Here is a 57671-nt window from a genome sequence, read left to right as displayed (position 1 = left end):
GCGGCAAGCTTGGTCAGCAGCTCTTCGTTGGTCAGGTCGACGCCGTGGTTGCTGGCGTTGAAGGCCAGCAGGCGGTACAGCGCGCCGGAATCCAGCAGGCGCCAGCCCAGCTCGCGGGCTAGCAGGCCGGCAACCGTGCCCTTGCCCGAGCCGCTTGGGCCGTCGATGGTGATGATAGGGGCTTGCGAACTCACGACTTGCCCTCTTCTGCCACGCGAATGCCTACTTCGGCGCACAACGCCAGGAAGTTCGGGAACGATGTCGCGACGTTGGCGCAGTCATGGATGCGGATCGGCGCACTGGCGCGCAGCGAAGCCACACTGAAAGCCATGGCAATACGGTGATCACCGTGGCCATGCACTTCACCGCCACCCAACTGGCCACCGTCGATGATGATGCCGTCCGGGGTCGGTTCGCACTTGATGCCCAGGGTGCTCAGGCCGTCGGCCATGACCTGGATACGGTCGGACTCCTTCACACGCAGTTCTTCGGCACCGCGCAGCACGGTACGCCCTTCAGCGCAGGCAGCGGCCACGAACAGCACCGGGAATTCGTCGATGGCCAGCGGCACCAGTTCCTCGGGGATGTCGATACCTTTAAGCTTGGCACCGCGCACACGCATGTCGGCTACCGGCTCGCCGCCGACTTCACGCTGGTTTTCCAGGGTGATGTCGCCGCCCATCAGGCGCAGGATGTCGATTACACCGGTACGGGTCGGGTTGATGCCGACGTGCTCCAGCACCAGCTCGGAGCCTTCGGCAATGGAGGCCGCCACCAGGAAGAAGGCTGCCGAGGAAATGTCGGCCGGCACTTCGATCCGGGTAGCCGTCAGTTCGCCGCCAGATTGCAGCGATGCTACCGGGCCATTGCTCTCGACTGCGTAACCGAAGCCGCGCAGCATGCGCTCGGTGTGGTCGCGGGTCGGCGCCGGTTCGGTGACGGTGGTCTTGCCTTCGGCATACAGGCCGGCCAGCAGCAGGCAGGATTTGACCTGGGCGCTGGCCATCGGCAGCGTGTAGGTCAGCCCCTTGAGCGTGTGGCCACCGCGGATGGTCAGCGGCGGGCGGCCTTCAGGGCCGGTCTCGACCACGGCGCCCATTTCACGCAGCGGGTTGGCAACGCGGTTCATCGGGCGCTTGGACAACGAGGCATCACCGGTCATGGTCACGTCGAACGACTGGCCGGCCAGCAGGCCCGACAGCAGGCGCATCGAGGTGCCGGAGTTGCCGACGTACAGCGGCCCGGGCGGCGGCTTGAGGCCGTGCAGGCCAACACCATGAATGGTCACGCGACCATGGTTGGGGCCTTCGATGACCACACCCATGTCACGGAATGCCTGCAGGGTCGCCAGTGCGTCTTCACCTTCGAGGAAGCCTTCGACCTCGGTAGTGCCTTCGGCCAGCGAGCCGAGCATGATCGAGCGGTGGGAAATCGACTTGTCGCCCGGTACGCGAATCCGCCCATTCAGGCGGCCACCCGGTTGGGCCAGGAAAATCAGATCGTTGGCGTTCATAGCGTCCACATAGGCCCGGCGGGCCAGGATTTTACTGAAATGCTCGCGGGCAACCCGTGCACGGGTGAATACACCCAGCAGCTGGTGCCCGTCCCCTTCAGCGATCGCGTCGCGCAAGGCGTCGAGATCACTGCGATATGTATCAAGTGTGCGCAGGACAGCATCGCGGTTGGCGAGGAAGATGTCGTGCCACATGGTCGGGTCGCTGCCGGCGATCCTGGTGAAATCGCGGAAGCCCCCGGCAGCGTACCGGAAGATCTCGAGGTTTTCATTGCGTTTGGCCAGCGAATCGACCAAGCCAAAGGCCAGCAGGTGTGGCAGGTGGCTGGTGGCGGCCAGCACTTCGTCATGGCGCTCGACCGACATGTGCTCCACGTCGGCGTCCAACGCACGCCACAGGCGGTCGACCAGGGCCAGTGCGGCCGGGTCGGTTTCGGCCAGCGGCGTGAGTATGACCTTGTGCCGACGGAACAGGGTGGCATTGGCGGCCGCTACCCCGCTTTGCTCGGAACCGGCGATGGGGTGGCCGGGGACGAAGCGTGGCAGGCGCTCACCGAAGACAGCACGCGCCTCACGGACGACGTTGCCTTTGGCGCTGCCGACGTCGGTGATGATTGCATCGCCCAGATCGAGTTGGGCCAGGCGTGCCAGGACTTTTTCCATGGCCAGGATCGGCACGGCCAACTGGATCACATCGGCACCGACGCAGGCGGCGGCGAGGTCTTCTTCGCAGCGGTCGACCACGCCCAGAGCTACGGCCTGCTTGCGCGAGGGGGCATCCAGGTCGACACCGACCACTTCGCGGCACAGGCCGCTTTCACGCAGGCCCTTGGCGAACGAACCACCGATCAGGCCGAGGCCGACCACGACCAGGCGATTGATGATTGGCGTGGGTTTGGTTTTTGCTGCATTTACCACTGGTGCGAACCCTGTTCAGAAACCTAGACAGCCTGTTAGGGCCATTGGGGCTGCTTTGCAGCCCATCGCGACGCAAGGCCGCCCCTACATTGGATTGCGTACTCCTGTAGGAGCGGCCTTGTGTCGCGATGGGGCGCGAAGCGGCCCCAACCATCTCAAATCAAAGCACCGCCTTCGGATACGACCCCAGCACTTTCAGCGCCACAGCCTCCTGGCTGATCTGCTCCAGCACCGCTTTGATCAGCGGGTCGCGGTGGTGGCCGACGAAGTCGATGAAGAACACGTAGGTCCACTTGCCGCTGCGCGACGGGCGGGTCTCGATGCGGGTCAGGTCGATGCCGTTCTGGTGGAATGGCACCAGCAGCTCGTGCAGGGCACCTGGCTTGTTGCTCATCGAGACAATGATCGAGGTCTTGTCGTCGCCGGTCGGCGGCACTTCCTGGCTACCGATCATCAGGAAGCGCGTGGAGTTGTCCGGGCGGTCTTCGATCTTCTCGGCCAGGCGGGTCAGGCCGTACAGGTTGGCCGCCATATCACCGGCAATCGCCGCCGAATTCCACTCGCCCTTGACCCGCTTGGCTGCCTCGGCATTGCTCGACACAGCCACGCGCTCCACGTTCGGGTAGTGCGCGTCCAGCCACTTGCGGCACTGGGCCAGCGACTGGGCGTGGGAGTAGATGCGGGTGATGCTGTCGGTCTTGGTGTTCTCGCCCACCAGCAGGTGGTGGTGAATACGCAGTTCGACTTCACCGCAAATCACCATGTCGTGCTCGAGGAAGCTGTCCAGGGTGTGGCTGACAGCGCCTTCGGTGGAGTTTTCTACCGGCACCACGCCGAAGTTGACAGCACCGGCCGCCACTTCGCGGAACACTTCGTCGATGGCCGCCATCGGCCGGCTGATCACCGCATGACCGAAGTGCTTCATGGCCGCAGCCTGGGTGAAGGTGCCCTCTGGACCGAGGTAGGCGATTTTCAGCGGCTCTTCCAGGGCCAGGCACGACGACATGATTTCGCGGAACAGCCGCGCCATCTCTTCGTTACCCAGTGGCCCCTTGTTGCGCTCCATCACGCGCTTGAGCACGGCGGCTTCACGCTCGGGGCGGTAGAACACCGGCTTCTCGCCTTCTTTCAGCGAGGCGGTCTTGACCCTGGCGACTTCTTCGGCGCAACGGGCGCGGTCGCTGATCAGCTCGAGGATTTTTTCGTCGAGGCTGTCGATGCGCACCCGCAGAGCCTTGAGTTCCTGTTCGGACATCAGCCGTGCTCCTTCTCGAATTCAGCCATGTAGCCTACCAGCGCTTCTACTGCTTCCAGGCCCAGGGCGTTGTAGATGGAGGCACGCATGCCGCCCACCGAACGATGGCCCTTGAGGTTGAGCAGGCCACGGGCGTCGGCACCGGCAAGGAAGGCCTTGTCCAGGCGCTCATCCGCCAGGCGGAACGGCACGTTCATCCACGAACGGGCGTTGACGCTGATCGGGTTGGTGTAGAACTCGCTGCTGTCGATGAAACCGTACAGGCGCTCTTTCTTGGCACGGTTACGCTGCTCCATGGCATCGACGCCACCCTGCTCTTTCAGCCACTCGAACACCAGGCCCGAGAGGTACCAGGAGTAGGTGGCCGGGGTGTTGTACATCGAGCCGTTGTCGGCCGAGACCTTGTAGTCGAGCATGGTCGGGCAGCTGCTGCGGGCGTGACCCAGCAGGTCTTCACGCACGATCACCACCACCAGGCCGCTTGGGCCGATGTTCTTCTGCGCACCGGCGTAGATCAGGCCGAACTGCGACACGTCGATCGGGCGCGACAGGATGTCGGACGACATGTCGACTACCAGCGGAACGTCACCGGTCTGCGGCACCCAGTCAAACTGCAGGCCACCGATGGTCTCGTTGGACGCATAGTGCACGTAGGCAGCGTTCTTGGTCAGGTTCCAGTCGTTCTGGCCCGGGATGGCCAGGTAGTCGTAGGGCTTGGCGCTGGCGGCGACGTTGATGTTGCCGAAGCGGCGCGCTTCCTCAATGGCCTTTTTCGACCAGATACCGGTCTCGACGTAGTCGGCGGTGCCGTTTTCCGGCAGCAGGTTCAGCGGGATCTCGGCGAACTGCTGGCTGGCGCCGCCCTGCAGGAACAGCACCTTGTAGTTGGAGGGGACGGACAGCAGGTCACGCAGGTCCTGCTCGGCCTTTTCGGCGATGGCCACGTAATCGTCGCTGCGATGGCTCATTTCCATCACCGACAAGCCCTTGCCGCGCCAGTCCAGCATTTCGGCCTGGGCGCGCTGCAAGACAGCGTCAGGAAGCGCGGCAGGGCCTGCGCAGAAGTTAAAGGCTCGTTTGCTCACATCCACTCTCGCTCTGCCAAATAGAACAAATCTACAATCTTCGGTGCTACCGGAAACCTTGTAGGAGCGGGTTTACCCGCGAACAAGGGCGAAGCCCTTGCCATGCACCGCGGTGGCGCATTCGCGGGTAAATCGGATCGCCGCACCGCCGCTCCTACATCAGTCAAACGGGGCGACCTTGGTCGCCCCGTTCGGGTTTACGCTTGCTTACTCCTGCGGGGCCTCTTCGGCGCCTGCAGCTTCATCGTTGTCTGGCACTTCGGCCTCGACACCCTCCTCGTTCGCCTCGACCACATCATCGAGTTCGTCCTCGGACGGCTCCTGGATCCGCTCCAGGCCCACCAGTGTTTCATCAGCAGCCAGCTTGATCAGGGTAACGCCCTGGGTGTTACGGCTGAGGCTGGACACCTCGCCAACCCGGGTGCGCACCAGCGTGCCCTGGTCGGAGATCAGCATGATCTCTTCGCCTTCCTGCACCTGGATAGCGCCGATCAGCAAGCCATTGCGCCCCTTGGTACCCATGGCGATCACGCCCTGGCCACCACGGCCGCGACGCGGGAACTTGGACAGCGGGGTGCGCTTGCCAAAGCCACGCTCGGAGGCGGTAAGGATCTGCGAGCCGGATTCCGGGATCAGCATCGAAATGATCTGCTGGCCCTTGCCCAGCTTCATGCCACGCACGCCACGGGCGGTACGGCCCATTTCACGCACCACGCTCTCGGCGAAGCGAATGACCTTGCCGGCGTCGGAGAACATCATGACTTCCTTGGCGCCGTCGGTAATGGCCGCGGCAATCAGGGTGTCACCTTCCTTGAGCTTCAGGGCAATCAGGCCATTGGAGCGCGGACGGGCAAACTGCACCAGCGGGGTCTTCTTGACGGTACCCGAGGCGGTAGCCATGAAGATGTACGCGCCAGTCGGCTCTGCCACCCACTCAGGGGTGTCGCCGTCTTCTTCGTCGACTTCTTCGGCCTCTACCAGCTCACCTTCGAGCACAGTGTCATCCGCGTCTTCCAGCTCTTCGTCGAGGTCGGCGTTCTGCTGCAGCGCTTCGAGGTCGATCTGCAGCATGGCGGTGATGCGCTCACCTTCTTCCAGCGGCAGCAGGTTGACCAGCGGGCGACCCCGGGCAGCGCGGGACGCTTCGGGGATTTCGTAGGTCTTCTTCCAGTACACCTTGCCCTTGCTGGAGAACAGCAGCAGCGTGGCGTGGCTGTTGGCGACCAGCAGGTGTTCGATGTAGTCCTCGTCCTTCACGCCGGTCGCCGACTTGCCTTTGCCGCCACGGCGCTGGGCCTGGTAAGCGGACAATGGCTGGGTCTTGGCATAACCACCGTGGGAAATGGTCACCACGCGCTCTTCTTCCGGGATCATGTCGCCGTAGTTGAGGTCGTGGCTGGCGTTGAGGATTTCGGTACGACGGGCATCGCCGTACTCGGCGCGGATGGCTTCGAGTTCTTCGCGGATCACTTCCATCAGGCGCTCGGCGCTGCTGAGGATGCGGATCAGCTCGCCGATCTGCTCGAGGATTTCCTGGTACTCGGCCAGCAGCTTCTCGTGCTCCAGGCCGGTCAGGCGGTGCAGGCGCAGGTCGAGAATGGCCTGGGCCTGTTCCGGCGACAGGAAGTACTTGCCGTCGTGCAGGCCATACTGCTCCGGCAGGTCTTCAGGGCGGCAGGCGTCGGCGCCGGCGCGCTCGACCATGACCTGCACCGCACTCGATTCCCACGGCGTGGAAACCAGGGCTTCCTTGGCTTCGGACGGCGTCGGCGAGGCCTTGATCAGGGCGATGACCGGGTCGATGTTGGACAGCGCAACGGCCTGGCCTTCAAGGATGTGGCCGCGTTCGCGGGCCTTGCGCAGCTCGAAGACGGTACGGCGGGTCACCACTTCGCGGCGGTGACGGACAAACGCTTCGAGCAGGTCCTTGAGGTTGAGCAGGCGCGGACGGCCGTCGACCAGGGCCACCACGTTGATACCGAACACACTCTGCAGCTGGGTTTGCTGATAGAGGTTGTTGAGCACCACCTCTGGCACCTCGCCGCGACGCAGCTCGATGACAATGCGCATGCCGTCCTTGTCGGACTCGTCACGCAGCTCGGTGATGCCTTCGATCTTCTTCTCTTTTACCAGCTCGGCGATCTTTTCGATCAGGCGCGCCTTGTTCAGCTGGTACGGCAGCTCGGTGACCACGATCTGCTGGCGGCCGCCGACCTTGTCGATGTCTTCGATCTCGGAACGGGCGCGCATGTAGATGCGGCCACGGCCGGTGCGATAGGCCTCGATGATGCCCTGGCGGCCGTTGATGATGCCGGCAGTCGGGAAGTCAGGGCCGGGGATGAACTGCATCAGTTCATCGATGGTGACTTCCGGGTTGTCGATCAGCGCCAGGCAGCCGTCGATGACTTCACCGAGGTTGTGTGGCGGGATGTTGGTCGCCATGCCCACGGCAATACCGCTGGAACCGTTGACCAGCAGGTTGGGGATGCGCGTCGGCATGACCGCCGGAATCTGCTCGGTGCCGTCGTAGTTGGGCACCCAGTCGACGGTTTCCTTGTGCAGGTCGGCCAGCAGCTCGTGGGCCAGCTTGGTCATGCGCACTTCGGTGTATCGCATGGCCGCGGCGTTGTCGCCGTCCACCGAACCGAAGTTGCCCTGACCGTCGACCAGCAGGTAGCGCAGCGAGAACGGCTGGGCCATACGCACGATGGTGTCGTAGACCGCAGTGTCGCCGTGCGGGTGGTACTTACCGATCACGTCACCGACCACACGGGCGGATTTCTTGTACGGCTTGTTCCAGTCGTTGCCCAGTTCGCTCATCGCATAGAGAACGCGACGATGCACGGGCTTCAAGCCGTCACGCGCGTCGGGCAGCGCTCGCCCGACAATCACGCTCATCGCGTAGTCGAGGTAAGACTGTCTCAGTTCGTCTTCGATATTGACCGGGAGGATTTCTTTGGCCAGTTCGCCCATGAGAAGCCTGATTCCTTTTTCTGGTGAAACTTCGCAGCTCCATCAAGGGCCGAACGAAGCTCGCCGCCGCAACGCATAAGGGTGCGACGACTTACGACAAATCAATGAGTTGTGCCATGGATCTGCGCAATGAAGGCCGCCGTGATGGGCGGTCTTGGAAACTGCCGGATGTTACCACAAAGGCGGGGGCGGTGGGGAGATGTGGCACGGGGGCTTGTGTGAGGGCTGAGAGGTGCTTGTCTTGGTTTTTTTGGGGCTTGGGAGATCGAGCGCCGCCCGCGCGGCGCTTCGCGGGGCAAGCCCGCTCCCACATTTGTTGCAACGTGGCCATGCCTGTGAGGCCATGGTTGTCAGCCTTGTTGGCATGACTGGATTTCGAGGTGGGCATTGATGCCGCCTCACCTGTCTCAAGACATGCACCAAGGCTGGCAACCATGGCCTGTCAGGTTCGGCACGTTGCAACAAATGTGGGAGCGGGCTTGCCCCGCGAAGCGCCGCGCGGGCGGCGCTCGATCTCCCAGGCGACAACCCCCTATCGCCCTACCCCCTCAATGCAACCGCTTGCGGCACATCAATTGCGCCAGTTTGGCGGTATCCGGGCGCTCGACGATGCCGCGTTCGGTCACGATCACGTCGATCAGGTCGGCCGGGGTCACGTCGAACACTGGGTTGAACACCTCGACATCCGGCGCCACCCGGGTACCGCCGATGTCCAGCAGTTCGTCGGCGGCGCGCTCTTCCAGCGGGATATCCTCGCCGGTGGCCAGGTTCAGGTCGATGCTGGTGCTCGGCGCCACCACCATGAAACGCACACCATGGTGCATGGCGCTGACCGCCAGCTGGTAGGTGCCGATCTTGCTGGCAACGTCACCGTTCGCCGCAATGCAGTCTGCCCCCACCACCACCCAGGTGATGCCCTTGCTCTTCATCAGGTGGGCCAGCGCCGAATCGGCGCACAGGGTCACCGGGATGCCTTCGTTGGCCAACTCCCAGGCCGTCAGGCGCGAGCCTTGCAACCAGGGGCGGGTCTCACCGGCATACACCCGCTCGACCATGCCCTCCAGGTAACCGGCGCGGATCACCCCCAACGCCGTGCCGAAGCCGCCACTGGCCAGTGCACCGGCATTGCCGTAGGTCAGCAGGGTCTGGGCATTGCCCTGGTGGCGGCGAATCAGCTCGATACCGAACTGGGCCATGGTCAGGTTGGCTTCACGGTCGCTTTCGTGGATGGACACCGCTTCGGCCTCCAGCGCGGCCAGCACGTTTTCGTCCGGGCGCAGGCGCTGCAGGCGCTCGCGCATGCGGTTCAGCGCCCAGAACAGGTTGGCCGCGGTGGGGCGGGCTTCCGCCAGGCTGAGGAAGTCCTCTTCCAGGTCCATTTCCCAGTCGCCGCCTTCGGCCAGCCGCTCTTCCAGGGCCAGCACCAGGCCGTAAGCGGCGGCAATGCCAATTGCCGAGGCACCGCGCACGGCCATGTCGCGGATCGCCGCCGCCACCTGCGCGACATTGTCGCAGGCCAGCCAGCGCTCTTCCGACGGCAGCAGGCGCTGGTCGAGCAGGTGCAGGATGCCGCCCTGCCAGCGGATCCCGGTCACCTTCTCCGCCGCCAAAAGTCGCTCGCGCATCGCCTCTCCCTGTCGTTCGGATATCAAAAGCCGGCGATTATAGCGACCCTGGGGGCCGAGCGCTCGGGTATACTCCGGCCTTTTCGAGCGCAAGCTGCAAGCTGCAAGCGGCAAGAAAAAGCGAATGCGCACAAGGCCTGCTTTTTCTTGCAGCTTGCAGCTTATAGCTTGCAGCTTATAGCCAAGCTTCAGAGGACTGTTCAATGAGCAACGTCGACCGCGCCGAAATCGCCAAGTTCGAAGCGCTGGCCCACCGCTGGTGGGACCGCGAAAGCGAGTTCAAGCCGCTGCACGAAATCAACCCGCTGCGCGTCAACTGGATCGACGAACGCGCAAGCCTGGCCGGCAAGAAAGTGCTGGACGTAGGCTGCGGCGGCGGCATCCTCAGCGAAGCCATGGCCCTGCGCGGCGCCACGGTCACCGGTATCGACATGGGCGAAGCGCCACTGGCGGTGGCCCAACTGCACCAGCTGGAGTCCGGCGTGCAGGTGGAGTACCGGCAGATCACCGCCGAAGCGCTGGCCGAGGAAATGCCTGAACAGTTCGACGTGGTCACCTGCCTGGAAATGCTCGAGCACGTGCCCGACCCGTCTTCGGTGATTCGCGCCTGCTACCGCATGGTCAAGCCCGGCGGCCAGGTGTTTTTCTCCACCATCAACCGCAACCCGAAGGCCTACATGCTGGCCATCGTCGGCGCCGAGTACATCCTGAAGATGCTGCCGCGCGGCACCCATGACTTCAAGAAGTTCATCCGCCCATCCGAACTGGGCGCCTGGAGCCGCGATGCCGGCCTGCAGGTGAAGGACATCATTGGCCTCACCTACAACCCGCTGACCAAGCACTACAAGCTCAACAGCGACGTCGACGTCAACTACATGATCCAGACCCTGCGCGAGGAATAAGCATGCGTTTGCGAGCAGTACTCTTCGACATGGACGGCACCTTGCTCGACACGGCGCCGGACTTCATCGCCATCTGCCAGGCCATGCTCGCCGAGCGCGGCCTGCCGGCGGTTGACGACAACCTGATCCGCGGTGTGATTTCTGGCGGTGCCCGGGCGATGGTTGCAGCCACCTTCGGCATGGACCCGGAAGCCGAAGGCTTCGAGGCCCTGCGCCTGGAGTTCCTCGAACGCTACCAGCGCGACTGCGCGGTACACAGCAAGCTGTTCGACGGTATGGCCGAGTTGCTGAGCGATATCGAGAAAGGCAACCTGCTGTGGGGCGTGGTTACCAACAAGCCGGTGCGCTTTGCCGAGCCAATCATGCAGCAGCTGGGCCTGGCCGAACGCTCCGCACTGCTGATCTGCCCGGACCACGTGAAAAACAGCAAGCCCGACCCCGAGCCGCTGATCCTGGCCTGCAAGACCCTGAACCTGGACCCGGCCACCGTACTGTTCGTCGGCGACGACCTGCGCGACATCGAGTCGGGCCGCGATGCCGGCACCCGTACGGCGGCCGTGCGCTACGGCTATATTCATCCAGAGGACAACCCCAACAACTGGGGCGCCGACGTGGTGGTGGACCACCCGCTGGAACTGCGCAAGGTGATCGACAGCGCGCTGTGCGGCTGCTGACCCCGTCTAGACCGCGCACCGCCCTTTGTAGGAGCGGGTTCACCCGCGAATGCGCCAGCCCAGGCAACACAGGCGCCTGATCGTACGCATTCGCGGGTAAACCCGCTCCTACAAGGGGCAGGGTCGCCCTTACGAACTCGAAGGACAGAACCATGTTCGACTACACCGCCCGCCCCGACCTGCTGCAAGGCCGGGTCATCCTGGTTACCGGTGCCGGCCGCGGCATCGGCGCTGCTGCCGCCAAGGCCTATGCCGCGCTGGGCGCCACCGTGCTGCTGCTGGGCAAGACCGAGGCCAACCTGAACGAGGTCTACGACCAGATCGAAGCCGCCGGCCACCCGCAACCGGTGGTCATCCCGTTCAACCTGGAAACCGCCTTGCCACACCAGTACGACGAGCTGGCCGTGATGATCGAAGACCAGTTCGGCCGCCTTGACGGGCTGCTGAACAACGCCTCGATCATCGGCCCACGCACACCGCTGGAGCAGTTGTCGGGCGACAACTTCATGCGCGTGATGCACATCAACGTCGATGCCACCTTCATGCTCACCAGCACCCTGCTGCCGCTACTGAAGTTGTCGGAAGACGCCTCGGTGGTGTTTACCAGCAGCAGCGTCGGGCGCAAGGGCCGGGCGTACTGGGGCGCCTATGGCGTCTCGAAGTTCGCCACCGAAGGGCTGATGCAGACCCTGGCCGATGAACTGGAAGGCGTGGCGCCGGTGCGTTCCAACAGCATCAACCCGGGCGCTACGCGTACGGCGATGCGGGCACAGGCGTACCCCAGCGAGAACCCGCAGAACAACCCGCTGCCGGAAGAAATCATGCCGGTGTACCTGTACCTGATGGGGCCGGACAGCAAAGCAGTGAATGGGCAGGCGCTTAACGCCCAGTAAGGTTTTGCCTGTGCGGGCCTCTTCGCGGGTAAACCCGCTCCTACAAGGACCCCGCAATGCCCGGGCCTGTGGTGATCCTTGTAGGAGCGGGTTTACCCGCGAAGAGGCCAGTACAGGCAAACAATCAGCCAGCGGCCAACGCCGGTCGCATACGCCCCTGCTGGCGCCCTTCCAGCTGCATGCAACGCTCCAGGAACAGGAACATGCAGTCGTAACTCTTGCAAATCGCCCTGCGCAGCTCGGTACGCAAGCCCAGGCTGGGGTTCTCGCCGGCCAGGGTGCAGATGATCTCCAGCGCCTCCCACGGGTGCGCATCGTCGTACTGGGCATGCATCTTCAGCCATTTCATCGCCCGCTTGCGCCCTTCCTCAGGGAAGCCCTGCGCATAGGTGTCGGTCGAGCACACCACCGCCGACCATTCGCCGGTCGCACCTTCAATGGCGTAGTTGGTCGCGGCCATGGAAATGGCCAGGTTCTCGGTCGCACACACCCGCCAGCACCAGTCGTTCAGGCCGTTCAGCTCGGGCGGCACTTCCTGCGCCTGCAGTTCGTGCAGGTGCACCCCGTGCGCCTGGCACCAGTTCACCCAGTAATCGGCATGGTTGAGTTCGACACGAATGTTGCGCATCAGCCAGCGCCGCGCCATGTCTTCGCCCTGATGCCGGCCATAGCGGGTCTTGGTCAGGTTATGTGCCATGTACAGCGAGAACTGCTCCACCACCGGCCAACCACCGATCAGGTACTGGCGAATGGTCGACTGCTTCAGCTGGCCATCGCGCAGGCGTGCATAGAATTCATGCTCCACCACCCGACGCTTGCTTTCGCGGCAGTCTTCAATCAGTTGCTGGGCCCATTGAGGGTAGCTGGCGGGGTCCATCAAAGGCCCGATACGAACGAATGCATCAATCACTTTCAGCTCCTTGATCCTTGTGATTTCTAGCTAGCGAAACGTGCCAGGTGCCCGCTGCAACAGAGGCCGGGCGGCGATCCGTTGGCGCTGCAGACTGTCACAGGTGAACACCTGGGGGCGCTCGATCAGGTAACCCTGGGCGTAGTCCACTCCTATTTCCTGCAGGGCCTGCTCGATCAAGGGTGTTTCGACAAACTCGGCGATGGTGCGCTTACCCATCACATGGCCGATGTGGTTGATGACCTCGACCATGGCCCGGTTGACCGGGTCATCGAGCATGTCCTTGACGAAACTGCCGTCGATCTTCAGGTAATCCACGGGCAAATGCTTGAGGTAGGCGAACGAGGACATGCCGGCGCAGAAATCATCGAGCGAGAAGCGGCAACCCAGGCCCTTCAGCTCATTGATGAAGCGGATGGCACTGCCCAGGTTGGCAATGGCACTGGTTTCGGTGATTTCGAAGCAGATCATCCGCGGCGGGATGGCGTACTCGATAAACAGCCGCTGCAGGTACTCAAGAAACTTGTCGTCACCAATGCTTGACCCCGACAGGTTGATGGCACAGATCGATAACGGCCCTTCACGCCCTTCGTCGAGGCACTGGCGGATGACCAGGAACACATTGCGCACCACCCAGCGGTCCAGCGCGGTCATCAGGCCGTAGCGCTCGGCCGCCGGAATGAAGCTGCTGGGCAGGATGGTACGGCCGCTTTCATCGTGCAGGCGCAGCAGGATTTCGATATGGCCCGGGCCTTCGAAGGTTTTCAGCGGGGCGATTTCCTGGGCGTACAGGCAGAAGCGGTTCTCTTCCAGGGCCACGTGCAAGCGCTGGATCCAGGCCATTTCGCCAAAGCGCATGGACAGTTCGCTGTCGTCGGCGTGGTACACCTGCACGCGGTTGCGGCCTTTTTCCTTGGCCATGTAGCAGGCCATGTCGGCGGCACGCAGCGAGGCCTCGAGGGTGCCGGGGGCCTGGGCCATGTGCACCAGGCCAACGCTGACAGTGGTCACGAACGGCCGGCCCTTCCACACGAAGTGCAGGCTCTGCACCATCTGGCGCAGTTGCTCGGCAATGCGCTCGGCCTGGTCGGGCGGGCAGCTTTCCAGCAGTACGCCAAATTCATCGCCGCCCAGCCGCGCCAGCGTGTCGCCTTCGCGCAGGCCGGACTGCAGCACGGCGCAGATGTGCCGCAACAGTTCGTCGCCGGCGGCGTGGCCACAAGTGTCGTTGACCAGCTTGAACTGGTCGAGGTCAAGGAACATCAGCGAGTGTCGCCCGGCCTGGCGTGCCAGCTCATTGAGCGCCTGCTCCAGGCGGTATTCGAACTCGCGGCGGTTGGCCAGCCCGGTCAGCGCATCGTGGGTGGCCTGCCAGGACAGGTTGGCGATGTATTGGCGCTCCTGGGTCATGTCGTGCAGCACCAGCACGATGCCGCTGACTTGGCCATCATTGACGATCGGCGACCCCACCAGGTTGATCGACACGGTGCTGCCGTCCAGGCGCTGGATAAGCCGGGCATGCTCGGCGCCGCCCTTGAGGCTGCCGCTGAGCACCTGTTCGACCAGGCTGCGACCGCCTTCCTCGACCTGCTCGTCAACCAGGCTGAACAGTGCCGACAGCGGCAAACCCTGGGCCTGGCCGGCCTGCCAGTGGGTCAGTTGCTCGGCGGCCGGGTTCATGTAGCCGATGTAGCCGTCGACGTCGGTGGTGATAACCGCATCGCCGATGGCCTGCAGGGTGATCTGTGCCCGCTCCTTTTCTGCCTGCAGGGCACTGGCAAAGGCCTGGCGCTGGGCCAGCAGCTTGCTGGAGCGGCGCCAGGCGATGGCAATCAGGAACATTGCCGTCAGCAGGTTGGTGATCAACAGCACCCGCAGCAACATGCGCGAACCTTCGCCCAGGGCATCACTGAAAGCCTTGGCCGCAGGCGTCACACCTTCATTGATGGTGACGATGCGGGCCTTCCAGTCGCTGATGGTGGCCGCATCCACCGGGCCACTGGTGAAGCGCTGGCGCATTTCGTCGGCCAGCACGTCCAGCTTGGCCAGGTAGTCGTCGCCGATGTCCCAGTAGTCGATGGCGGTCTGCATGTAGCTGACGTGGCGAAAGTTGCGATAGAACCAGATGATCCGCTCGACATCATCGGGGTGGTTGCCCCCTTGCAGCACCGCTTGGCGCGCGGTATCGAGGTCGGGGCTGGGCTGGTCGAGCACCTCGCGCACCTGATGGTCACCCTGCGGCACGGTAATGGCCTGGCGGTAGCGCTGGTAGGTGCTTTCGTCGCGGGTTTCGGCATACAGGTTGAGGTAGTAGATGGCGTCTTTCTGCGCCTTGGACCATAGGCTTTCGCCCGCCACATAGGCACGCACGGCCGAGAGCGTATAAAGGCTGAGGCTACCCAGTGCCACCTGGAAGACCACAACGGCGATGAAGGGCCAGGTAATACCGAGCAACTTTGGCGCTTCGAGTGTGCGATGTTCCTTCATGGAATCCCTGTCACAGAGCAGATAAGGCGCAAATCGACCCAGACAAGCACAGCGTAGGCCATTTGCCATCGCTGTGGAGGGGATTTTTATGACAGGTTCAACGCCATTTCTGATTCTGCCGCTGCGCTTTTTGTAGGAGCGGCCTTGTGTCGCGAAAGGGCCGCAAAGCGGCCCCGGGATTTTTGCATCAACGCTGGGATTCTGGGGCCGCTTTGCGGCCCATCGCGACGCAAGGCCGCTCCTACACAGAGCCTGATGGCCTGTAAGGCCTAGCTCTGCTGCAGATGCCCATAAAGCTTGGCATACAACCCACCCTCGGCAATCAGCTGCTGGTGGTCGCCGTCTTCGGCCACGTGGCCGCCATCGAACACCAGCACCCGGTCGGCCTGTTTCACCGCCGACAGGCGGTGGGCGATGATCAGTGTGGTGCGGCCGCTGAGAAAGCGCGCCAGGGCCTGGTGCAGGTTGTATTCGGTCGCGGCATCCAGGGCCGAGGTGGCTTCGTCAAGGATCACCACCTTGGGCTCGGCCAGCACCATGCGGGCAATGGCCAAGCGCTGGCGCTGGCCGCCGGACAAGCGCACGCCAGAGCGCCCCACCACGCTGTCCAGGCCCTGCGGCAAAGCGGCGATGGTAGCGTCCAGCTGGGCGATACGCAGCGCCTGCCAGCAGGCCTCGTCACTGCACTCGCGGCCCATGGTCAGGTTGGCGCGCACCGTGTCGTTGAACAACGACGGGTGCTGCAACACCACCGCGACGTTCTCGCGCAGGGTTTCCAGGCCGATTTCCTGCAAGCTGGCACCGCCAAAGCGAATGGTCCCGGCCTGGGCGCTGTACAAGCCCAGCAGCAGTTGCACCAAGGTACTCTTGCCGCCGCCGCTGGCCCCGACGATTGCCACCTTCTCGCCCGGGGCGATGGACAGGTCGAGGTGATCCAGCACCGGCTCGTCGGCATAGGCAAAACGCAGGTCACGCACATCGATGCCGACGGTCTCGCGGCCGGCGAACGGGTCGCTGGCGGCCGGGTACTGCGGTTCGTCGGCCCGCGCCAACAGCTCGTTGAGGCGGCTTAGCGCGCCGCCGGCGGCGTAGTAGGCGTATTGAAGGTTGAGCAGCTGCTCGACCGGGCCGATCATGAACCACAGGTAGCTGAACACCGCCAGCATCTGGCCGATCGACAGGTCGGAGAACAGCACGGTCAGCATCGCCGCGGCGCGGAAGATGTCGATGCCGAACTGGAACAGCAAACCACTGGCGCGGCCACTGGCATCGCTCTTCCATTGCGAGTCCACGGCATAATCGCGCACTTCGCGGGCACGCAGGCCGAGGCGGCCGAGGAAGTAACCCTGGCGGTTGCCGGCGCGGATCTCCTGAATGGCGTCGAGGGTTTCCGTCAGCGCCTGGGTAAAGCGTGACGTGCTGTCGTTCTCGAGCTTTTTCAGGTGTTTGACGCGTTTGCCTAGCTGCACGGTGAAGTAGATCACCAGTGGGTTGAACAGCAATATCAGCAAGGCCAGCTGCCAGTGCATCCAGATCAGGATGGCCGCCGTGCCGGTCAGGGTCAGCATGGCCACCAGGAAGCGGCTGAGGGTTTCGCCAACGAACTTGTCGAGGGTGTCCAGGTCGGTGACCAGGTGGGTCGTCACCGTGCCACTACCGAGGCTTTCGTATTCCTTCAGCGAAATACGCTTGAGCCGCTCGATCAGGCGGATGCGCAGGCGGTAGACGATATCTTTGGCCAGCCCGGCAAACAGCTTGGCTTGCACCACGTTGAAGGCCAGCGCCGCCAGGCGCAGGCACAGGGTCAGCGCCAGCATCAGGCCAATATAGCCGGCAGCCACCTGCCAGCCGGACGGCAGCAGGTGGTTCATCCACTTCAGCGCCGCATCGCCATGGCCAAGCAGCACTTCGTCCACCAGCAGCGGCAGCAACAGCGGAATGGGCACGCTGCAACAGGCTGCCAGCACGGCGATGAGGTTGGCGGACCAGAGGTTCTTCTTGTGGTGCAGTGCCAGGCGGCGGATTTCCGCCCAGCTCAGTCGATCGGCCGCAGTGTAGGGCTTGCCCGGTACCGGGTCGGGTGACCCCGGCACATCAAGCACAGGCGGCCTGCTGCAGCCAGCGGCCGAGCAAGGGTTGCAGGCGCTCCAGCGGCTGGTAGCCGTTGGTCAGCAAGGCCAGCTGGCCATTGCGTTCGGCCAGCAGGGTCGGGAAGCCGGCAATGCCGAGGTCCTGGGCCCAGGCGAAATCAGCAGCCGTACCGGCACGGGTATCGGCACGGGCAAAGCTTTCGGCAAACAGCCCACGGTCGAAGCCCGCCTGTTCAGCCAGCTCGACCAACTGCGGTGCAGTGGTCACATCCACGCCCTGCTCGTAGAAACCGCGCTGAATCAGCGCCAGCAGCGGCCAGACGCGCTCGGCGTCCAGTTCGCGGGCGGTCACCAAGGCGCGGCAGGCCGGCTCGGTGTCATAGACGAAGCCGTCGGGCATGGCCCCCTCGAAGCGGAACGGCTGGCCGGTAGCTTCGGCCACCGCCTGCCAGTGCTCGAGGATGTACTTACGGGTAGAGCTGTCCAGGGCGCTGCCGCCGGTACGCAACCCGCCCGGGACCACGCGGGTGGGCACGCCTGCCTCACGCGCCTGGGCGATCAGGGCCGCCGCCACTGGCGCAAAACCCCAGCACCAGGAGCACATCGGGTCCATCACATAGATCAGGCGTGCAGACATGCATCAGGCCTCGGCTTTGTAGTTGTAACCGATCGGGTGCGGCAGGTTGCGGGCCTTGGCCAGCTCGATCTGCTTCTGCCGGTCGATGGCGCTGCGCCGGGTCTTCTCGCTCAGGGTGTCCCAGCAATGCGGGCAGCTGACACCTGGCGAATAGTGCTCGGACGCGCGCTCCTCTGCATTGATCGGGTGGCGGCAGGCGTGGCACTGGTCGTACTCGCCTTCGCTCAGGTCATGGCGCACCGTGACGCGGTTGTCGAAGACGAAGCAGTCGCCGTCCCACAGGCTTTGTTCCTGAGGCACTTCTTCGAAGTATTTCAGGATGCCGCCCTTAAGATGATAGACCTCCTCGAAGCCCTCACCGAGCATATAGCTGGAGGCTTTTTCGCAACGAATGCCGCCGGTGCAGAACATGGCCACTTTCTTGTGCTTGCTGGGGTCGAAGTTGGCCTTGATGTAGTCGGGGAACTCGCGGAAGGTCTCGGTCTTGGGGTCGATGGCGCCCTTGAAGGTGCCGATGGCCACTTCGTAATCGTTGCGGGTGTCGATCAGCAGCACTTCCGGGTCGCTGATCAGGGCGTTCCAGTCCTTGGGCTCGACGTAGGTGCCGACCGCCTGGTTGGGGTCTACGCCCGGCACGCCGAGGGTGACGATCTCTTTCTTGAGCTTGACCTTGGTGCGGTAGAACGGCTGTTCGTCGCAGTACGACTCTTTATGGTCGACATCGACCAGGCGTGGGTCGTTGCGCAGCCAGGCCAGCAGGCCATCGATGCCTTCGCGGGTGGCTGACACGGTGCCGTTGATGCCCTCGTGGGCCAGCAGCAGGGTGCCTTTGACATCATTTTCGAGCATGGCCTTGAGCAGGGGCTCGCGCAGCTCGATGTAGTCTTCCAGGGTGACGAATTTGTACAGCGCCGCGACGACGATGGCTTGGGACATGAAGCAGGTTCTCCAGGTGGTCGCCCTCGTAAGGGGCGGACCGGGTTTGACAGGTGTAGAAAAAGCATGGGGGCGCCTTGCGCCCCTTTCGCGACACAAGGCCGCTCCTACAGGAGAATGCACAACCCGATGGCGGGTGCGATCCCCTGTAGGAGCGGCCTTGTGTCGCGAAAGGGCCGCAAAGCGGCCCCCGGATTTTGCAGGATTCTACCAGAACAACAGCAAGGTTTCAGTGCCCGCCGCCCGCGCACACCGGCGAGGCCGGTGCAACGCCGACCTTGGCCCACTCTTCGGCGGTGTAAGTATGAATGGCCAGGGCGTGGATCTGGCCCATCAGCTCGCCCATGGTGGCGTACACCTTCTGGTGGCGCTTGACGCTGTTCAACCCGGCAAACTGCTCGCAGACGATCACTGCCTTGTAGTGGGTCTCCTGACCACGACTGTGCATGTGGCTTTCGTTGAGCACTTCCAGGTGTTGCGGCGCCAGGGCGGCCAACTGCTGTTCAATACGCTGTTGCATGGTCATTGCGGCGTACTCACTTCTTCGCCGGGGCGGCGGCCTTGCCTGCGTTCGGGTCCAGCTCCTTGGTCATGTCTTCCAGCAGCTTGTTCACCACCGGTACGGCTGGCTCCAGGCTCTGCTGGGTCAGCTGAGCCGACTGCTGGGTGACCTTGGGCATTTCACGCAGTACTTTCTTGCCCAGCGGCGACTCGTAGAACTTGACCAGGTCCTTCAGCTCCTGCTCGGTGAAGGTCTGGGTGTACAGGTCGACCATCTTCGGCTTCAGCTTGTTCCAGCCGATGGCGTTGTCCAGCGCCGCGTTGGCCTTGGCCTGGTAGCCTTCCAGGACCGGCTGCTTGCTGGCCGGGGCCTTGGTCTGGGCGAAGCGCTGGGCGAACATCTGCTGCACTTGCATGTACACCGGGGTGCCCAGCTTGTCGGCGTTGGCCAGGGTCAGGAATTTCTCGGCAGCAGCGTTGTGGCTGGCGGTGGCAGCGAGTACCTGGCCGCTGGCGCAAACCAGGGCAACGGCGGCACAGAGGACACGGAGACGGGTCATTGCATTTCCTTCAACAAGAGGGAGGCGGGTACCTCAGAGTAGAGCATTCTGCGCCGTGGTGGCGGTGTGCTCAAGTGGCACGACGAGCGACGGAACCGCTTGGTCGAATCAGGGCCTAAACTGCGAATTCGAACTACACAGGAGTGAGTACAGAATGAGCCGTATCGAGACAGACAGCCTGGGCCCGGTCGAAGTTCCGGAGGACGCCTACTGGGGTGCGCAGACCCAGCGTTCGCTGATCAACTTCGCCATTGGCAAGGAACGCATGCCCCTCGCGGTACTGCACGCCCTGGCGCTGATCAAGAAGGCCGCAGCGCGCGTCAACGACCGCAACGGCGACCTGCCGGCCGACATCGCCCGGCTGATCGAACAAGCCGCCGACGAAGTGCTGGCTGGCCGGCACGATGATCAGTTCCCGCTGGTCGTCTGGCAGACCGGCAGCGGCACCCAAAGCAACATGAACGTCAACGAGGTGATTGCCGGGCGCGCCAACGAGCTGGCCGGCAAGGGCCGTGGCGGCAAGGCCCCCGTGCACCCCAACGACCACGTCAACCGCTCGCAAAGCTCCAACGACTGCTTCCCGACGGCCATGCACATTGCCGCAGCCCAGGCGGTACATGACAAGCTGCTGCCGGCCATCGCCGAGCTGTCGGCAGGGCTGGCCGAGCTGTCGGCGCGCCACAACAAACTGGTCAAAACCGGCCGCACGCACATGATGGACGCCACGCCGATCACCTTCGGCCAGGAGGTATCAGCCTTCGTCGCCCAGCTCGACTACGCCCAGCGCGCCATCCGCGCCACCCTGCCGGCGGTGTGTGAACTGGCCCAGGGCGGCACGGCCGTCGGTACCGGGCTGAACGCCCCGCATGGCTTTGCCGAAGCCATTGCTGCCGAGCTGGCGGCGGAGTCCGGCCTGCCGTTCGTCACCGCGCCGAACAAGTTCGCCGCCCTCGCCGGCCACGAACCGCTGACCAGCCTGGCGGGCGCCCTGAAAACCCTGGCCGTGGCCCTGATGAAAATTGCCAACGACCTGCGCTTGCTGGGTTCCGGCCCGCGCGCGGGGCTGGCCGAAGTGCGCCTGCCGGCCAACGAGCCGGGCAGCTCGATCATGCCGGGCAAGGTCAACCCGACCCAGTGCGAGGCACTGTCGATGCTGGCCTGCCAGGTGCTGGGCAACGATGCGGCGATCGGCTTTGCCGCCAGCCAGGGGCATTTGCAACTGAACGTATTCAAGCCGGTGATCATTCACAACCTGCTGCAGTCAGTCGAGTTGCTGGCCGATGGTTGCCGCAACTTCCAGCAGCATTGCGTGGCGGGTATCGAGCCGGACGCCGAACAGATGGCCGCGCACCTGGAGCGTGGGTTGATGCTGGTGACGGCGCTGAACCCGCATATTGGCTATGACAAAGCTGCGGAGATTGCCAAGAAGGCCTACGGCGAGGGCAAGACCCTGCGGGAGGCGGCATTGGAGTTGAAGTATTTGACCAATGAGCAGTTCGACCAGTGGGTGAGGCCGGAGAACATGCTGGCGCCGGGGGGCAAGGGCTGAGTGGTCTGTAGCCTGTGCTGGCCTCTTCGCGGGTAAACCCGCTCCTACATGGCCCCCACAATATTCAGCCTTGTGGGGTCCATGTAGGAGCGGGTTCACCCGCGAAAGGGCCGGGACAGGCGATCAGTGAACCTGCGCCAGCCGCGCCTTGCGCGCCCGCCACCCGGCCACCAGCGACGGCCCCAGCGCTACCAGCGCCGAACCGAACACCACGGTCACCGCGCCCAGGTAACCCAGGGCATTGATGTCCTCGGCATGCACATACTCCGGCCACACCATGGCCGCAAGCGCCACCGCGACAAAGGTCACCAGCGGGGTCAGCGCCAGCGTGGCACTCACTCGCGATGCCTCCCAGTGCGCCAGCGCCTCGGCAAACGCGCCGTACGCCACTAGGGTATTCAGGCAGCAGGCCAGCAACAGCCAGCCCTGCACCGGGGTCAGCTGCAATGCCTCCAGCGGGTGTACCCAGGGCGTCAGCAACGCAGCGCAGCTGAGGTAGATCACCATCATCACCTGTTGCGAATGCCATACCGTCAGCAACTGCTTCTGGCTCAGGGCGTAGAACACCCAGATGCTGGTGGCCAGCAAGATGGTCAGTACACCAGTGGTGTAGGTGCCCAACGAGGTCAGCAGCTCTTCCAGGCGCTGGTTGAAGAACAGGCCAAACCCGGCCAGCAGCACCAGCAGGCCCATGCCCTGCCCAAGGCTGAAGGGTTCGCGGAACACGAACACGCTGGCTACCAGTAGCAGCACCGGGCCGATCTGCACCACCAGTTGCGCAGTGCCGGGGCTGAGCAAGTTGAGGCCGATCAGGTACAGCACGTAGTTGCCCATCAGGCCGAGCACCGCAACTGCAACCAGCGCCTTGCCCTTGGGTGCCAGCTTGCGCATCGACGGCAAACGCCGCTGGGACGCCAGCCAGGCGAACAGCAGGCCACCGGACACCAGCAGGCGGTACCAGGTAACGGTGATCGGGTCGACCACTTGCAACACCTGCTTGAGCTTGATCGGCAGGATGCCCCAGAGCAGCGCTGTCAGAAGAGCCAGAAACAGGCCATAGCCCCAGCGGCCGGAAGTGGTGTGCATAAAGTCCTCGATCAAGCCCGTGGTGGGGGTGGTTCAATTCTACGGGGTTAGAGGATGGGGGCGGTGGAGAGTGCCGAGAAAAGAATTCATCAGGTCATTCTTTTGGGGCATGGCTGGTGCTTGCCTTGAGATGTTGGGTGCCTGTGAGATCGAGCGCCGCCAGGTGTTCACCGAAACATTTTCAGCGCCGGTGAGATCGAGCGCCGCCCGCGCGGCGCTTCGCGGCTAAAGCCGCTCCTACGTTTGTTTCGGGCCAGTCTGTCCTGTGCCTGGCGCGCGCGACCGCCTTGTTTGTACGACGCGATATCGAGGCGTGCGCCAAGGCGTTCGCGCGCAAATCCCACAGGCATAATTGGCCCGAAACAAACGTAGGAGCGGCTTTAGCCGCGAAGCGCCGCGCGGGCGGCGCTCGATCTCATAGGCGCAAAAGCTCTCAAACACTGCCCCGGCTATTTCTTGTCCTTGGCAAACGCCGCCTCAAGCGCCTTGTTGATGGTGCGCAGCACTTTCACCCGGGCCCAGCGCTTGTCATTGGCCTCCACCAGCGTCCACGGCGCAATCTCGCTGCTGGTGCGGTCGACCATGTCGCCCACCGCCTGTACGTAGTCGTCCCACTTGTCGCGGTTGCGCCAGTCATCCTCGGTGATCTTGTAGCGCTTGAACGGGATCTGTTCGCGCTCCTCGAAGCGCTCCAGCTGGGTCTGCTGGTCAATCGCCAGCCAGAACTTGACCACGACCACGCCGGCATTCACCAGCTGTTCTTCAAAGTCGTTGATTTCGCTGTAAGCGCGCATCCAGTCGGCCGGGGTGCAGAAGCCTTCCACCCGCTCCACCAGCACCCGGCCATACCAGGAGCGGTCGAAGATGGTGAATTTGCCGCGCGCCGGAATGTGCCGCCAGAACCGCCACAGGTAAGGCTGCGCGCGCTCTTCTTCAGTGGGCGCGGCAATTGGCACGATGCGGTACTGGCGCGGATCCAGCGCGGCTGCCACACGGCGGATGGCGCCACCCTTGCCGGCGGCGTCGTTGCCTTCGAACACCGCTACCAGCGCGTGGCGGCGCATGTGCTTGTCGCGCAGCAGGCCGGCCAGGCGCGCCTGTTCGGTTACCAGTTGCTCCTGGTAATCGGACTTGTCCAGGCGCAGGGTCATGTCCAGCGCACCGAGCAGGCTGCGGTCATCAATGCTGCGGCCCAGCGGGGCGACGTTGCCCTGGTGCTTGCCCTTGGGGTTATTGGCCAGCGCGGCCTGCAGGCTTTCCAGCAGGATGCGCCCCACTGCCAGGCTGCGGTAGTTCGGGTCGACCCCTTCGACGATATGCCACGGCGCATAGTCGCGGCTGGTGCGGCGCAGCACGCGTTCGCCAAAGCGCACGAAACGGTCGTAGGTTTCTGACTGCTGCCAGTCCAGCGGGCTGATCTTCCAGCTGTGCAGCGGGTCGTCCTTCAGCGATTTCAGGCGCGCCTTCATCTGCTTCTTGGACAGGTGGAACCAGAACTTGATGATCAGCGCGCCTTCGTCGCACAGCATCTGCTCCAGGCGTTCGGCGCCGGTGATGGCCTGGTCGAGCACGGCATCCTTGAACACCCCGTGCACCCGCCCCTGCAGCATCTGGCTGTACCAGTTGCCGAAGAACACACCCATGCGCCCCTTCGGTGGCAAGGCCCGCCAGTAGCGCCAGGCCGGCGGGCGGGCCAGCTCCTCGTCGGTTTGCTGGTCGAAGGTGAGCACATCGATCATGCGCGGGTCCATCCACTCGTTGAGCAGCTTTACCGTCTCACCCTTGCCGGCGCCTTCGATACCGTTGATCAGCACGATCACCGGGAAGCGCGCCTGTTGCTTGAGTTCGTACTGGGCTTCGAGCAGGGCCTCGCGTAAGGCGGGTACCTCGGCGTCGTAAGCCTCCTTGTCGATGCTGTGGCCGATTTCGGCGGATTCGAACATGCACTGGCTCCTTCAATGGATAAGCAAGACTAGCGGAATTCGAAGCTGCAAGCTGCAAGCTGCAAGCTGCAAGCTGCAAGCTGCAAGCTGCAAGAAAATGCAAGCCATGCCACCATCTGCTTTTTCTTGCAGCTTAAAGCTTGCAGCTTGCAGCTTGCAGCTCATCTCCCAGTGAAACCAGCCATGCCTGAATCCACCCTCCTCCAGCACGCCCAGATCGACTGGGACGACCAGGGCCGCCCCCATTCGCGGCAGTACGACGACGTCTATTTCGCGGTCAACGAAGGCATCGAAGAAACCAAGCACGTGTTCCTCGGCCAGACCCGCCTGGCCGAGCGCTTTGCCGACCTGGCGCCGCACACCTGCCTGGTGATCGGCGAAACCGGCTTTGGCACCGGCATGAACTTCTTCTGCGCCTGGCAGCTGTTCGAACAGCATGCGCACGCTGAGGCCCGCCTGCATTTCGTCAGCGTCGAAAAGTACCCCCTCGGCCACGCCGACATGGCCCGCGCCGTGCGCCTGTGGCCTGAACTTGGCGCCTACACCGAGCCACTGCTGGCGCAGTACGTGGCCGTACACCCGGGCTTTCAGCAGTTCACCTTCGCCGAGGGCAGGGTCACCCTCACCCTGCTGATCGGCGATGTGCTGGAACAGCTGCCGCAACTGGATGCGCAGATCGATGTGTGGTTCCTTGACGGCTTCGCCCCGGCCAAGAACCCCGACATGTGGACCCCAGCGCTGTTCGCCCAGTTGGCGCGCTTGTCTCACGCCGGCACGGTACTGGGTACGTTCACCACCACCGGCTGGGTACGCCGCAGCCTGGTCGACGCCGGCTTTGCCATGAAGAAGGTGCCAGGCATCGGCAAGAAGTGGGAAGTCATGAGTGGCGCCTACGTCGGCGCCCTGCCCGGCCCCGCCGCCCCTTGGTACGCCCGCCCGCCTGCCGCACCGGGGCCGCGCGAGGCATTGGTGATCGGTGCCGGGCTGGCGGGCTGCACCAGCGCCGCCAGCCTGGCCCGGCGTGGCTGGCAAGTGACCGTGCTTGAACGCCACCCGGCACCGGCGCAGGAAGCCTCGGGTAACCCGCAGGGGGTGCTGTACCTCAAGCTTTCGGCCCACGGCACGGCGCTGTCGCAGATGATCCTGTCCGGGTTCGGCTACACCCGGCGCCAGCTGGAGCGCCTGCAGCGCGGCCGTGACTGGGATGCCTGCGGCGTGCTGCAGCTGGCTTTCGACAGCAAGGAAGCCGAGCGCCAGGGCAAGCTGGCTGCCGCCTTCGATTACGACCTGCTGCATACATTGGCGCGCAGCGAGGCCGAAGCCATCGCCGGGGTGGCTTTGCCGGCTGGCGGGCTGTTCTACCCCGAAGGTGGCTGGGTGCACCCGCCCGCGCTGTGCCAGCAGCAGTTGCAGCACCCGCGTATCCGGCGGGCGATGCATCAGGAAGTCATCGAGCTGCGCAAGGTCGATGAACAGTGGCAGGCCTGGGCGGGCGAGCGCCTGCTGGCCAGCGCGCCGGTGGTGGTGCTGGCCGGTGCTGCCGAGGTGCGCCGGTTTGAAGCCTGTGCGGAGCTGCCGCTCAAGCGCATCCGCGGGCAGATCACGCGCTTGCCGGCCACCGCCAGCAGCCGGGCGTTACGCACCGTGGTGTGCGCAGAGGGCTATGTGGCACCGCCGCGTGGTGATGAACATACCCTGGGCGCGAGTTTTGATTTTCACCGTGAAGACCTGGCGCCGACGGTGGCCGAACACCAGGGCAACCTGGCGTTGCTGGAGGAGATTTCTACGGATCTGGCCCAGCGCCTGGATGCGGCTGAGCTGGACCCTGAGCAGTTGCAAGGGCGTGCGGCGTTCCGCTGTACCAGCCCGGATTACTTGCCGATCGTCGGGCCGGTGGCGAATGGGCAGGCGTTTGCCGAGGCGTATGCGGTGCTGGCGCGCGATGCGCGGCAAGTGCCAGAGGTGGCCTGCCCTTGGCTGGACGGCTTGTATGTGAACAGCGGGCATGGCTCGCGCGGGTTGATCACGGCGCCGTTGAGTGGCGAGCTGGTGGCGGCCTGGGTGTGCGGGGAGCCGTTGCCGTTGCCTAGGGCGGTGGCGGAGGCTTGCCATCCGAACAGGTTTGGGTTGCGGCGGTTGATTCGGGGGAAGTGATTGCTTCGGGGCATGTCGTTGAATTTATTGCGCTTGTGAGATCGAGCGCCGCCCGCGCGGCGCTTCGCGGGGCAAGCCCGCTCCCACATCTGTTTCGGGCCAGTTCATCCTGTGAGGACACCGCTGTCCGCTTTGTTTGTTCCCTTTAATATTGGCTGCGACGCTGCTCTTCATCAATCTTCTGACATGCACCCAGGGTGCGAGTGCGGTGGTAGCAGGAAAAACTGGCCCGAAACAGATGTGGGAGCGGGCTTGCCCCGCGAAGCGCCGCGCGGGCGGCGCTCGATCTCACCGACAACAAAAAAACCAAGACAAGCACCTGGCAGCACCATCACTTAATCCAAGACAATCACCTGCCCACCTCATATAACAGATTGTTCTAAAACTCTCACAAAGCACACAGGTCAGTTCCTTAAGGTGCCCTAATCCGGGGCATCACCTCCCCAACGGAAAAACCGGTAAGGACTTATGTGCGGATTAGCAGGAGAGTTGCGTTTCACCCCCATCAATCAAGCCCCTCGCCCAGCCGACCTGGCTGCGGTAGAGCGCATCACCCATCACCTGGCCCCGCGTGGCCCGGATGCCTGGGGCTTCCATAGCCAGGGGCCGATTGCCCTCGGTCATCGGCGCCTGAAAATCATGGACCTGTCCGACGGCTCGGCGCAGCCGATGGTCGACAACACCCTGGGCTTGTCACTGGCGTTCAACGGCGCCATCTACAACTTCCCCGAGCTGCGCCAGGAGCTGCAGGGCCTGGGCTACCAATTCTGGTCCGACGGCGACACCGAAGTGCTGCTCAAGGGCTACCATGCCTGGGGCGCGGCATTGCTGCCCAAGCTCAACGGCATGTTCGCCCTGGCCATCTGGGAGCGCGACAACCAGCGCCTGTTCCTGGCCCGCGACCGCCTTGGCGTCAAGCCGCTGTACCTGTCGCGTAACGGCGAGCGCCTGCGCTTTGCTTCGACCCTGCCAGCGCTGCTCAAGGGCGGCGACATCGACCCGATGCTCGACCCGGTAGCACTCAACCATTACCTGAACTTCCACGCCGTGGTGCCGGCCCCGCGCACCCTGCTGGCCAACGTGCAAAAGCTGGAGCCTGGCACCTGGATGCGCATCGACCGCCACGGCGAAGTGGAACGCCAGACCTGGTGGCAGCTGAAATACGGCGCCAACCCCGACGAGCGTGAACTGGACCTGGAAGGCTGGACCACCCGTGTGCTCGATGCCACCCGCGACGCCGTGGCCATCCGCCAACGCGCGGCCGTCGATGTTGGCGTGCTGTTGTCCGGCGGCGTCGACTCCAGCCTGCTGGTCGGCCTGCTGCGCGAAGTGGGCGTGGACGACCTGTCGACGTTCTCCATCGGTTTTGAAGATGCCGGTGGCGAGCGCGGCGATGAGTTCCAGTACTCTGACCTGATCGCCAAGCACTACGGCACCCGCCACCACCAGTTGCGCATTGCCGAACATGAAATCATCGACCAGCTGCCGGCGGCGTTCCGCGCCATGAGCGAGCCGATGGTCAGCCATGACTGCATCGCCTTCTACCTGCTGTCGCGGGAAGTGGCCAAGCACTGCAAGGGCGTGCAGAGCGGCCAGGGTGCCGACGAGTTGTTTGCCGGCTACCACTGGTACCCACAGGTGGACGGCGCCGACGATGCCTTTGGCGCCTACCGCGATGCCTTCTTCGACCGCAGCCATGCCGAGTACCGCGACACCGTGCAGGCGCCATGGCTGCTGGAAACCGACGCCGCTGGCGACTTCGTCCGTGAGCACTTTGCCCGCCCCGGCGCACCGGACGCGGTGGACAAGGCCCTGCGCCTGGACAGCACGGTGATGCTGGTCGACGACCCGGTCAAGCGGGTGGACAACATGACCATGGCCTGGGGCCTGGAGGCGCGCACGCCGTTCCTCGATTACCGCCTGGTGGAACTGTCGGCGCGCATCCCGGCACGTTTCAAGCTGCCCGATGGCGGCAAGCAGGTGCTCAAGCAGGCGGCGCGGCGGGTGATCCCGCATGAAGTGATCGACCGCAAGAAGGGCTACTTCCCGGTACCGGGCCTGAAACACCTGGAAGGGGCCACCCTGGGTTGGGTGCGTGAACTGCTGACCGACCCTAGCCAGGACCGTGGGCTGTTCAACCCGGCCATGATCGACCGCTTGCTCAGCAACCCGCACGGCCAGCTGACGCCGCTGCGTGGCTCCAAGCTGTGGCAGCTGGCGGCACTTAACCTTTGGCTGAGCGAACAAGGACTCTGACCCCTGATGAAAGCCCACGAAACTGCTTACGGTCAGCGCCTGCTGCGCGGCCAGGCGCCGTCCTACGAGCGCCTGCAGGCACGCCTGGCGGGCGACGGTAGCCAGCCTCACGACCAGCCGCGTGCCGTGCACTGCGGCTGGGGCCGGCTGCTGATCGGCCATACCTATGCCGACCCGGCCACGCTGGCCGCCGACCTGCTGGATGAATGCCCGGGCGAGCGCGATATTGCCCTGTACGTGGCTGCACCGCAGCAGGTGCTGGCGCAGGCGCCGCAGCAACTGTTCCTCGACCCCTCCGATACGCTGCGCCTGTGGTTTACCGACTACCGCCCGGCGCAACGGGTATTTCGCGGCTTCCGTGTGCGACGGGCGCAGAACCCGGCCGACTGGCAGGCCATCAACACGCTTTATCAGGTGCGTGGCATGCTGCCGGTCGATGCCGACCTGCTGACACCGCGCCATTTGGGTGGCCCGGTGTACTGGTTGGCAGAAGACGAGGATACCGGCGCCGTGATTGGCAGCGTGATGGGCCTGAACCATTGCAAGGCGTTCGATGACCCCGAGCACGGCAGCAGCCTGTGGTGCCTGGCAGTGGACCCGCACTGCACCCGCCCTGGCGTCGGTGAAGTGCTGGTGCGGCACCTGATCGAGCACTTCATGAGCCGTGGCCTGGCCTACCTCGACCTGTCGGTGCTGCACGACAACCGGCAGGCCAAGCGCCTGTACCAGAAGCTGGGCTTTCGCAACCTGCCCACCTTTGCAGTCAAGCGCAAGAATGTCATCAACGAGCAACTGTTCCTCGGGCCCGGGCCACAGGCCGACCTCAACCCCTACGCGCGGATCATCGTCGACGAGGCCCTGCGCCGCGGCATTGAAGTGCATGTCGATGACGCCGTCGGCGGCCTGTTCACCCTGAGCCTGGGCGGGCGGCGCATTCGTTGCCGTGAATCGCTCAGCGACCTGACCAGCGCCGTCACCATGACCCTGTGCCAGGACAAGCGCCTGACCCAACATGCCCTGCTCAACGCCGGGCTGCAGGTGCCGGCGCAGCAACTGGCCGGCAATGCCGACGACAACCTGGCGTTTCTCGACGAGCATGGCGCGGTGGTGGTCAAGCCGGTCGATGGCGAGCAAGGTCAAGGCGTGGCGGTGAACCTGACCTGCATTGACGAAATTACCCAGGCGGTTGCCCATGCACGCCAGTTCGACAGCCGCGTATTGCTGGAAAGCTTCCACGCCGGGCATGACCTGCGCATCGTGGTAATCGGCTATGAGGTGGTGGCTGCCGCCATTCGTCACCCGGCGCAGGTACTGGGCGACGGCAAGCATAGCGTGCGCCAGTTGATCGAAGCCCAGAGCCGGCGGCGCCAGGCTGCTACCGGTGGCGAAAGCCGCATTCCGCTGGATGACGAAACCGAGCGCACCTTGCGGGTGGCCGGCTTTGCCTATGACGACGTGTTGCCTGCCGGCCAGCGCCTGGCCGTGCGGCGTACCGCCAACCTGCACACCGGCGGCACCCTCGAAGATGTCACCGCACGCCTGCACCCGGTGCTGGCCGACGCGGCCGTGCGCGCTGCGCGGGCGCTGGAAATTCCCGTGGTGGGCCTGGACTTCATGGTGCGCGATGCCGAGCAACCGGAGTACGTGATCATCGAAGCCAACGAACGTGCCGGCCTGGCCAACCACGAACCGCAGCCCACGGCCGAGCGCTTTATCGACCTGCTGTTTCCGCATAGCCGGCCTTTGGCGTAAACCAGTGCCGGCCTCTTCGCGGCTAAAGCCGCTCCTACAGGGATATCACCGGCCCTGAGGGCTGCATATTACTTGTAGGAGCGGCTTTAGCCGCGAAGAGGCCGGCACAGGAGCAAGGAGTCCCCAACCATGTCCGAACGTCACCCCGAACCCGATCTCGACTACCTCAAACGCGTACTGCTGGAAATGCTCGCCATCCCCAGCCCCACCGGCTTCACCGACACCATCGTGCGCTACGTGGCCGAACGCCTGGACGAGCTGGGCATCCCTTTCGAGCTCACCCGTCGCGGCACCATCCGCGCCACGCTCAAGGGCCGGCAAACCTCGCCCGACCGCGCGGTGTCCGCCCACCTCGACACCATCGGCGCCAGCGTGCGCCAGTTGCAGGACAACGGCCGCCTGGCGCTGGCACCGGTCGGCTGCTGGTCCAGCCGCTTCGCCGAAGGCAGCCGGGTCAGCGTGTTCACCGACACCGGCGTGTTCCGTGGCAGCGTGCTGCCGCTGATGGCCAGCGGGCATGCCTTCAACACCGCCATCGATCAGATGCCGGTCAGCTGGGAACACGTGGAAGTGCGCCTGGACGCCTACTGCGCCACCCGCGCCGACTGCGAAGCACTGGGTGTCAGCATTGGTGATTTCGTCGCCTTCGACCCGCTGCCCGAGTTCACCGAAAGCGGCCATATCAGTGCCCGCCATCTGGACGACAAGGCCGGCGTAGCGGCGCTGCTGGCCGCGCTGAAAGCCGTGGTGGAGAGTGGTCGCCAACCGCTGATCGACTGCCACCCGCTGTTCACCATTACCGAGGAGACCGGCTCCGGGGCAGCGGGTGCCCTGCCCTGGGATGTCAGCGAGTTCGTCGGCATCGACATTGCCCCGGTAGCACCCGGGCAGGCCTCCAGCGAGCACGCGGTGAGCGTGGCCATGCAGGACTCGTCAGGGCCGTACGACTACCACCTGTCCCGGCATTTGCTGAAACTGGCCGGCGAGCACGACCTGCCGGTGCGACGCGACCTGTTCCGCTATTACTTCAGCGATGCCCATTCGGCAGTGACCGCGGGGCATGATATTCGCACGGCGCTGGTGGCGTTTGGCTGCGATGCCACCCATGGCTACGAGCGCACCCATATCGACAGCCTGGCGGCGTTGAGCCGGTTGCTGTCGGCATACCTGCTGAGCCCACCGGTGTTTGCCAGTGATTCGCAGCCGGCCAATACTTCGTTGGAGCGGTTCAGCCATCAGCTGGAGCATGATGCGCAGATGGAGAGCGATACCCGGGTGCCCGCGGTGGATAGCCTGGTGGGTAACAAGGTTTGAGGGCCTGGGGGCTGCTTTGCAGCCTGTGGGAGCGGCGGTGCGGCGATCCGACTTGTCCCGCGAACACCGGCGGAGCCGGTGCCATAAATCGCGCAGCCCCCTTCGCGGGACAAGCCCGCTCCCACAGCGGCCCCAAATTCCTGAATGTTTCGCGTAGCATGCCCACACCTACTACCCAGACACCACCACCATGCTGATCCCCTACGACCAACTGCAAGCCGAAACCCTGACCCGCCTGATCGAAGACTTCGTCACCCGCGACGGCACCGACAACGGCGACGACACCCCACTGGAAACCCGTGTGCTGCGGGTGCGCCAGGCATTGGCCAAGGGCCAGGCGTTCATCCTGTTCGACCCGGAGAGCCAGCAGTGCCAGTTGTTGGCCAAGCATGATGTGCCGCGCGAGTTGCTCGATTGACAGGGCCGGCCTCTTCGCGGGTTTACTCGCGAAGAGGCCGGTACAGGCAACATCAGCCTTTGCCTTGCTTGGCCTCCTTGATGCGCTTGTACACCTCCGCCCGGTGCACCGGTACCTTGCGCGGGGCATCGACACCAAAGCGCACTACCCCGTCCCGGGTCTCCACCACCATGATCCGGATGTCATCGCCAATGACAATGACCTCGCCCACTTCACGCCCTATCACCAGCATGCTCCGTTCCTCCTGTACAAGGTAAAACCGGAGCCTGCCTCGTAGGCATTCGGCTACTCAATAGCTCCCCTACGATTCAGAAGGGCCCTACATTTTTGGGTAATTTCTCCTACAGACCATTTACCGCGATTGAGCTTTGGTGCGCATTTTCGCCGCCATTTCGGCCATTTCGTCATACAGCCGCTCCGGTGCCTGACGCTTCAGCTCCCAGGCCTGGCGACCGGCCTCATGGGGCAGGATCAGGAACTCGCCGGCAGCGACCTGGCGGTGGATGTAATCGGCGATGTCGGCGGCGCTGATCGGCGAGCCTTCCAGCAACTTGCCCACCTGCGCCTTCATCGCCGGGTTCGGCCCGCGGAACGAGTCCAGCAGGTTGGTCTGGAAGAACGACGGGCACACCACATGCACCGCCACCTCCTGCTGGCGCAGCTCGACCAGCAGGCTCTCCGACAGGGCCAGCACGCCGGCCTTGGCCACGTTGTAGTTGCTCATGCCCGGCCCCTGCATCAGTGCGGCCATCGAGGCGACATTGATGATGCGCCCCTTGCTGCGCTCCAGCAGCGGCAAGAAGGCCTTGCAGCCCTTGACCACGCCCATCAGGTTGACCGCGATCTGCCAGTCCCAGTCTTCAAGCGACAGCTCGGCAAAGAAGCCGCCCGAGGCGACACCGGCGTTGTTGACGATCACGTCGATGCCACCGAACTGCTCGGTGCAGGCCTGCGCCAGGGCGGTGAGCTGGCTGTAGTCGCGCACGTCGCAGCGCTGAATGAAGCCCTCGCCGCCTGCGCCGCGGGCCAGCTCCAGGGTTTCGCGCAGGCCGTTTTCGTTGACATCGGCCAGCGCCAGGCGCCAGCCCTCACGCGCCCAGCGCAGGGCGATCTCGCGACCGAGGCCGGACCCGGCGCCGGTGATCATGATGCGGTTTTGCATGGTGGCTGGCCTTGTTTTGATGGCTGTTGCGAGGAGTCTAAACAAGGGGGCGGGGGGTGGCAGGGTTCATCAGGGTAGTGAATGGGGGGGCATGGATATGTGGTTAACCTGTGCGGGCCTCTTCGCGGGTAAACCCGCTCCTACAAAGGTTGGCGACGGCCTTGATGGCAGCGCTGTCCGTTGTAGGAGCGGGTTTACCCGCGAAGAGGCCCGCACAGGCAACACCCAAATGGAATCTTTCACAAACCGCAATGGTCCGATTTTACAAGAGGCCAGCAGTCCGAGGCCCTTGACCCTCAACCACGCAAGGATTCCGTCATGACCACGATTCTGATCATCATCCTGATCCTCCTGCTGATTGGTGGCTTACCGGTCTTCCCGCACTCGCGCAGCTGGGGCTATGGCCCGTCCGGCATCGTCGGCGTGGTGCTGGTAGTACTGCTGGTGTTGTTACTGTTAGGCATGATCTAGCCCCGCAAACATAAAAAAACCGCGCCAAGGCGCGGTTTTTTATTACCTGATGGATCAGTGCGAAACAGCGCCCGATGCCCCCAGGCCGGTCTGCGAACGCACGAATTGCGGGAAGAACAACGCGCGCTCGTCTTCAGCCGCCTTGGACTTGTCGGTCACCGAGAAGAACCAGATGCTGACGAAGGCAATCGCCATCGAGAACAGCGCCGGGTACTCGTACGGGTAGATCGGTTTTTCGTGGCCCAGGATCTGTACCCAGATGGTCGGGCCGAGAATCATCAGCGTCACCGCACTCACCAGGCCCAGCCAGCCGCCGATCATGGCGCCGCGGGTGGTCAGTTTCTTCCAGTACATGGAAAGCAGCAGTACCGGGAAGTTGCAGCTGGCAGCGATGGAGAATGCCAGGCCGACCATGAAGGCGATGTTCTGCTTCTCGAACAGGATACCCAGGCCGATCGCCAGCACACCCAACGCGACGGTGGTGATCTTCGATACGCGGATCTCGTCCTTGTCGTTGGCCTTGCCTTTGCGCCAGACGCTGGCGTACAGGTCGTGGGACACCGCCGAGGCACCGGCCAGGGTCAGGCCGGCAACCACCGCCAGGATGGTGGCGAAGGCCACTGCCGAGATGAAGCCGAGGAACACACTGCCACCCACGGCATTGGCCAGGTGCACCGCTGCCATGTTGTTGCCGCCCAGCAGGGCGCCGGCGGCGTCCTTGAAGTCCGGGTTGGTGCTGACCAGCAGGATGGCGCCAAAGCCGATGATGAAGGTGAGGATGTAGAAGTAGCCGATGAAGCCGGTGGCGTACAGCACGCTCTTGCGGGCTTCCTTGGCGTCACTGACAGTGAAGAAGCGCATGAGGATGTGTGGCAGGCCAGCGGTACCGAACATCAGCGCCAGGCCCAGCGAGAATGCCGAGATCGGGTCCTTGACCAGGCCGCCCGGGCTCATGATCGCTTCGCCCTTGGCATGCACCTTGATCGCTTCGGAGAACAGCGTGTTGAAGTCGAAGCCCACGTGCTTCATGACCATCAGGGCCATGAAGCTGGCACCGGACAGCAACAGCACGGCCTTGATGATTTGTACCCAGGTAGTGGCCAGCATGCCGCCGAACAGCACGTACAGGCACATCAGGATACCCACCAGGATCACCGCCACGTGGTAGTCCAGGCCGAACAGCAGCTCGATCAGCTTGCCAGCACCGACCATCTGCGCGATCAGGTAGAACGCCACCACCACCAGCGAACCGGAGGCCGACAGGGTACGGATTTCCTTTTGCCCGAGGCGGTACGAGGCCACGTCGGCGAAGGTGTACTTGCCCAGGTTGCGCAGGCGTTCGGCAATCAGGAAGAGGATGATCGGCCAGCCGACCAGGAAGCCGATCGAGTAGATCAGGCCGTCATAGCCAGAGGTGAACACCAGCGCGGAAATACCCAGGAACGAGGCGGCCGACATGTAGTCGCCGGCAATCGCCAAGCCGTTCTGGAAGCCGGTGATCTTGCCGCCGGCGGCGTAGTAGTCCGCCGCCGACTTGTTGCGTTTGGAGGCCCAGTAGGTAATGCCCAGGGTGAAGGCGACGAAGGCCACGAACATGGCGATCGCAGCAACGTTCAGCGGCTGTTTCTGCACCTCGCCGGTCAGGGCATCGGCGGCCCACACGGCGGGTGCAAAGACTCCGCAGGCCAGAACGGCCAGGGTTTTGGCGTGGCGAATCATTGTTGCGCCTCCTTCAGGATGGCCTTGTTCAGCTCATCGAATTCACCGTTGGCGCGGCGTACGTAGATGGCGGTCAGGACGAATGCCGAGATGATCAGGCCGACGCCCAGGGGAATGCCCCAGGTGATCGACGACTCAGGGCTGAGCTTGGCGCCCAGTATCTGAGGACCGTAGGCAATAAGGAGGATGAAGGCGCAGTACAGGCCGAGCATGATCGCCGAGAGAATCCAGGCGAACCGTTCGCGTTTGGTAACCAGCTCCTTGAAGCGGGGGCTGTTTTGTATCGAGAGGTAAATGCTGTCGTTCATTGTTTTTGTCCTAGCAGCACAGGTAGGGGATGGTACCCACACCCTTACTTTATGCTGCCGATGGACGCCAACCAGACGACCTTAGTCTTAGATGCAACGGTGTTTTACCGAATCGGTAAAAAAGCGGGGGCCGCTGCGCGGCCCATCGCGACACAAGGCCGCTCCCACAGGGGACCGCATACACCTGTAGGAGCGGCCTTGTGTCGCGATGGGCTGCAAAGCAGCCCCAGGGATTCCAGCGCTTACTTGCCAGTCCACTCCTTCACGCGGTCAGGGTGCTTGGCCACCCAATCCTTGGCCGCCGCTTCAGGCTTGGCCCCTTCCTGAATCGCCAGCATCACCTCGCCAATCTCGTCTTTGGACTGCCAGTTGAACTTCTTCAGGAACTCCGCCACTTCCGGCGCCTTGGTTGCCAGTTCCTTGCTGCCGATACTGTTCACGGTTTCCGCCGCGCCATACACGCCTTTCGGGTCTTCGAGGAACTTCAGCTTCCACTTGGCGAACATCCAGTGCGGCACCCAGCCGGTCACTGCAATCGACTGCTGCTTGGCATAGGCACGGCCCAGCTCTGCGGTCATCGCCGCGCCAGAACTGGCCTGCAGCTTGTAACCGCTCAGGTCGTAGTCCTTGATTGCCTGATCGGTCTTGATCATCACGCCGGAACCGGCGTCGATGCCGACAATCTTCTGCTTGAAGCTGCTGTCGGTCTTGAGGTCGGCGATGCTCACCGCCTTGACGTACTCAGGCACAATCAGGCCGATCTTGGCGTCCTTGAAGTTCGGGCCGTAGTCGACCACGTTGTCCTTGTTCTTGGCCCAGTACTCGCCATGGGTTACCGGCAACCAGGCCGACAACATGGCATCGAGCTTGCCGGTCGCCACACCCTGCCACATGATCCCGGTGGCCACGGCCTGCAACTTCACGTCGTAGCCGAGTTTCTGCTTGATCACTTCGGCAGCCACGTTGGTGGTCGCCACACTGTCGGCCCAACCATCCACGTAGCCAATACTGACTTCTTTGGCCATTGCCTGTGCTGCGCTCATTCCCAGTACCAGGGCGGTGCCTACACCCAGGAAACGTCGCATTTTTTTCAAAGTTGCCATCAAAGCATCCCCTCGTCAGGTCTTGGAGATTGCATCATCTTCCTGCCACACCGGGCGACCTGATCCAACTGCGACCTGTACCCGCCCCATATGCGACAGCACTGTGCCATTAGCGCCATCGGCCTGCAGTGGCCTGCGCGATCCTTGCATGCCAAAGGTTTGGCGCCGGGCTACTATCTACCCTTTTGCGCCTGACGATGGACCGCCCGATGCCCAGTTCTGCCCGCCTGCTGCTGCCGTTGTACCTGCTTGCCTGCCTGTTGGCCCTGCTGGGGCTGGGAGCGCTCTGGTACGGGCTGGGCAAGCCGGTGCAACTGCCCGACGCTGCCAGCCCGACGCACAAGCTGCAATGTGCCTCGTACACCCCGTTCGACAAGGACCAGTCGCCCTACGACCAGCCGTTTCGCCTGCGCCCGCAGCGCATGGACGCCGACCTGGCCCTGCTGGCCGAGCGATTTCAGTGCATTCGCACCTATTCCATGACCGGTCTTGAGGCAATCCCGGCGCTGGCGCGCAAGCACGGCCTGAAGGTGATGCTCGGCGCCTGGGTGAACAGCCACCCGGCCGATACCGACCGGGAAATCAACCTGCTGATCGCTACCGCCAACGCCAACCCTGACGTGGTCAGCGCGGTGATCGTGGGCAACGAGACGCTGTTGCGCAAGGAGGTGACCGGTGCACACCTGGCCAAGCTGATTGCCCGGGTGAAAAGCCAGGTGCAGGTACCGGTGACTTACGCCGATGTCTGGGAGTTCTGGTTGCAGCACCCACAGATTGCCCCGGCGGTGGACTTTCTGACCATCCACCTGCTGCCCTACTGGGAAGACGAACCGCGCGGCATCGACGATGCCCTGGCCCATGTAGCCGACGTGCGCCGGGTGTTCGGCACACGCTTTGCGCCCAAGGACATCCTGATTGGCGAAACCGGCTGGCCTAGCGAAGGCCGCCAGCGCGAGACCGCGGTACCCAGCCGGGTCAACGAGGCGCGCTTCATTCGAGGTTTTGTGGCCATGGCCGAGAGTAACGGCTGGCGCTACAACCTGATCGAGGCGTTCGACCAGCCGTGGAAGCGCGCCAACGAAGGCGCGGTGGGCGGTTACTGGGGGCTGTACGACGCAGACCGGCAGGATAAAGGGGTGCTCGAAGGGCCGGTGAGCAACCTGCAGTACTGGCCGCAGTGGTTGCTGGCCAGTGCCGTGCTGATGGGGGGCGTACTGATACTGGCCGGGCGCCCTGCTACGCCGCTGGCGGCAGTGCTGTTGCCGTTGCTGGCAGCGTTTGGCGCCGGTTGCCTGGGTTTGTGGGGCGAACTGATGCGCACCCATGCGCGCTTTGCCGGGGAATGGTTGTGGGCAGTATTGCTGGCAGGGCTGAACCTGCTGGTGCTGGCCCATGCGCTGTTGGCGCTGGCGCAGCGGGCGGGTTGGCGCGAGCGGGTGTTCGCCTGGCTGCAAGCGCGGGCCGGCTGGTTGCTGCTGGCGGCGGGCTTTGCTGCGGCGGTGAGCATGCTGGCGATGGTGTTCGACCCGCGCTACCGCAGCTTCCCCAGCGCCGCGCTGGCATTGCCGGCGCTGGTGTACGTGCTGTGGCCGGTGCGCGCGCGGCGCGCGGAGGTGGCGTTGCTGGCGTTTATCGTCGGTGCCGGGGTGGCGCCGCAGCTGTTTGTCGAAGGGTTGCAGAGCCAGCAGGCCTGGGGTTGGGCAGTGGTGAGTGTGTTGATGACGGCGGCATTGTGGCGGAGTTTGCGGGTGCGATCGGCTTGATTGTAGTGGTGGGGCGGAAATCGAGCGCCGCCCGCGCGGCGCTTCGCGGGACAAGCCCGCTCCCACATCTGTTTCGGGCCAGTCATTCCTGTGGGGGCACCTCTGTCCGCCTTGTTTGTTCCCTTCCATATCGAAGGGAACGCAGTTGTTCTTCATCAATTTCCAGCCATGCACACAGGGTGCGCGCGCCAAAGGCACAGGAGTAACTGGCCCGAAACAGATGTGGGAGCGGGCTTGTCCCGCGAAGCGCCGCGCGGGCGGCGCTCGATTTCAGCCCCACCACCTCTATCAAGCCAGGACCCTGCCAGCCCCACCTCAATTACCTGACCAACCGCAACCCCGCCAGCACCAGCGCAAACACGGCAATGCTGGCGGTATACAGCACCAGCGCCGGTACCGCGAACACCAGGGCCAGCAGCGCCAGCCACCAGCCCGCGCGGCCGGCAACCCACTGCGCCAGCAGGGCCAGGCCCAGCCCACCCCAGGCCAGTACCTGGTGGTGAATGCCAAGCCCCAGCAAGGCGCGTACTTCGCACTGCCAGTACGCCGTGGGCACCGTACACAGCCCCACCCACTGGCCATCCTCCATCAGCCCATAGCGCACGCCATAGCTGGCTGCGAGCCATAGCCCGATAAACAGCAGCAGCGCGGCCGGCAGCGAACGTGACATCCTGTTCTCCAATAGCGGTAATCGAAAGCATCCATGATCGCTTAAGGCCTGTTGTAAGGCAAAATCACAACCCTGCAGCTATGTTGCAGATAACAAGTACACCAAAGGCCACCGCAACGGGCAACTTTGCCCGGTTGGCTGTGGTCCTAGCCTGCACACTGCTCGACCTTGCGTTCTTTTGGGGGATTACATGCTTCGACCTTTGCGCCTCGCTGCTCTGCTCGGCAGCCTGCTCATGGCTGTGGCCGCTTCTGCGCGGGATATCGACGCGGCAAGCTATGGCTACCCCTTGACCAACCCGTTCGAGGCAACCATTGCCACCACGCCGCCGGACCAGCGCCCGACCCTGCCCGGCGACGATGAAATCGACCAGTCCGACTACAGCCTGAACCTGCGCCCGGAGCGCGAGTTCACCCTGCCCGACAACTTCTGGGCAGTGAAAAAGCTCAAGTACCGCCTGGCGCGCCAGGACCACGAAGCGCCGCTGATCTTCATCATCGCCGGCACGGGTGCCCCCTACAGCAGCACCATCAACGAATACCTGAAGAAGTTGTTCTATCAGGGCGGCTTCCACGTGGTGCAGCTGTCGTCACCGACCAGCTACGATTTCATGAGCGCTGCTTCGCGCTTCGCCACCCCCGGCATCAGCCAGGAAGATGCCGAAGACATGTACCGGGTGATGCAGGCCGTGCGTGCCCAGCACCCGCGCCTGCCGATCAGCGAGTTCTACCTGACCGGCTACAGCCTGGGTGCGCTCGATGCCGCCTTCGTCAGCCACCTGGACGAAACCCGCCGCAGCTTCAACTTCAAGCGCGTGCTGCTGCTGAACCCGCCGGTCAACCTGTACACCTCGATCAACAACCTCGACAAGCTGGTGCAAACCCAGGTCAAGGGTATCGACCGCAGCACCACCTTCTACGAGCTGATGCTGGAAAAGCTCACCCGCTACTTCCAGGACAAGGGCTACATCGACCTCAACGACGCCCTGCTGTATGACTTCCAGCAGTCGAAACAGCACCTGTCCAACGAACAGATGGCCATGCTCATCGGCACCTCGTTCCGCTTCTCGGCGGCAGACATTGCCTTTACGTCCGACCTGATCAACCGCCGTGGCCTGATCATTCCGCCGAAGTTCCCGATCACCGAGGGCAGCAGCCTCACGCCGTTCTTCAAGCGTGCGCTGCAGTGCGACTTCGACTGCTACATGACCGAGCAGGTGATCCCGATGTGGCGTGCCCGCACCGACGGCAACAGCATCCTGCAGCTGGTCAACCAGGTCAGCCTGTATGCGCTGGAAGACTACCTGCGCAGCAGCGACAAGATCGCCGTGATGCACAACGCCGACGACGTCATCCTCGGCCCGGGCGACATCGGTTTCCTGCGCAAGGTGTTCGGTGACCGCCTGACCCTTTACCCCCATGGCGGCCATTGCGGCAACCTCAACTACCGCGTCAACAGTGACGCCATGCTGGAGTTCTTCCGTGGTTAACAAACTCCTCTTCGCCACTGCCCTGCTTGCCGCCGGCCACACCCTGGCCGCCGAGACCGCGCCGCGGGCCAGCGTGGTCGAGGCCGACCCGCAGGTAGTCGGCAGCGCCCCGCTGGTGCCTGAGGCCGACGGCTTCATCGACCCGCTGCGCGAGCTGAAATTCAACCCCGGGCTGGACCAGCGCGAGTTCGAGCGGTCCACCCTCGAGGCGCTGAACGTGTATGACCCACTGGAGTCGCTGAACCGGCGCATTTACCACTTCAACTACCGGCTGGACCAGTGGGTGCTGCTGCCACTGGTGAACGGCTACCAGTATGTAACGCCAAGCTTCGTGCGTACCGGGGTGAGCAACTTCTTCAACAACCTGGGCGATGTACCGAACCTGTTCAACAGCGTGTTGCAGCTCAAGGCCAAGCGCTCGGCCGAGATCACCGCACGGCTGATGTTCAACACCCTGATTGGTGTGGGTGGGCTGTGGGACCCGGCAACCAGCATGGGCCTGCCACGCCAGAGCGAAGACTTTGGCCAGACCCTGGGCTTCTACGGCGTACCGGAAGGGCCGTACCTGATGCTGCCGGTGCTGGGCCCGTCGAACCTGCGCGATACCACCGGGCTGGTGGTGGACTATGCCGGCGAGCAGGCGATCAACTACCTGAACGTGGCCGAAGCCAGCACCGACCACCCGGAAATCTTTGCCCTGCGCGTGGTGGACAAGCGCTATACCACCAATTTCCGCTATGGCCAGTTGAACTCGCCGTTCGAGTACGAGAAGGTGCGGTATGTGTATACCCAGGCGCGCAAGTTGCAGATAGCCGAGTAAGCGGATGTGCAGCTGACTCGGTCCCTGTAGGAGCGGCCTTGTGTCGCGAAAGGGGTGCGAAGCGCCCCCAGGGTTTCAGCTTCGCCGCAGATAATGCCGGGGCCGCTTTGCGGCCCTTTCGCGACACAAGGCCGCTCCTACAGGGGACTGCGTCAGCAGGTCATATTCCCAGGAACTGACACAGCTCACGCTTTTTTGCCAAAGCATCCCTGCGCCCCAACTCGATCAGCTCACTGCAATAGCTGGCTTCAAACAGCAGATAGCTCAACACCCCCGCCCCACTGGTACGCGTCGCCCCCGGCCCACGCAAGAACAGGCGCAACGCCGCCGGCAACTCACGCCGGTGCCGCGCAGCAATTTCGTCCAGCGGCTGGCTGGGCGCCACCACCAACACCTCGATCGGCGCCAGCCCCAGGCGCCGCGCATCCAGGTGCGCCGGTAACAACCGGCTGAGGTGATTAAGCCGCTGCAGCAGTTCGATATCGTCTTCCAGGCTGTCGATGAACGTGCTGTTGAGCATGTGCCCGCCAATCTGCGCCAGGCTCGGTTGCTGGCCGCTGAACACCCGCGGGGTCGGCAACGGTGGCGCTGGCCGCTGCGGGTTGCCACTGACCCCGACCACCAGCACCCGGCTGGCGCCCAGGTGCAAGGCCGGGCTGATCGGTGCCGACTGGCGTACCGCACCGTCGCCGTAGTACTCGTCGCCCAGCTGCACCGGGGCGAACAGCAACGGGATCGCCGCGCTGGCCAGCAGGTGGTCGATGCGCAGTGGCGTGGGCACGCCGATGCGGCGGTGGCGCAACCAGGCCTCGATGGTATCGCGACCCTGGTAGAAGGTTACCGCCTGGCCGGACTCATAACCGAACGCGGTCACCGCGACGGCGCGTAACTGGTTGGCAGCCAGCGAATGGCCAATGCCATCCAGGTTCAGGTGCGCCTCCAGCAGGCCACGCAGCGGGCTGCTGTCGAGCAAGGCCACTGGCGCCTGGCCGCCCAGGCCAAGCAGGCTGTGGCCGACGAAGCGGCTGGCCTGGCGCACCACCCCGGGCCAGTCGCTACGGATGACCAGGTGGCTGCGAACGTTTTGCCAGAAACGCGTAAGCCGTTGCACGGCGTCGTTGAACTGGGTGGCGCCGCTGGCCAGGGTAACAGCGTTGATGGCCCCGGCAGAGGTGCCGACAATGACCGGGAACGGGTTATGCGCGCCAGCGGGCAGCAGCTCGGCGATGCCGGCCAGCACGCCGACCTGATAGGCAGCGCGGGCGCCGCCGCCAGAAAGGATAAGACCGGTTACCGGGGGTGGGGCCATGGAGTCCTTCCTGGGGTTGATGCGCTTTCAGGTCTGGCCCTTTCGCGGGTAAACCCGCTCCTACAGGTGACGCGGGGCCCTTGTAGGAGCGGGTTCACCCGCGAAGAGGCCGGGCCTGCTTACACAAGGCTCAGCGCTTTTTCTTGTCATACAGCCGCGGCGCCCCTTCGGGCCGCGACTTGAACCGGCGGTGCGCCCACAGGTACTGCTCGGGGCATTCGCGCAACACACTTTCAACCCACTGGTTGATGCGCAGGCAGTCGGCCTCTTCGCTTTCCCCGGGGAAGTCCGCCAACGGCGGGTGGATGACCAGACGATAGCCGCTGCCATCCTCCAGGCGCTTCTGGGTGAATGGAATCACCTGCGCTTTGCCCAGCCGGGCAAATTTGGTGGTAGCCGTCACGGTCGCCGCCGGAATACCGAACAGCGGCACGAAGATGCTCTGCTTGGCGCCATAGTCCTGGTCCGGCGCGTACCAGATCGCCCGGCCCGAACGCAGCAGCTTGAGCATGCCGCGCACGTCCTCGCGCTCCACCGCCAGCGAATCGAGGTTATGGCGTTCACGGCCACTGCGCTGGATGAAGTCGAACAACGCGTTGCCATGCTCGCGGTACATGCCGTCGATGGTGTGCTGCTGGCCCAGCAGCGCGGCGCCGATTTCCAGGGTGGTGAAGTGCACCGCCATCAGGATCGCGCCCTGCCCCGCCTGCTGGGCGGCCTGCAGGTGTTCCAGGCCTTCGATGTGGGCCAGGCGTGCAAGCCGGGCCTTGGGCCACCACCAGCTCATGGCCATTTCGAAGAAGGCAATGCCGGTGGACGCAAAGTTGGCCTTGAGCAAACGCTGCCGTTCGTCGACTGACAGCTCCGGGAAACACAGCTCCAGGTTGCGCGCAGCAATACGCCGCCGCTCACCGGCAAAGCGATACATCACCGCGCCCAGCGCGGCACCGATCTTCAACAGCACCCGATACGGCAACTGGACCACCAGCCACAGCAGGCCCAGGCCCAGCCACAGGCCCCAGAACTTGGGATGAAGGTAATAGCGGCGAAAACGCGGGCGTTCCATTGAAGCATCCGGAAAGACAAAGGCCGCGCATTCTACAACGGATCAGTGCATGTTGCGGGCAACCGGTGTTCTCGTTATAAGTCAGGGCACTTTTTTCGCAACAAGCCGTCTATGCAGACCATGAGCCCAAACCACACACCCGACACCGCCTCCGTGTTCCAGCTCAAGGGCAGCATGCTTGCCATTACTGTTCTGGAACTGGCGCGCAATGACCTTGAAGCCCTCGACCGCCAGCTGGCGGCGAAAGTCGCCCAGGCACCGAACTTCTTCAGCAACACGCCGCTGGTGCTGGCGCTGGACAAGCTGCCGGCCGACGAAGGGGCAATCGACCTGCCCGGCTTGATGCGGATCTGCCGCCACCACGGCCTGCGTACCCTGGCCATCCGTGCCAACCGCATCGAGGACATTGCGGCCGCCATTGCCATCGACCTGCCGGTGCTGCCACCGTCCGGCGCCCGCGAGCGGCCGCTGGACCCCGAGCCCGAGGTGGTGAAAAAGCCCGAACCGGCCCCGGCACCCGCACCTGCCCCGGAACCCGAAGTGCGCCCGACCCGCATCATTACTTCGCCAGTACGCGGCGGCCAGCAGATATATGCGCAAGGTGGCGATTTGATAGTTACCGCTTCGGTCAGCCCGGGTGCGGAACTTCTGGCCGATGGCAACATCCATGTGTACGGCGCCATGCGCGGCCGCGCCCTGGCCGGCATCAAAGGCAATACCAAGGCGCGTATCTTCTGCCAGCAGATGACTGCCGAAATGGTCTCTATCGCCGGCCAGTACAGGGTCTGCGAAGACCTGCGCCGCGACCCGCTGTGGGGCACTGGCGTGCAAGTCAGCCTGTCTGGTGACGTGTTGAACATCACCCGTCTTTAACGGATACTTGCCAGCATTTTTAGAGCAACTTTTTACTGTTGCCATTATTTGAGCTATTTAAGCTATTTCAGTTTTTTGCAGGGACCCGTGTCCCGACTATTTTAGGGGTGAAACACCTTGGCCAAGATTCTCGTGGTTACTTCCGGCAAGGGGGGTGTGGGCAAGACCACCACCAGCGCCGCCATTGGTACCGGCCTCGCACTGCGCGGCCACAAGACCGTCATCGTCGACTTCGACGTGGGCCTGCGTAACCTCGACCTGATCATGGGCTGTGAACGCCGCGTGGTTTACGACTTCGTCAACGTGGTCAACGGCGAAGCCAACCTGCAACAGGCCCTGATCAAGGACAAGCGCCTCGAGAACTTGTACGTGCTGGCCGCAAGCCAGACCCGTGACAAGGACGCGCTGACCCAGGAAGGCGTGGAAAAGGTACTGATGGAGCTGAAAGAGCAGTTCGACTACGTCATCTGCGATTCGCCAGCCGGTATCGAAAAAGGCGCACACCTGGCCATGTACTTCGCCGACGAAGCGATCGTGGTGACCAACCCTGAAGTATCTTCGGTACGTGACTCCGACCGCATGCTGGGCATTCTGTCGAGCAAGTCGCGCCGCTCCGAAAACGGCGAAGAGCCGATCAAGGAACACCTGCTGATCACCCGCTACCACCCGGAGCGCGTGGAAAAGGGCGAAATGCTGAGCATCGCCGACGTCGAAGAAATCCTCGCAATCAAGCTCAAGGGCGTGATTCCCGAGTCCCAGGCAGTACTCAAGGCTTCCAACCAGGGTATCCCGGTCATCCTCGACGACCAGAGCGATGCTGGCCAGGCCTACAGCGATACCGTCGACCGTCTGCTGGGCAAAGAAAAGCCCCTGCGGTTCATCGAAGTGCCGAAGCAAGGATTCTTCGCGCGACTGTTTGGAGGCAAGTAAACCATGAACCTTTTTGACTTCTTTCGTGGCAGACAGAAACAGACCAGCGCGTCGGTAGCGAAAGAGCGTCTACAGATCATCGTGGCGCACGAGCGCGGCCAACGCAGCGAACCGGACTACCTGCCGGCGCTGCAGAAAGAACTGCTGGAAGTGATCCGCAAGTATGTGAACATCGGCAACGACGACGTGCATATCGAGCTGGAGAACCAGGGCAGCTGCTCGATTCTGGAGCTGAACATTACCTTGCCGGATCGTTGATCCGCGCAATCGGCAATTTGGGGCTGCTTTGCAGCCCTTCGCGGGCAAGCCCGCTCCTACAAGGGGTATGCATTCCCATGTAGGAGCGGGCTTGCCCGCGAAGGGCCGCAAAGCGGCCCCGCTGTTTTCCCCCGATATAACCGAGACCAAGCAATGCCGCTGTCCAACATCCAGATCCTGCACGAAGACGCCGCCATCCTGGTGATCAACAAACCGACCCTGCTGCTGTCGGTACCCGGCCGTGCCGAGGACAACAAGGACTGCCTGATCACCCGCCTGCAGGAAAACGGCTACCCCGACGCGCTGATCGTGCACCGCCTGGACTGGGAAACCTCGGGCATCATCCTGCTGGCCCGCGATGCCGACAGCCACCGCGAGCTGTCGCGCCAGTTCCACGACCGTGAAACCGAAAAGGCCTACACCGCCCTGTGCTGGGGCCAGCCGGCGCTGGACAGCGGCAGCATCGACCTGCCGCTGCGCTACGACCCGCCGACCAAGCCACGCCATGTGGTCGACCACGAGCAAGGCAAGCATGCCCTGACGTTCTGGCGCATTGTCGAGCGCTGCGGCGATTACTGCCGGGTGGAACTGACGCCGATTACCGGGCGTTCGCACCAGTTGCGCGTGCACATGCTGTCGATCGGGCACCCGCTGCTGGGTGACCGTCTGTATGCCAACCCAGAGGCGCTGGCAGCGCATGAGCGGTTGTGCCTGCATGCTTCGATGCTGAGCTTTACCCACCCGGTGTCCGGGGAGCGGGTGAAATTCGAGTGCCCGGCGCCGTTCTGAATGTGCATTGCCTGTGCTGGCCTCTTCGCGGCTAAAGCCGCTCCTACAGGGGAACACAGTACCTGTAGGCGCGGCTTTAGCCGCGAAGAAGCAAACACAAATTGTCGACATTCTGCGCTAAACTCGCGCCACTGCTGTCTGGAGTGAGCTATGCGCGACGCACTGAATTCTGGCCTTATCGACTTCCTCAAGGCCTCCCCCACGCCCTTCCACGCCACCGCCAGCCTGGCCCAGCGCCTTGAAGCTGCCGGCTACCAGCGCCTGGACGAGCGCGACAGCTGGGCCACGGTGCCTGGCGGCCGCTACTACGTTACCCGTAACGACTCTTCGATCATCGCCATCAAGCTGGGCAAGCAGGCCCCGCTGCTGAACGGCATCCGCATGGTCGGCGCGCACACCGACAGCCCGTGCCTGCGGGTCAAGCCGCAGCCTGAGCTGCAGCGCCAGGGCTTTCTGCAACTGGGCGTGGAAGTGTATGGCGGCGCGCTGCTGGCGCCGTGGTTCGACCGCGACCTGTCGCTGGCTGGGCGTGTCACCTACCGCCGTGATGGCAAGGTCGAAAGCCAGCTGATCGACTTCAAGTTGCCGATCGCGATCATCCCCAACCTGGCGATCCACCTGAACCGTACCGCCAACGAAGGCTGGGCGATCAACCCGCAGAACGAACTGCCGCCGATCCTCGCCCAGGTGGCCGGTGACGAGCGCATCGACTTCCGCGCCCTGCTCACCGAGCAACTGGCCCGCGAACACGAGCTGATTGCCGATGTGGTGCTGGATTACGAGTTGAGTTTCTACGACACCCAGGACGCTGCCCTGATCGGCCTGAACGGCGACTTCATTGCCGGCGCCCGCCTGGACAACCTGCTGTCGTGCTACGCCGGCCTGCAGGCCTTGCTGGCCGCCGACAGCGATGAAACCTGCGTGCTGGTGTGCACCGACCACGAAGAAGTCGGCAGCTGCTCGGCCTGTGGTGCCGACGGCCCGATGCTGGAGCAGACCCTGCAGCGCCTGCTGCCCGAGGGGGACGCCTACGTGCGCACCATCCAGCGTTCGCTGATGGTGTCGGCCGACAACGCCCACGGCGTGCACCCCAACTACGCCGACAAGCACGACGGCAACCACGGGCCCAAGCTCAACGCCGGGCCGGTGATCAAGGTGAACAACAACCAGCGCTACGCCACCAACAGCGAAACCGCCGGGTTCTTCCGCCACCTGTGCATGGCCGAAGAAGTGCCAGTGCAGAGCTTTGTGGTACGCAGCGACATGGGCTGCGGCTCGACCATCGGGCCGATCGCGGCCAGCCACCTCGGTGTGCGCACGGTGGATATCGGCTTGCCGACCTTTGCCATGCACTCGATTCGCGAGCTGTGTGGCAGCCATGACCTGGCGCACCTGGTGAAGGTGCTGACGGCGTTCTACCGTTGCCGCGAGTTGCCTTGATGTAGGCAGGTCTGGCCTCTTCGCGGGTAAACCCGCTCCTACAGGTCCCCACAATGCCTGGGCCTGTGAAAGTCCTGTAGGAGCGGGTTTACCCGCGAAGAGGCCAGGCCTGCTCAAGGTCAATCCCGCTTCGCCTGCTACCCGCTATGCTTGTTACATGGCCCCACTGCAAAAGGATTGCTGTCCATGTCCCCGTTCCTGTCCCTGTTCGTGCCGGTGTTTCTGTTCCTGCTGTTGCTGACCATCGGCTTCAGCATGCGCGAACGCAATATCGGTGTGCTGATGATGTGGATCGGCACTTTGGGTATCTTCGGCCTCACGTGCTGGAAGATCCTCGAGAAACTGCCGACATAAACCTCTACACTCGGCCAATCGTTTGACCTGAGGTAGATTTGCCAGTGCCTGCCCTTCTGCGTTACCTGTTCCTGCTGCTGTTGCTGTCCATCACTCCGGTACAGGCGGCGGGCCTGCCGAGCCTGCTGGGCAGCAGTGCGCCCGCACAACCGGAGGCCACTGAGCCACTGGGTAAGTCACTGGACGAGGTAATCAAGAACCTCGAGAACGACCAGCAACGGGCCAAGCTGCTGGCCGACCTGAAAAAACTGCGCGACGCCACCAAGCAATCACAACCCAGTGTGGAACAGGGCGTGCTTGGCCTGATCGGCGGCGCCTTGCATGACTTTGAAAAGCAGTTCAGCGGTGACGCCAGCCCGTTCTACCGCTGGGCCGGGGAAATCGAGCAGGCCCAGGCCGAATTGACCGAACTGATGGTGCCCGTGCACCAATGGCCGGCCATCCTGTTCGGCTTTGCCGCCGTGATTGCCGTATGGAGCCTGCTGGCCTATGCCTTCAACTGGGTCGGGCACCGGATACGCCTGCGCTTTGGCCTGAGCGAAGAGCTGCCACAACACCCGCGCACCTGGGACCTGGTGCGCTTTGCCTTGCGCAAGCTCGGCCCGTGGCTGGTAGCGCTGGTGTTCACCGTGTACCTGAGCTTTGTGCTGCCGCCGTCGCTGGGCAAGTCGCTGGCCATGGTGCTGGCCTACGCGCTGGTGGTCGGCACCTGCTTCTCGGCCATCTGCGTCATCGCCTTTTCGCTGCTTGACGGCCCACACCGCCACCGTGCCCTGCATATCCTGCGGCACCAGGCGTTCCGCCCGCTGTGGCTGATCGGCAGCTTCGCTGCATTTGGCGAGGCGATGAGCGACCCACGCATGCTGGTAGCCCTGGGCACCCACCTGGCACATGCACTGGCGACCCTGGCCAACGTGATTGCCGCGCTGTGCACCGGGTTGTTCATCCTGCGCTTCCGCCGCCCGATCGCCCACCTGATCCGCAACCAGCCGCTGTCACGGCGCCTGACCCGGCGTACGCTCAGTGACACCATCGAGATCCTCGGCAGCTTCTGGTTCATCCCGGCGCTGATCCTGGTGGCCATCTCGCTGTTCGCCACCTTCGTTTCTGCCGGCGACACCAGCACCGCCCTGCGCCAGTCGCTGATGTGCACCGTGCTGGTGGTGGTGTGCATGGTGCTCAACGGCCTGGTCCGCCGCCACGCCGCCAACCCCAAGCGCGCCAGCAAGCGCCAGGCGGTGTACGCCGAGCGCCTGCGCAACTTCGGCTACCTGCTGGTGCACTTGTTCATCTGGCTGCTGTTCATCGAACTGGGCCTGCGCGTGTGGGGCCTGTCGATGATCAGTTTCGCCGAGGGCGACGGCCACGATATCAGCGTGCGCCTGCTGGGCCTGGCCGGCACGCTGATCGTCGCCTGGCTGGTGTGGATCCTCGCCGACACCGCGGTGCACCACGCATTGGTGCGCTCGCGCCGCGGCCTGGCCAACGCCCGCGCGCAAACCATGATGCCGTTGATCCGCAACGTAATGTTCGTGGTCATTTTCATCATTGCGGTGATCGTTGCCCTGGCCAACATGGGCATGAACGTCACCCCACTGCTGGCCGGTGCCGGTGTAATCGGCCTGGCCATCGGTTTTGGCGCGCAGTCGCTGGTGGCCGACCTGATCACCGGGCTGTTCATCATCATCGAGGACTCGCTGGCGATCGACGACTATGTGGATGTCGGCGGCCACCTGGGCACGGTGGAGGGGCTGACCATTCGTACCGTGCGCCTGCGCGATATCGACGGCATCGTGCACACCATCCCGTTCAGCGAGATCAAGAGCATCAAGAACTACTCGCGCGAATTTGGCTACGCGATCTTCCGCGTTGCGATCCCGCACAGCATGAACATCGACCAGGCCATCACGCTGATCCGCGAAGTCGGGCAGAAGCTGCGCAACGACCCACTGATGCGGCGCAACATCTGGTCACCGCTGGAGCTGCAGGGTGTGGAAAGCTTCGAGTCGGGGTCGGCGATCTTGCGGGCACGGTTCAAGACTGCACCGATCAAGCAGTGGGAAGTGTCGCGGGCGTTCAACCTGGCGTTGAAGCGGCAACTGGACGAGGCCGGGCTGGATCTGGCGACGCCGCGGTTGTCGGTGCAGGTGGTGACGGCTGGGGGTGGGGGGATGACAGAAAGCAACACGGCGTCGAATTAGGGCCGCTTCGCGCCCCATCGCGACACAAGGCCGCTCCTACAAGGATCGCGTAACCCTGTAGGAGCGGCCTTGTGTCGCGATGGGGCGCAAAGCGGCCCCAGGATCCATGATCAACCCGCCTGGGCACGAATGCGAATGGCATCATGCCGCCAATACTCCAGGTCACAGTCGATCAGGTGCCCATGCTGGTCACTGTTGACCCGGGTAATGTGCAACCCCGGGTTACCCGCCGACACCTTCAGCGCACTGGCCGCCTCCACCGGCAAAGCGGTCGGCAAAATTTCGAAGCACACCTGCCCATACTCGATGCCATATACCCGCCCGTAGATCTCGGTCAGCGACTGCGCCAAGTCCTGCTCGAGGATGCCCGGGAAGTAGCTCGGGTTGAGGTAGTGCTCGGCATACAGCACCGCCCGCCCATCAATGCGCCGCAACCGGCAGATCCGCACCACGCTCGACAACGCCGGCAACTGCAGGCGCGCGCAGATGGCCGCCGAGGCCGGCTGCAGCCGCGCCGACAGCAGTTCGGTACTGGCCTCGCGGCCCTGGTCACGCACCATGGCATGGAAATGGCTGCGCTCGATCAGGTCGTAGGTCAGCCGTTGCGGCGCAACAAACCAGCCACGCCGTTCTTCGCGGTAGATCAGGCCTTGGGCTTCCAGCTGCGCCAGCGCCTCGCGCAGGGTAATGCGTGTGGTGTCGAACACTTCGCTGAGCCGGCGCTCGGCCGGCAGCTTGCCGCCCGGCGCCAACAGGCCGTGCTCGATCTGCTCCTGCAGGGCATGGCAGATGGCTGTTACCGCACGCGGTGGCGTCGACTGCATCAAAAGGTTACCTATCTGGACTAGTCCAGCCCCATCGCAGGGCATGTGGAGAATAGTGCAAGCCTAGGCAGGGCTGATGAACATCCTGTGACAAAGGCTTTGCCCAGCTATTGCCAGAAACGCGCCAAGCCAGCAGAACCGGGGCGATCGCGTGGTCTACGCTGTAGCTTCAGGGCTTCAAGCGGCCCTTCCCTACATCAAACTGTCACGCAAGCGGCCTACCTTGGCTCAAGGTTTGCTGACCTAGACCAAAGGTGCCAGTCAACCGCTCGCAACGGCTTTCCATAACTACGATCGCAAAGGCACCCACCCCAAGGAGCTTCGGATGAAAAAGTTCTTCATGGCGTCACTGCTCGGTTCGGCTATCGCGTTGTGTACCACGGCCATGGCCGCCGGCACCGACCTCAAGGCCCTGGAAGACGCAGCCAAAAAGGAAGGCACCGTCAACAGCGTGGGCATGCCCGACGCCTGGGCCAACTGGAAAGGCACCTGGGAAGACCTGGCCAGCCAATATGGCCTCAAGCACAGCGACACCGACATGAGCTCGGCCCAGGAGCTGGCCAAGTTCGAGGCCGAGAAGGACAACGCCAGCGCCGACATCGGTGACGTGGGTGCCGCCTTCGGCCCGATCGCCGTGACCAAGGGTGTCAGCCAGCCGTACAAACCCAGCACCTGGGACCAGGTACCGGAATGGGCCAAGGACAAGGACGGCCACTGGGCGCTGGCCTATACCGGCACCATTGCCTTCATCATCAACAAGGACCTGGTCAAGGAAGGCGAACGCCCGAAAACCTGGCATGACCTGGAAAAAGGCAAGTACAAGGTCGCCATCGGTGACGTAGGCACCGCGGCCCAGGCCGCCAACGGTGTGCTGGCTGCGGCGATTGCCTACAAGGGTGACGAGAGCAACATCGAACCGGGCCTGCAGCTGTTCACCAAGCTGGCCCAACAGAAACGCCTGTCGCTGGCCAACCCGACCATCCAGACCCTGGAAAAGGGCGAGGTTGAAGTGGGCGTGGTATGGGACTTCAACGGCCTGAGCTACCGCGAGCAGATCGACCCCAAGCGTTTTGAAGTACTGATCCCGTCGGATGGCTCGGTGATTTCCGGCTATACCACAGTCATCAACAAGTACGCCAAGCACCCCAACGCGGCCAAGCTGACCCGCGAATACATCTTCAGCGATGCCGGGCAGATCAACCTGGCCAAGGGGCACGCGCGGCCAATTCGTGCCGAGCACCTGAAACTGCCAGCGGATGTGCAGGCCAAGCTGCTGCCGAACGAGCAGTACGGGGCGGCGCAACCGATCAAGAATGCCGAGGCCTGGGAAGCAACCTCCAAGGCACTGCCGCAGAAGTGGCAGGAGCAGGTGATTATCGAGATGGAATGAAGAAGCTTCAAATTTCAAGCAGCAAGCTGCAAGTGAAAGCAGGTGATCGACATGCCGGCGTCTTCTTGCAGCTTGCAGCTAGAAGCTTGCAGCTCATTGGGAGCCACCATGCAACACAACGTCATCCTGGTCCTGCTCGACGGCCTGAACTACCAGGTCGCCCACCACGCCATGGGCCACCTGCACGCCTATGTCGAGGCCGACCGCGCCGCGCTGTACCGCGTGGAATGCGAACTGCCGTCGCTGTCGCGGCCGCTGTACGAATGCATCCTCACCGGTGTACCCCCCATCGACAGCGGCATCGTGCACAACAACGTCAACCGCCTGTCCAACCAGCGCAGCGTGTTCCACTACGCCCGCGAGGCCAACCTGGGCACCGCGGCGGCGGCGTATCACTGGATGAGCGAGCTGTACAACCGCTCACCCTTCGACCCGCAGCGTGACCGCCACACCCACGCGCCCAAGCTGCCAATCCAGCACGGGCTGTTCTACTGGGACGACCGCTACCCCGACTCGCACCTGCTGGCCGACGGTGAATACCTGCGCCGCCGCCATGCACCGAACTTCCTGCTGGTTCACCCGATGAGCATCGACGACGTCGGCCATCGCCACGGCCTGGACAGCAGCCAGTACCGCAACGCCGCGCGCAGCGCCGATATCCTGCTGGCCGACTACCTGCCGGGCTGGCTCGAAGAGGGTTACCAGGTACTGGTCACTGCCGACCACGGCATGAACAACGATCGCTCGCACAACGGCCTGCTGGCCGAAGAACGCGAAGTCCCGCTGTTTGTCTTTGGCGACGCCTTCAGCCTGGACCCTGCGGCCAAGCCGCTGCAGACCGAGCTGTGCGGGACCATCTGCGAACTGCTGGGCGCCGCGCACGACAAGACGGTGTGCCGGGAGCTGCTCAAGTGAACCGTGGCCGATACCTGGCCCTGCTCTGCCTGCTGCCGTTCGCCGTGTTCTTCGTCATCTTCCAGGTCGCGCCGCTGGCCTGGGTGGCAATCAACAGCCTGCAATCGGAAGCCGGCTGGGGTGTGGCCAACTTCAGCAAGGTGTTCGCCTCGAAGTTCTACCTGCAGGCACTGCAACGCAGCCTGGAGATCAGCTTCTGGTCGAGCCTGTTCGGCATCGTCATCGCTACCCTCGGCGCCTATTCGCTGCGCCAGGTCGACTCGAGGCTGCGCGACTTCGTCAGCGCCTTCGCCAACATGACCAGCAACTTTGCCGGGGTGCCGCTGGCCTTCGCCTTTATCATCCTGCTCGGTTTCAACGGCGCGCTGACCCTGCTGCTGAAACAGGTCGGCCTGCTGGAAGACTTCAGCATCTATTCCAAAAGCGGTTTGATCCTGGTGTACACCTACTTCCAGATCCCGCTGGGCGTGTTGCTGCTGTACCCCGCCTTCGACGCCCTGCGCGAAGACTGGCGCGAGTCGGCTGCGCTGCTGGGCGCCAGCCACTGGCAGTTCTGGCGGCACATCGGCCTGCCGGTGCTGACCCCGGCCCTGCTCGGCACCTTCGTCATCCTGCTGGCCAACGCGCTGGGTGCCTATGCCACCGTGTACGCCCTGACCACCGGCAACTTCAACGTGCTGCCAATCCGCATCGCCGGCCTGGTGGCCGGTGACATCAGCCTCGACCCCAACCTGGCCAGTGCCCTGGCGATGGTGCTGGTAGGGCTGATGACACTGGTCACGGTGGTGCACCAATGGCTACTGAAACGGAGCTACCATGCGCGCTGACTCGCATTCTGGCGGCTGGTACCACCGCGTCGTGGTCTACCTGCTGTTCCTGATCCTGCTGCTGCCGCTGGCCGGCACCCTGCTATACTCGCTGGCCACCAGCTGGTCGGCGAGCCTGCTGCCCAGCGGCCTGACCTTCAAGTGGTACCTCGCGCTGTGGAGCGAGCCGCGCTTCCTGGCAGCCTTCGGCCAGTCGCTGCTGGTATGCGTGGGCGCGCTGCTGCTGTCGGTGGTGCTGATCCTGCCGCTGCTGTTCGTGGTCCACTACCACTTCCCCAGGCTCGACGCGCTGATGAACATCCTGATCCTGCTGCCATTCGCGGTACCGCCGGTGGTGTCGTCGGTGGGGCTGCTGCAGTTGTACGGCAGCGGGCCAATGGCCATGGTCGGCACGCCGTGGATCCTGATCGGCTGCTACTTCACCATCGCCCTGCCGTTCATGTACCGGGCCATTACCAACAACCTGCAGGCCATAAACCTGCGCGACCTGATGGACGCCGCCCAGTTGCTCGGCGCCAGCACCTGGCAGGCCGCGTTGCTGGTGGTGCTGCCCAACCTGCGCAAGGGCCTGATGGTGGCGCTGCTGCTGTCGTTCTCGTTCCTGTTCGGCGAATTCGTGTTCGCCAACCTGCTGGTCGGCACCCGCTACGAGACCCTGCAGGTGTACCTGAACAACATGCGCAACAGCAGCGGCCACTTCAACAGCGCGCTGGTGATCTCGTACTTTGCCTTCGTGCTGGTACTGACCTGGGTTGCCAACCGCCTGAACAAGGACAAGTCCTGACATGAGCTTCGTCAGCGTACAGAAACTGCAAAAAAGCTACGCCGGCAGCCCGGTATTCGAAAACATCGATTGCCATATCGAACGCGGCGAGTTCGTCACCCTGCTGGGCCCCTCCGGCTGCGGCAAGTCCACCCTGCTGCGCTGCATTGCCGGGCTGACCCCGGTGGACAGCGGGCAGATCCTGCTGGATGGCCAGGACATCGTGCCGCTGAGCCCGCAAAAGCGCGGCATCGGCATGGTGTTCCAGAGCTATGCGCTATTCCCCAACATGACTGTGGAGCAAAACGTCGCCTTTGGCCTGCGCATGCAGAAGGTCAAGGCCGACGAGAGCCAGCAACGGGTACGCGAGGCACTGGAGCTGGTAGAGCTGGGCACGTTTGCCGGCCGCTACCCGCACCAGTTGTCGGGCGGCCAGTGCCAGCGCGTAGCCCTGGCCCGTTCGCTGGTCACCCGCCCGCGCCTGCTGCTGCTCGACGAGCCGCTGTCGGCGCTGGATGCGCGCATCCGCAAGCACCTGCGCGAGCAGATACGTGCCATCCAGCGCGAGCTGGGGCTGACCACCATCTTCGTCACGCACGACCAGGAAGAGGCGCTGACCCTGTCCGACCGCATCTTCCTGATGAACCAGGGGCGCATCGTCCAGAGCGGCGATGCCGAAACCCTTTACACCGCGCCGGTGGACCTGTTTGCCGCCGGTTTCATTGGCAACTACAACCTGCTCGACGCCGACAGCGCCAGCCGCCTGCTGCAACGCCCGGTGGCCAGCCGCCTGGCGATCCGCCCTGAATCGATTACCCTGGGCGTCAACGGCGAACGGGACGCCGAGGTACGCAGCCACAGCCTGCTGGGCAACGTGATCCGCTACCGGGTGCAGGTGCGCGATGTGGAGCTGGTGGTCGATGTGCTCAACCGCTCCCCGGCCGACCTGCATGCCGATGGCCAGCGGGTATCCTTGTCGATCGACCCCACGGCGCTGCGCGAAGTGGCCTAAGGAGATTCAATACGATGGCATTGGCAATTTTCGATCTGGACGAAACTTTGATCCACGGCGACTGCGCGTCGCTGTGGAGCGAGCAGATGGCCCGGCTGGGCTGGGTCGACGGCAACGAATTCCTGCGCCGCGACCATGAGCTGATGGCGGCGTACGGCAAGGGCCACCTGCACATGGAGGACTACATGGCCTTCAGCCTGGAGCCGATTGCCGGGCGCACCCTGGAAGAGGTCGAGCATTTGGTAGCACCGTGGGTTGAAGAGGTGATCGAGCCGATCATCTACGGCGACGCCTGCCGCTGCATTGCCGAACACCGCAAGCGCGGTGACCGCATCCTGATCATTTCCGCTTCAGGCACGCACCTGGTGGGGCCGATTGCGGCGCGGCTGGGGGTGGATGAGTACCTGGCGATCGAGCTGGAGGCAGTGAACGGGGTATATACCGGCAAGACCCACGGGGTGCTGACCTACCGCGAGGGCAAGATTACCCGGTTGCTGGAGTGGCTGGACCAGGAGCAGGAGAACCTGGAGGGGGCGAGTTTCTATTCCGATTCGAGGAATGACCTGCCGTTGTTGTTGAAGGTGGATCACCCGTATGCGGTGAACCCGGATGGGGTGTTGCACGAGCATGCCGAGACCAATGGCTGGCCGATTTTGAGTTGGTCCTGACAGTAATTGGCTCGCCTGTGCCGGCCTATTCGCGGGTAAACCCGCTCCTACAAGGATCACCGCTCCCTATGTAGGAGCGGGTTCACCCGCGAATAGGCCAGGCCTGGTTAAGCCAG

51 protein-coding genes (2 of these 51 only partly in view) are annotated in these 57671 nt (G+C 63.6%); 26 read left to right on the top strand and 25 right to left on the bottom strand.

The genetic code is table 11. The annotated features are described in order from the left end of the window. From cmk to mtnA, 6 genes are all read right to left on the bottom strand, one after another. Positions 1-194: the 5' portion of a (d)CMP kinase gene (gene cmk / locus ACIP02_RS21530; RefSeq protein ID WP_400620277.1), read on the bottom strand. 493 nt of this gene lie to the left of the window's left edge; 194 of the gene's 687 nt are visible here — the first part of the coding sequence; its start codon is at positions 192-194; its stop codon lies off the left edge, out of view. Continuing rightward, entirely contained in the window at positions 191-2398 is a 2208-nt protein-coding gene (locus ACIP02_RS21525; RefSeq protein WP_400620312.1) for a bifunctional prephenate dehydrogenase/3-phosphoshikimate 1-carboxyvinyltransferase, read from the bottom strand. The genes cmk and ACIP02_RS21525 overlap by 4 nt, the downstream gene beginning before the upstream one ends. Positions 2399-2591: 193 nt before the next feature. Further along, on the bottom strand, positions 2592-3686 hold the full coding sequence (pheA, locus tag ACIP02_RS21520; protein ID WP_016485356.1) for a prephenate dehydratase: 1095 nt from the start codon (positions 3684-3686) through the stop codon (positions 2592-2594). After that, positions 3686-4771: a 3-phosphoserine/phosphohydroxythreonine transaminase gene (gene serC / locus ACIP02_RS21515; RefSeq protein WP_400620274.1), complete on the bottom strand. Its 1086-nt coding sequence runs from the start codon at positions 4769-4771 to the stop codon at positions 3686-3688. Before serC ends, pheA begins: the two co-directional genes overlap by 1 nt. A gap of 207 nt (positions 4772-4978) precedes the next feature. Further along, entirely contained in the window at positions 4979-7744 is a 2766-nt protein-coding gene (gyrA, locus tag ACIP02_RS21510; RefSeq protein ID WP_400620271.1) for a DNA gyrase subunit A, read from the bottom strand. A gap of 548 nt (positions 7745-8292) precedes the next feature. Then, positions 8293-9369, bottom strand: coding sequence for an S-methyl-5-thioribose-1-phosphate isomerase (mtnA, locus tag ACIP02_RS21505; protein WP_400620268.1), 1077 nt, complete (start codon positions 9367-9369; stop codon positions 8293-8295). Between the two features lie 203 nt (positions 9370-9572). On the opposite strand from mtnA, the gene ubiG reads away from it, so the two are divergent. The 3 genes from ubiG (at position 9573) to ACIP02_RS21490 (ending at position 11838) form a co-directional block, all read left to right on the top strand. Continuing rightward, complete coding sequence (ubiG, locus tag ACIP02_RS21500; RefSeq protein ID WP_201206748.1) at positions 9573-10271, top strand: bifunctional 2-polyprenyl-6-hydroxyphenol methylase/3-demethylubiquinol 3-O-methyltransferase UbiG; 699 nt, start codon at positions 9573-9575, stop codon at positions 10269-10271. 2 nt (positions 10272-10273) lie between these two features. Next, positions 10274-10945: an N-acetylmuramic acid 6-phosphate phosphatase MupP gene (gene mupP / locus ACIP02_RS21495; protein ID WP_400620264.1), complete on the top strand. Its 672-nt coding sequence runs from the start codon at positions 10274-10276 to the stop codon at positions 10943-10945. Between the two features lie 152 nt (positions 10946-11097). Next, positions 11098-11838: a YciK family oxidoreductase gene (locus ACIP02_RS21490; protein ID WP_012271032.1), complete on the top strand. Its 741-nt coding sequence runs from the start codon at positions 11098-11100 to the stop codon at positions 11836-11838. 124 nt (positions 11839-11962) lie between these two features. Here the strand turns inward: ACIP02_RS21490 and ACIP02_RS21485 are convergent, their stop codons facing one another. The 7 genes from ACIP02_RS21485 to ACIP02_RS21455 all read right to left on the bottom strand — a co-directional run bounded on the left by ACIP02_RS21485 (position 11963) and on the right by ACIP02_RS21455 (position 19959). After that, complete coding sequence (locus ACIP02_RS21485; RefSeq protein ID WP_201206742.1) at positions 11963-12748, bottom strand: TenA family transcriptional regulator; 786 nt, start codon at positions 12746-12748, stop codon at positions 11963-11965. A gap of 30 nt (positions 12749-12778) precedes the next feature. After that, positions 12779-15235, bottom strand: coding sequence for an EAL domain-containing protein (locus ACIP02_RS21480; protein ID WP_400620260.1), 2457 nt, complete (start codon positions 15233-15235; stop codon positions 12779-12781). A gap of 269 nt (positions 15236-15504) precedes the next feature. Further along, complete coding sequence (locus ACIP02_RS21475) at positions 15505-17337, bottom strand: ABC transporter ATP-binding protein (protein ID WP_400620257.1); 1833 nt, start codon at positions 17335-17337, stop codon at positions 15505-15507. Then, positions 17330-17962 (bottom strand): DsbA family protein, encoded by a 633-nt coding sequence (locus tag ACIP02_RS21470; RefSeq protein WP_400620255.1) that lies wholly within the window; start codon positions 17960-17962, stop codon positions 17330-17332. Before ACIP02_RS21470 ends, ACIP02_RS21475 begins: the two co-directional genes overlap by 8 nt. A 3-nt stretch (positions 17963-17965) precedes the next feature. Continuing rightward, positions 17966-18898, bottom strand: coding sequence for a rhodanese-related sulfurtransferase (locus ACIP02_RS21465; protein ID WP_400620253.1), 933 nt, complete (start codon positions 18896-18898; stop codon positions 17966-17968). A 229-nt stretch (positions 18899-19127) separates the two neighbouring features. After that, entirely contained in the window at positions 19128-19424 is a 297-nt protein-coding gene (locus ACIP02_RS21460) for a BolA family transcriptional regulator (protein WP_201206732.1), read from the bottom strand. Positions 19425-19434: 10 nt separating this feature from the next. Beyond that, positions 19435-19959, bottom strand: coding sequence for a DUF2059 domain-containing protein (locus ACIP02_RS21455; RefSeq protein WP_201206730.1), 525 nt, complete (start codon positions 19957-19959; stop codon positions 19435-19437). Positions 19960-20113: 154 nt separating this feature from the next. Between ACIP02_RS21455 and ACIP02_RS21450 the strand changes: the two genes are divergently transcribed. Continuing rightward, positions 20114-21508 carry a class II fumarate hydratase gene (locus ACIP02_RS21450; protein ID WP_400620249.1) on the top strand — a complete coding sequence of 465 codons (1395 nt, stop codon included), beginning with the start codon at positions 20114-20116 and terminating at the stop codon, positions 21506-21508. A gap of 123 nt (positions 21509-21631) precedes the next feature. Here the strand turns inward: ACIP02_RS21450 and ACIP02_RS21445 are convergent, their stop codons facing one another. Together ACIP02_RS21445 and pap are read right to left on the bottom strand one after the other, a co-directional pair. Beyond that, a complete protein-coding gene (locus ACIP02_RS21445; RefSeq protein ID WP_400620246.1) occupies positions 21632-22594 on the bottom strand; it encodes a DMT family transporter in 963 nt (320 codons plus the stop codon). A 449-nt stretch (positions 22595-23043) separates the two neighbouring features. Next, positions 23044-24537, bottom strand: coding sequence for a polyphosphate:AMP phosphotransferase (gene pap / locus ACIP02_RS21440; protein ID WP_400620243.1), 1494 nt, complete (start codon positions 24535-24537; stop codon positions 23044-23046). A 183-nt stretch (positions 24538-24720) separates the two neighbouring features. On the opposite strand from pap, the gene mnmC reads away from it, so the two are divergent. The 5 genes from mnmC (at position 24721) to ACIP02_RS21415 (ending at position 32431) form a co-directional block, all read left to right on the top strand. Next, positions 24721-26691: a bifunctional tRNA (5-methylaminomethyl-2-thiouridine)(34)-methyltransferase MnmD/FAD-dependent 5-carboxymethylaminomethyl-2-thiouridine(34) oxidoreductase MnmC gene (gene mnmC, locus ACIP02_RS21435; protein ID WP_400620240.1), complete on the top strand. Its 1971-nt coding sequence runs from the start codon at positions 24721-24723 to the stop codon at positions 26689-26691. A 468-nt stretch (positions 26692-27159) separates the two neighbouring features. Beyond that, the gene (locus ACIP02_RS21430; protein ID WP_400620237.1) at positions 27160-28947 is read left to right on the top strand and encodes an N-acetylglutaminylglutamine amidotransferase; all 1788 of its coding nucleotides are present in this window, start codon (positions 27160-27162) and stop codon (positions 28945-28947) included. Positions 28948-28953: 6 nt separating this feature from the next. Then, positions 28954-30699: an N-acetylglutaminylglutamine synthetase gene (ngg, locus tag ACIP02_RS21425; RefSeq protein WP_400620233.1), complete on the top strand. Its 1746-nt coding sequence runs from the start codon at positions 28954-28956 to the stop codon at positions 30697-30699. A gap of 129 nt (positions 30700-30828) precedes the next feature. Beyond that, on the top strand, positions 30829-32013 hold the full coding sequence (locus ACIP02_RS21420; protein ID WP_400620230.1) for an osmoprotectant NAGGN system M42 family peptidase: 1185 nt from the start codon (positions 30829-30831) through the stop codon (positions 32011-32013). Positions 32014-32203: 190 nt separating this feature from the next. Next, the gene (locus tag ACIP02_RS21415) at positions 32204-32431 is read left to right on the top strand and encodes a YheU family protein (RefSeq protein ID WP_013971435.1); all 228 of its coding nucleotides are present in this window, start codon (positions 32204-32206) and stop codon (positions 32429-32431) included. A gap of 52 nt (positions 32432-32483) precedes the next feature. Here ACIP02_RS21415 and csrA read toward each other — a convergent pair whose 3' ends face one another. Next, entirely contained in the window at positions 32484-32663 is a 180-nt protein-coding gene (csrA, locus tag ACIP02_RS21410; protein WP_400620227.1) for a carbon storage regulator CsrA, read from the bottom strand. Between the two features lie 120 nt (positions 32664-32783). Next, a complete protein-coding gene (locus ACIP02_RS21405) occupies positions 32784-33593 on the bottom strand; it encodes an SDR family oxidoreductase (RefSeq protein ID WP_400620224.1) in 810 nt (269 codons plus the stop codon). A gap of 318 nt (positions 33594-33911) precedes the next feature. On the opposite strand from ACIP02_RS21405, the gene ACIP02_RS21400 reads away from it, so the two are divergent. Then, a complete protein-coding gene (locus ACIP02_RS21400; RefSeq protein WP_254481028.1) occupies positions 33912-34064 on the top strand; it encodes a DUF3309 family protein in 153 nt (50 codons plus the stop codon). Positions 34065-34118: 54 nt separating this feature from the next. Here ACIP02_RS21400 and ACIP02_RS21395 read toward each other — a convergent pair whose 3' ends face one another. The 3 genes from ACIP02_RS21395 to ACIP02_RS21385 form a co-directional block, all read right to left on the bottom strand. Further along, positions 34119-35783 carry a cation acetate symporter gene (locus tag ACIP02_RS21395; RefSeq protein WP_400620220.1) on the bottom strand — a complete coding sequence of 555 codons (1665 nt, stop codon included), beginning with the start codon at positions 35781-35783 and terminating at the stop codon, positions 34119-34121. Further along, positions 35780-36091 carry a DUF485 domain-containing protein gene (locus ACIP02_RS21390; RefSeq protein ID WP_201204745.1) on the bottom strand — a complete coding sequence of 104 codons (312 nt, stop codon included), beginning with the start codon at positions 36089-36091 and terminating at the stop codon, positions 35780-35782. The genes ACIP02_RS21395 and ACIP02_RS21390 overlap by 4 nt, the downstream gene beginning before the upstream one ends. A gap of 242 nt (positions 36092-36333) precedes the next feature. Beyond that, positions 36334-37194: a glycine betaine ABC transporter substrate-binding protein gene (locus ACIP02_RS21385; RefSeq protein ID WP_201204746.1), complete on the bottom strand. Its 861-nt coding sequence runs from the start codon at positions 37192-37194 to the stop codon at positions 36334-36336. 197 nt (positions 37195-37391) lie between these two features. On the opposite strand from ACIP02_RS21385, the gene ACIP02_RS21380 reads away from it, so the two are divergent. Beyond that, positions 37392-38957, top strand: a complete 1566-nt coding sequence (locus ACIP02_RS21380; protein ID WP_400620216.1) for a beta (1-6) glucans synthase — start codon at positions 37392-37394, stop codon at positions 38955-38957. A gap of 319 nt (positions 38958-39276) precedes the next feature. Here ACIP02_RS21380 and ACIP02_RS21375 read toward each other — a convergent pair whose 3' ends face one another. After that, positions 39277-39627, bottom strand: coding sequence for a hypothetical protein (locus ACIP02_RS21375; protein ID WP_400620213.1), 351 nt, complete (start codon positions 39625-39627; stop codon positions 39277-39279). A 190-nt stretch (positions 39628-39817) separates the two neighbouring features. Between ACIP02_RS21375 and ACIP02_RS21370 the strand changes: the two genes are divergently transcribed. Together ACIP02_RS21370 and ACIP02_RS21365 are read left to right on the top strand one after the other, a co-directional pair. Continuing rightward, positions 39818-41116: a serine/threonine protein kinase gene (locus tag ACIP02_RS21370; RefSeq protein ID WP_400620210.1), complete on the top strand. Its 1299-nt coding sequence runs from the start codon at positions 39818-39820 to the stop codon at positions 41114-41116. A gap of 73 nt (positions 41117-41189) precedes the next feature. Further along, the gene (locus ACIP02_RS21365) at positions 41190-41936 is read left to right on the top strand and encodes a VacJ family lipoprotein (RefSeq protein ID WP_400620310.1); all 747 of its coding nucleotides are present in this window, start codon (positions 41190-41192) and stop codon (positions 41934-41936) included. Positions 41937-42096: 160 nt separating this feature from the next. Here the strand turns inward: ACIP02_RS21365 and ACIP02_RS21360 are convergent, their stop codons facing one another. Together ACIP02_RS21360 and ACIP02_RS21355 are read right to left on the bottom strand one after the other, a co-directional pair. Next, positions 42097-43245 carry a patatin-like phospholipase family protein gene (locus ACIP02_RS21360; protein ID WP_400620207.1) on the bottom strand — a complete coding sequence of 383 codons (1149 nt, stop codon included), beginning with the start codon at positions 43243-43245 and terminating at the stop codon, positions 42097-42099. A gap of 130 nt (positions 43246-43375) precedes the next feature. Further along, positions 43376-44311: a lipid A biosynthesis lauroyl acyltransferase gene (locus ACIP02_RS21355; protein WP_400620204.1), complete on the bottom strand. Its 936-nt coding sequence runs from the start codon at positions 44309-44311 to the stop codon at positions 43376-43378. Positions 44312-44422: 111 nt separating this feature from the next. Between ACIP02_RS21355 and minC the strand changes: the two genes are divergently transcribed. From minC to ACIP02_RS21320, 7 genes are all read left to right on the top strand, one after another. Continuing rightward, positions 44423-45184 carry a septum site-determining protein MinC gene (minC, locus tag ACIP02_RS21350; RefSeq protein ID WP_400620200.1) on the top strand — a complete coding sequence of 254 codons (762 nt, stop codon included), beginning with the start codon at positions 44423-44425 and terminating at the stop codon, positions 45182-45184. Positions 45185-45301: 117 nt separating this feature from the next. Beyond that, positions 45302-46114 carry a septum site-determining protein MinD gene (gene minD / locus ACIP02_RS21345; protein ID WP_201204763.1) on the top strand — a complete coding sequence of 271 codons (813 nt, stop codon included), beginning with the start codon at positions 45302-45304 and terminating at the stop codon, positions 46112-46114. Between the two features lie 3 nt (positions 46115-46117). Further along, positions 46118-46372 carry a cell division topological specificity factor MinE gene (minE, locus tag ACIP02_RS21340; RefSeq protein ID WP_003252572.1) on the top strand — a complete coding sequence of 85 codons (255 nt, stop codon included), beginning with the start codon at positions 46118-46120 and terminating at the stop codon, positions 46370-46372. A 153-nt stretch (positions 46373-46525) separates the two neighbouring features. Then, the gene (locus ACIP02_RS21335; RefSeq protein ID WP_375098310.1) at positions 46526-47161 is read left to right on the top strand and encodes an RluA family pseudouridine synthase; all 636 of its coding nucleotides are present in this window, start codon (positions 46526-46528) and stop codon (positions 47159-47161) included. Positions 47162-47311: 150 nt separating this feature from the next. Further along, a complete protein-coding gene (locus tag ACIP02_RS21330) occupies positions 47312-48601 on the top strand; it encodes a M18 family aminopeptidase (protein WP_400620195.1) in 1290 nt (429 codons plus the stop codon). 186 nt (positions 48602-48787) lie between these two features. After that, the gene (locus ACIP02_RS21325) at positions 48788-48955 is read left to right on the top strand and encodes a hypothetical protein (RefSeq protein ID WP_012271002.1); all 168 of its coding nucleotides are present in this window, start codon (positions 48788-48790) and stop codon (positions 48953-48955) included. 44 nt (positions 48956-48999) lie between these two features. Continuing rightward, positions 49000-51156, top strand: coding sequence for a mechanosensitive ion channel family protein (locus tag ACIP02_RS21320; RefSeq protein WP_400620192.1), 2157 nt, complete (start codon positions 49000-49002; stop codon positions 51154-51156). A 110-nt stretch (positions 51157-51266) separates the two neighbouring features. Here the strand turns inward: ACIP02_RS21320 and ACIP02_RS21315 are convergent, their stop codons facing one another. Continuing rightward, positions 51267-51980 carry a UTRA domain-containing protein gene (locus ACIP02_RS21315; RefSeq protein ID WP_400620189.1) on the bottom strand — a complete coding sequence of 238 codons (714 nt, stop codon included), beginning with the start codon at positions 51978-51980 and terminating at the stop codon, positions 51267-51269. Positions 51981-52305: 325 nt separating this feature from the next. On the opposite strand from ACIP02_RS21315, the gene ACIP02_RS21310 reads away from it, so the two are divergent. From ACIP02_RS21310 to ACIP02_RS21285, 6 genes are all read left to right on the top strand, one after another. Beyond that, complete coding sequence (locus ACIP02_RS21310) at positions 52306-53370, top strand: ABC transporter substrate-binding protein (protein ID WP_400620186.1); 1065 nt, start codon at positions 52306-52308, stop codon at positions 53368-53370. A gap of 108 nt (positions 53371-53478) precedes the next feature. Then, positions 53479-54285 carry an alkaline phosphatase family protein gene (locus tag ACIP02_RS21305; RefSeq protein WP_368977973.1) on the top strand — a complete coding sequence of 269 codons (807 nt, stop codon included), beginning with the start codon at positions 53479-53481 and terminating at the stop codon, positions 54283-54285. Beyond that, complete coding sequence (locus ACIP02_RS21300; RefSeq protein WP_400620182.1) at positions 54282-55112, top strand: ABC transporter permease; 831 nt, start codon at positions 54282-54284, stop codon at positions 55110-55112. Before ACIP02_RS21305 ends, ACIP02_RS21300 begins: the two co-directional genes overlap by 4 nt. Further along, positions 55102-55896 (top strand): ABC transporter permease, encoded by a 795-nt coding sequence (locus tag ACIP02_RS21295; RefSeq protein ID WP_400620179.1) that lies wholly within the window; start codon positions 55102-55104, stop codon positions 55894-55896. The genes ACIP02_RS21300 and ACIP02_RS21295 overlap by 11 nt, the downstream gene beginning before the upstream one ends. A 1-nt stretch (position 55897) precedes the next feature. Further along, complete coding sequence (locus ACIP02_RS21290) at positions 55898-56887, top strand: ABC transporter ATP-binding protein (protein ID WP_400620176.1); 990 nt, start codon at positions 55898-55900, stop codon at positions 56885-56887. 14 nt (positions 56888-56901) lie between these two features. Continuing rightward, entirely contained in the window at positions 56902-57555 is a 654-nt protein-coding gene (locus ACIP02_RS21285; RefSeq protein WP_400620173.1) for an HAD family hydrolase, read from the top strand. A 107-nt stretch (positions 57556-57662) separates the two neighbouring features. Here ACIP02_RS21285 and ACIP02_RS21280 read toward each other — a convergent pair whose 3' ends face one another. Beyond that, positions 57663-57671: the end of an NAD(P)H-quinone oxidoreductase gene (locus ACIP02_RS21280; protein WP_400620170.1), read on the bottom strand. 954 nt of this gene lie beyond the right edge of the window; the window shows 9 of its 963 coding nt (coding positions 955-963); the start codon falls outside the window, past its right edge; its stop codon occupies positions 57663-57665.

The organism is Pseudomonas sp. NPDC089408, assembly GCF_044749445.1.
Lineage (GTDB): Bacteria > Pseudomonadota > Gammaproteobacteria > Pseudomonadales > Pseudomonadaceae > Aquipseudomonas.
This window is presented reverse-complemented; position numbering and strand designations above follow the sequence as displayed.

Coding starts and splice junctions, on each gene's coding strand:
- pheA (WP_016485356.1), bottom strand. CDS start 3,686: ATGTCCGAACAGGAACTCAAGGCTCTGCGGGTGCGCATCGACAGCCTC.
- gyrA (WP_400620271.1), bottom strand. CDS start 7,744: ATGGGCGAACTGGCCAAAGAAATCCTCCCGGTCAATATCGAAGACGAA.
- mtnA (WP_400620268.1), bottom strand. CDS start 9,369: ATGCGCGAGCGACTTTTGGCGGCGGAGAAGGTGACCGGGATCCGCTGG.
- ubiG (WP_201206748.1), top strand. CDS start 9,573: ATGAGCAACGTCGACCGCGCCGAAATCGCCAAGTTCGAAGCGCTGGCC.
- mupP (WP_400620264.1), top strand. CDS start 10,274: ATGCGTTTGCGAGCAGTACTCTTCGACATGGACGGCACCTTGCTCGAC.
- ACIP02_RS21490 (WP_012271032.1), top strand. CDS start 11,098: ATGTTCGACTACACCGCCCGCCCCGACCTGCTGCAAGGCCGGGTCATC.
- ACIP02_RS21480 (WP_400620260.1), bottom strand. CDS start 15,235: ATGAAGGAACATCGCACACTCGAAGCGCCAAAGTTGCTCGGTATTACC.
- ACIP02_RS21470 (WP_400620255.1), bottom strand. CDS start 17,962: ATGTCTGCACGCCTGATCTATGTGATGGACCCGATGTGCTCCTGGTGC.
- ACIP02_RS21465 (WP_400620253.1), bottom strand. CDS start 18,898: ATGTCCCAAGCCATCGTCGTCGCGGCGCTGTACAAATTCGTCACCCTG.
- ACIP02_RS21460 (WP_201206732.1), bottom strand. CDS start 19,424: ATGACCATGCAACAGCGTATTGAACAGCAGTTGGCCGCCCTGGCGCCG.
- ACIP02_RS21455 (WP_201206730.1), bottom strand. CDS start 19,959: ATGACCCGTCTCCGTGTCCTCTGTGCCGCCGTTGCCCTGGTTTGCGCC.
- ACIP02_RS21450 (WP_400620249.1), top strand. CDS start 20,114: ATGAGCCGTATCGAGACAGACAGCCTGGGCCCGGTCGAAGTTCCGGAG.
- ACIP02_RS21445 (WP_400620246.1), bottom strand. CDS start 22,594: ATGCACACCACTTCCGGCCGCTGGGGCTATGGCCTGTTTCTGGCTCTT.
- pap (WP_400620243.1), bottom strand. CDS start 24,537: ATGTTCGAATCCGCCGAAATCGGCCACAGCATCGACAAGGAGGCTTAC.
- mnmC (WP_400620240.1), top strand. CDS start 24,721: ATGCCTGAATCCACCCTCCTCCAGCACGCCCAGATCGACTGGGACGAC.
- ACIP02_RS21430 (WP_400620237.1), top strand. CDS start 27,160: ATGTGCGGATTAGCAGGAGAGTTGCGTTTCACCCCCATCAATCAAGCC.
- ngg (WP_400620233.1), top strand. CDS start 28,954: ATGAAAGCCCACGAAACTGCTTACGGTCAGCGCCTGCTGCGCGGCCAG.
- ACIP02_RS21420 (WP_400620230.1), top strand. CDS start 30,829: ATGTCCGAACGTCACCCCGAACCCGATCTCGACTACCTCAAACGCGTA.
- ACIP02_RS21415 (WP_013971435.1), top strand. CDS start 32,204: ATGCTGATCCCCTACGACCAACTGCAAGCCGAAACCCTGACCCGCCTG.
- csrA (WP_400620227.1), bottom strand. CDS start 32,663: ATGCTGGTGATAGGGCGTGAAGTGGGCGAGGTCATTGTCATTGGCGAT.
- ACIP02_RS21405 (WP_400620224.1), bottom strand. CDS start 33,593: ATGCAAAACCGCATCATGATCACCGGCGCCGGGTCCGGCCTCGGTCGC.
- ACIP02_RS21400 (WP_254481028.1), top strand. CDS start 33,912: ATGACCACGATTCTGATCATCATCCTGATCCTCCTGCTGATTGGTGGC.
- ACIP02_RS21395 (WP_400620220.1), bottom strand. CDS start 35,783: ATGATTCGCCACGCCAAAACCCTGGCCGTTCTGGCCTGCGGAGTCTTT.
- ACIP02_RS21390 (WP_201204745.1), bottom strand. CDS start 36,091: ATGAACGACAGCATTTACCTCTCGATACAAAACAGCCCCCGCTTCAAG.
- ACIP02_RS21385 (WP_201204746.1), bottom strand. CDS start 37,194: ATGGCAACTTTGAAAAAAATGCGACGTTTCCTGGGTGTAGGCACCGCC.
- ACIP02_RS21380 (WP_400620216.1), top strand. CDS start 37,392: ATGGACCGCCCGATGCCCAGTTCTGCCCGCCTGCTGCTGCCGTTGTAC.
- ACIP02_RS21375 (WP_400620213.1), bottom strand. CDS start 39,627: ATGTCACGTTCGCTGCCGGCCGCGCTGCTGCTGTTTATCGGGCTATGG.
- ACIP02_RS21370 (WP_400620210.1), top strand. CDS start 39,818: ATGCTTCGACCTTTGCGCCTCGCTGCTCTGCTCGGCAGCCTGCTCATG.
- ACIP02_RS21360 (WP_400620207.1), bottom strand. CDS start 43,245: ATGGCCCCACCCCCGGTAACCGGTCTTATCCTTTCTGGCGGCGGCGCC.
- ACIP02_RS21355 (WP_400620204.1), bottom strand. CDS start 44,311: ATGGAACGCCCGCGTTTTCGCCGCTATTACCTTCATCCCAAGTTCTGG.
- minC (WP_400620200.1), top strand. CDS start 44,423: ATGCAGACCATGAGCCCAAACCACACACCCGACACCGCCTCCGTGTTC.
- minE (WP_003252572.1), top strand. CDS start 46,118: ATGAACCTTTTTGACTTCTTTCGTGGCAGACAGAAACAGACCAGCGCG.
- ACIP02_RS21335 (WP_375098310.1), top strand. CDS start 46,526: ATGCCGCTGTCCAACATCCAGATCCTGCACGAAGACGCCGCCATCCTG.
- ACIP02_RS21330 (WP_400620195.1), top strand. CDS start 47,312: ATGCGCGACGCACTGAATTCTGGCCTTATCGACTTCCTCAAGGCCTCC.
- ACIP02_RS21325 (WP_012271002.1), top strand. CDS start 48,788: ATGTCCCCGTTCCTGTCCCTGTTCGTGCCGGTGTTTCTGTTCCTGCTG.
- ACIP02_RS21315 (WP_400620189.1), bottom strand. CDS start 51,980: ATGCAGTCGACGCCACCGCGTGCGGTAACAGCCATCTGCCATGCCCTG.
- ACIP02_RS21310 (WP_400620186.1), top strand. CDS start 52,306: ATGAAAAAGTTCTTCATGGCGTCACTGCTCGGTTCGGCTATCGCGTTG.
- ACIP02_RS21305 (WP_368977973.1), top strand. CDS start 53,479: ATGCAACACAACGTCATCCTGGTCCTGCTCGACGGCCTGAACTACCAG.
- ACIP02_RS21295 (WP_400620179.1), top strand. CDS start 55,102: ATGCGCGCTGACTCGCATTCTGGCGGCTGGTACCACCGCGTCGTGGTC.
- ACIP02_RS21290 (WP_400620176.1), top strand. CDS start 55,898: ATGAGCTTCGTCAGCGTACAGAAACTGCAAAAAAGCTACGCCGGCAGC.
- ACIP02_RS21285 (WP_400620173.1), top strand. CDS start 56,902: ATGGCATTGGCAATTTTCGATCTGGACGAAACTTTGATCCACGGCGAC.